The following is a 57,671-nucleotide window of genomic DNA, read 5'->3' on the forward strand; positions in this document are numbered from 1 at the left end:
AAAGCAGCTTAAGAAGTTGCTCAATCTGTTCCTGGCAAAACCGCCCGATTTCTGGGGAAGATACCTAATACAGTGTGCATGATGTGATATTGATAGATGTCTGCAAACCTGATGGGTCCTTATCTTATGAGGGATTCAGGTGTGCGAAGTTTGAGTAATTTACAAATCAAGCGAGCTAATCTGCTGCAGCTCGCTTGATTTATCGATATTTAATTCAACCACCTATTATATTTCCTTCTCTCATTTCGCAGTTTTTTTATCCAATTCAATTTCAAACTGCGTACTGTATTTATTTATAACAATTATATTAGAAGGAATATTTATTTTACTATTTAAATTTTTCTCGTATGTTATAAGGATTCCAAAACTACAATTCTTTTTCTTACTTGCAGAAACAAGCATGGAGAGTGCATCTTTAAAAGATTCATTATCGCGTTGAATTCTAATTGCAACAGGACAACCAAAATAATGTCTTTTTAAAAAGGCATCTATTCCTTTATTTCTTTGTACTATATCACATTCAAATTGATTTAGTATAGACAATTCAGTTTCATTTTTTGTTCTATATGCAGCCGCACCAACCTTCAATAATATAGAAGTCGTTTTATATGGATCAGCAAGTCTTTTTTTTGTAATTTCAATAGCGTCAGGGTTTATATCAATACCAATGTAATCACGATTTAAAAGTTTTGCACTAACCAAAGTTGTACCGCTACCACAAAATGGATCTAAAACACAATCCCCTTCATCTGTACTAATTCTTATTATTCGTTCCAATAATTCTATCGGCTTTTGAGTTGGATACCCTGTTCTTTCCTTTGCTTTAGGATTCAAAAATGGAATCTCCCAAACATCGGAAATCGGAACTCCTTTCTTTTCTTTCGCAGTAACGATTTCTCCATTTTCATCGCGTTTATAAACTGCTTTTCCTTTTTTATCTCTCACTCTCTCTTGTAAAATCTGGTCAAGGTTTGTTGTTGCCGAATAGTTACCATAAATAATATTGAATTTATAGTTTTTTCCTTTTGTGTAATAAAAAATAGTTTGATGTGCAGGCAATAACCCTTTTTTAGAGTTCGACCATCTTTTATACGTCCATATTATCTCACTTCTAAAATTAGCAACTCCGAACACTTCATCTAGCAAAATCCGCAAATAATGAGACGCAGATGTATCACAGTGAAGAAAAATTCCACCCGTAGGCTTTAGTATTCGCTTCATCTCTTTAATACGAACACGCATAAAAGATAAATAATCATCCAAGGAGTCCCAGGTATCTGCGAATTTATATTTTCTTCCATTTTTATCTGATAATGACTGGATTCTCTGTGTATAAAACGGCGGATCAAGATATATCATATCTATCGAATCACTAGAAAAATCCTTCATTACTTCTAGGCAATCAGAATTATACAGCATTATTACTCGCGAGAATCAGCAATTTGCTCCATTATTTCAAGCAAATCAATCCCCGTAAACTCTTTTATATAATTCCAAGCTGAATCACCATAATAGTACTTCCCGCCTATTCCTATATATAGTGTTTCCAATGTTTCTTGTATTTTTTTAGCTTGCCCACGCTGAGGATAATAAAACATAACTCTAACAGGTATATATCCCTTTGCGCTTATTGCTTTTACACGTGTATGCTCTTTCGTAATATGATCTCCGTCCGTAGTTGCATCGCGCCATTTTATTTCATGCGCTATATTACCAACTAGACAATCAATTTCAAATTTCTTAGGACGAGTCCCTAACGTATTTGGTATTTTAATCTTTGCCGCATTAGGATATTTATATTTCATGCAATAAACAGCGGCTTCTTCTAAAAAAGCACCTGCATACTTATACAAAAAACGTCCTTTATTTTGGTATAGATCAATAAGATTTCCTTCTTTATTTGAAATACCCAAGACACGATAAACGAGGTAATGAGAATTATCATCACTTTTCATTTCTTCGATTCTTAAGTCAACTTGATTCTTTAAATCCTTTGCATATTTATCAGCTAGTTTTCGTATTGTATTATAGACTTCTCGATTCACTCTAGTACTCTCCTTTTGTAACTAGATTTAATATATCATTATATCACATAAATCAGTAGTTTACAGCTTTTGAGACATAATAAAATCACGTAGCTCCTGCTAGTGTATAATAGATTCACCACAAACCAAACGGTTCCTCATCGCTCAGCTGGCGTTGGAGTCAGCTCCGTCAGTGTGCTGCCTGTTCCGGCAATTCCTGTCGAAGCAGACGGATGCATCGCTCAACAGCTATTACCGTCCCCTTGGCAATGGACTCGTTACGGATGCATCCATTTGACAAGCCCTAGCTCTGCGGGCTCTTGCCATAGTGCCGGAGGCGCTCCGGCAGGCGCCTATCTTGCCTTGTCGCCCACCGGCTGGTGAAAACGCGCATCTTTGGTGACCGCACCGTCCATGCCTATGTGACGCTGAGCAAGAGTGGCTTGCGTTGCCTCTTTTTTTAGCACCGTGGACCCAATGGCCCTGCACATGAGCATTGCCTGGCAGGAGAGTAAGGCACTTCGTGACACCAGCTCCAGGCTCATGACGTTTTATCCGCTCAAACTCTACAAGCTCCGCTGGAGCATTGAGACGAACTACTACGAGCAGAAGATGTTCTAATTCCAGCACATTGCCAAGGCCTTACAAGCATTGGCTTGGAGCAATGTGCAAGCGGTTTAAAAGCTGTAAACTAGTGTTTCTATATAAATTTGCACATATATATTCGCTAAAAAATTTCAATTTCCTGCTTGCAACAGCAATGGTTCCATCTCTGCCAGCGTTAATTTGTCGCGCCCGCATGATTTTCATCAATAGTCATAAGGAACATTGCCACCTTTACTTTCCCGAACAATCATGCCGTCAAGCGCCTGCACTGTCTTTTGCACCAGGCTGAACCTTGCTCAGCAAGACGATACGAATAAGAATAAATTGAAAGTATGTTTTTTTGTCGATATAATAAAGACTAGATACTTTTTTGCAACAGGGGGTTCTATCATGCGCAAGATCGCGATTTACGGCAAGGGTGGCATCGGCAAGTCGACGATGACGAGCAATCTGGCGGCGGCGTTCGCTGCACGGGGGAAGCGCGTCATCCAGATTGGCTGCGACCCGAAGGCCGATTCGACCATCAATCTGCTCGGGGGCAAGCCGCTGCTCTCCGTCATGGGCTATATGCGCGAGTACGACCGGGAGCCGGAGAGTCTCGCGGAAATCTCGCGCGAGGGCTTCGGCGGCGTGCTCTGCATCGAGACGGGCGGGCCGACGCCGGGGCTCGGCTGTGCGGGACGCGGCATCATCGCGACGTTCGGCCTGCTCGAGGACCTCGAGCTCTTTGAGACGTTCCGGCCCGATGTCGTGCTCTTCGACGTGCTCGGCGATGTCGTCTGCGGCGGGTTTGCCGCGCCGATCCGCGAAGGGTATGCCGAAGACGTGCTCATTGTGACCTCGGGCGAGAAGATGGCGCTCTACGCGGCGGACAATATCGCCAAGGCAGTCGAGAATTTTGCCGACCGGGGCTATGCGAAGGTCAGCGGCGTCATCCTTAACCGCCGCAATGTGCCGGATGAACGCAACAAGGTGGAATCGTTCGCCAAGAATCATGGGCTCGCCATCATTGCCGATATCCCGCGCAGCGATGCCATCAATGTGTATGAGGAGCGCGGCATGACGGTGATTGAGGGCGACAGGACGCTGCCCATCAGCCGGAAATTCCTGGAGCTTGCTGACCGCCTGCTCGCCGGCGAGGACGCCGCTCCTTCGCCGGCGCCCTGAAAGTGAGGGATCATCATGCCAGATGTACGCCAGCTGGGCGTTCCGTATTTCCTGACCATGGAGGAGCTGGCTGCCTGCGGACCGGAGGCCATCCCCGCCGAGCTCCAGACGGATACGCACCTCATCTACAATTCACCCGCGGCGCTCGACTTCAATTCGCCGGGCGCCCAGGGCTTCGGCGTCAAGCGCGCGGGCCTCTCGGTGCCCGGCAGCATCATGCTCCTGATTGCCCCGGGCTGTTGCGGCCGCAACACGAAAGCCCTGCAGGTACCGGGCGGCTACGGCGAGCGCTTTGCGTACCTGATGCTCTCGGAAAATGACATCGTGACGGGCAAGCACCTGCGCAAGATTCCGGCCGCGGCCGAGGCCTTCGTGAAGAGCCGCGAGACTGTGCCCACGGCCCTCATGATCTGCATCACCTGCGTCGACGCCCTGCTCGGCACGGATATGGAGCGCGTCTGCCGGCAGGTGGAAGCGCGGCTCGCACTGCCCGTGCGCCCCTGCTACATGTACGCGCTGACGCGTGAGAGCCGCCTGCCGCCGATGACCGCCATCCGCCAGACCGTTTACAGCCTGCTGAAGCCGCGCAAGAAGCGCAGCAGCCAGGTGAATCTCCTGGGCTATTTCACGCCGCTGGCCGATGACTCGGAGCTCTATGCCCTGCTCCAAAGCATCGGCGTGCGCCACATCGGCGAACTCGCGCGCTGCCATGACTTCGCGTCCTACGAAGCGCTTTCCGCCGCCAACTTCAATCTCGTGCTCGATCCCGAGGCCCGCCAGGCCGCGAGCTGGTTCCAGCAGGAATTGCAGATTCCGGCCATCGAGCTCAAGCGCCTCTACGAGACGGACAAGATTACCCGGCAGTACGAAGGGCTCGCTCATGTGCTCGGCGTTCGCCTGGATGACAGCGCGTACCGCGAGCAGGCCGAGGCCGCGCGCGATGCGTTCGTCTCGCGGTATCGGGGGCTTTCCGTCGCCGTCGGCAGCCGCCTGAACGCGAACCCCTTCGAGCTCGCGCTGGCACTCCTTAAGGCAGGAGTTGAGGTCCGCGAGATCTTTGCCGTGCCAAGTCCCACGGACTTCTTCTACATCCGCCGGCTCGCTTCTCTCGCGCCCAGGACCAGGCTTTACACGAACCTCTCGCCGTCCATGCTGCACTATGAGGAATGCGAGCATCCCGTCGAGCTCGCGCTGGGTGCCGATGCCTGCTACTACCATCCCGGAGCCGCACAGGTGCCATGGAATGAGGAATGCCAGCCATTTGGCCATCAGGGCGTGCGCAGCTTGTTCCATGTGATGACGGAGACCATGGCGGCCGCGGAAGCGGCAAACACCAAGGGCAGCAGGAAGGAGGCCACGAAATGAAGGGACTGCGTTTATACCTGCCGCCGTTCGCTCCGGATACCTCGGGCGCCGCGGCCGTGCTCTACCCGCTCGGCGGCATGGTCGTCATCGTCGACGCGGGCGGCTGCGCCGGCAATATCTGCGGCTTTGACGAGCCGCGCTGGCAGGAGGAGGGCGCGAAAAGTGCCGTATTCAGCGCGGGCCTGCGCGATATGGATGCCATCATGGGGCGCGACGACAAGCTCATCGAGAAGGTCCGTCTGGCCTGCGAGGAGATTGAGCCGCAGTTCATCGCCTTCATCGGCACGCCCGTACCGGCCGTCATCGGCACGGATTACCGGGCGCTCACGCGCATGGCAAAGAAGGCGACGGGCCTCCCGGCCATCGCGGTGGACAGCGACGGCACGAAGCTCTACGACGCGGGCGGCGGCAAGGCCCTGCTCGCGCTCTGCCGCGCCTTTGCCAAAGGGCAGACGGCTGGGCACTGCGGAACCATCGGCCTGCTCGGCCTGACACCGCTCGATTTTTCCGCAGGAAAACGCGGCCGTCTGGCAGATGCCCTGCGGGAGGAAGGCTGGTCAGCCGTCTGCTGCTACGACCGGCTGACGGATTTCACGCAGCCGTGCTGCCGGAAGAATCTCGTCGTCTCGCCCCTGGGGCTGCCGGCCGCCCGCTTCCTTGCCGAGCACTGCGGCATCCCGTATGAAATCGGCCTGCCCGGAGCATTCTTGAACGACCTGGCTGCCAAAATCGCCTCTGGCCTCGCCAAAGAGGATCGCGTGCTGATCATCCACCAGCAGGTCCTGGCCGGTGCCCTGCGCGGGGCGCTTCGCCAGGGCGGGCATCATGGGCTCATCACCTGCGCGACCTTCTTCGAGCAGCCGGCGGGAACGAGTGAGCCCGGCGATGCCGTCTTTCGCGAGGAAGACGAGTTCCAGGCGTTTGTGGCAGGCGGCCGTTTTACGGCAATTGTCGGCGATCCGTCGCTCCGGCGGGCCCTGCCCTCTTTCGGCGGCCGCTTCCTCGCGCTGCCGCATTTTGCCGTCTCCGGCACGACCTCCGCGTCCTGACCGCAGTTCCAAAAGACAGAATACGGAAAACAGCGGGCCGGGAGACACGGCACAAACCATCAAAGAAGCAGCACACACGCACCAGAAGACCAGAAGAAATGAGGACTTTCGTTATGTCATTTTGGAATATCAAGATTTACGGCATCGTACAGGGCGTCGGCTTCCGCCCGTTCGTGAGCCGGCTCGCTGAAGCCTGCCGGATCCGCGGCAACGTCTGCAACAAGGGGCCCTATGTCGAGGTCAACGCCCAGGGCACGCCGGAAAATCTCGCGGCCTTTCGCCGGGGACTGTGGGAGCAGGCGCCGGAGCGCGCGAGCATCCTCAAGATTGATGTGCGGGAAGAACCGGCTTCTGAAGCGGCTTCCAGAAATTTTTCGGATTTTGCCATCATCGAGAGTGCGAAGGAGCGCGGCGATATCTTCGTCTCGCCCGACATCGCGACGTGTGACAAATGCCGTGAGGAGCTCTTTGACCCCGGTAACCGCCGCTACCTGCATCCCTTCATCAACTGCACGGCCTGCGGGCCGCGGCTGACCATCCTCGAGGCCATGCCCTACGACCGCGAGCGCACGAGCATGAAGGAATTCCCGATGTGCCCGGCCTGCCATGAGGAATACGTGACGCCAGACGACCGGCGCTACGATGCCCAGCCCGTCTGCTGCAACGACTGCGGCCCCGAGGTCTACCTGCTCGGCGATGAAACGGTGCGGCGCGAGGCGGCCATCAAAGCCACGCGACGCGTCATCGCCAATGGCGGCATCGCGGCTATCAAGGGCATCGGCGGCTTTCATCTCTGCTGCGATGCCACGAACGAGGCGGCTGTCGCCCGGCTGCGCGCACTCAAGCACCGCCCGGTTAAGCCCTTTGCCATCATGATGCGGGATCTCGCCGCCGTCAAAGCCTCCTGCTGCCTCGAGCCCGGCCAGGAGGAAATGCTCACGGGTCACCAGAAGCCCATCCTGCTGCTGCGACGCAAGCGGGATGCCATCTTTGCGCCGAGCGTGGCTCCGGGGAATCCGAAAGTTGGCGTCATGCTGCCCTACACGCCTCTGCACATGCTCATCTTTGACTATCCCATAGACGATGCAGTCATCCCCGCGGCACTCGTCATGACGAGCGGCAATCCCTCGGGCGCGCCGATCTGCCATAACGACGAGGAAGCAAGGGAAGTCCTCGCCCCCTTATGCGACATCATCCTCTCGCACAACCGCCGCATCCGCCTGCGCGCGGACGATTCCGTCATGGACTGGTTCGAGGGCAGGCCCTACATGATCCGCCGCAGCCGCGGCTTTGCGCCGCTGCCCTTCCTCGTGAGCAACGCCCCCAAGGGGCAGGTGCTCGGCATCGGCGGCGAGCTCAAGAACACGTTCTGCCTCGCGAGCAACGTCCTCTTCTACCCCTCGCCCTACATCGGCGACATGTCCGACCTGCGTACGGTGCTCGCGCTCAAGGACTCCGTCGCCCTCATGGCATCGCTGCTCGAGAATGAGCCGCAGCTCGTCGCCTGCGATATGCATCCGCGCTACAACACGACAACGGCTGCCAAAGAACTCGGTCTGCCGCTGCTGCCCGTGCAGCACCATTACGCGCACATCCTCTCGTGCATGGCGGAGAACGATGCCGCGGGGCCCGTCATCGGCGTTTCGTTTGACGGCACGGGCTACGGCACCGACGGCACGGTCTGGGGCGGCGAGATCCTCATGGCCTCGTACGAATCCTTCGAGCGGCTCGGCTCCATCGAGCCCTTCGCACAGGCGGGCGGCGACCGTGCAAGCCGGGAGGGCTGGCGCATTGCCCTCGCGCTGCTTTTCGCCACGCACGGGAAGGAAGAAGCCCGCACGATTGCCGCGCACCTGCAGCTCGCCACGGAGCAGGAATTTGCCGCCGTCGCGTTCATGCTCGAGCACCGCGTCAATACCGTGACCTCGACGAGCGCCGGCCGCCTGTTCGATGCCGTCAGCGCGCTGCTCGGCATCCGCCGCGCCTCGACCTTTGAGGGCGAGGCCTCCATGTACCTGCAGTTCGCCGCTGAAGCCTGGGCCGAAGAGCATGCCGCCCCAGAAGAAATGGACGATGTGCGCGCCGGGATGCCCGCATCGTCAGACGGGCGTTTCCTGCTGCCGACGCAGGCGCTCTTCGATGAACTCGTCAGGGAGCGCCTGAACGGCGTGGATGCCGGCGCCCTTGCGTATGAATTCCATGCCGCCCTCGCCCGGCTCATCGTGCGCGGCTGCGAGGAAGCCCGCAAAAAGACGGGCCTCACAGCCGTCGCGCTGAGCGGCGGCGTCTTCCAGAATCTGCTGCTGCTGCGCCTGACGAAGGAACGGCTTGAGGCGCAGGGCTTTACCGTGCTGCTGCACAGTCTGATTCCGCCAAACGACGGCGGCATCTGCCTCGGTCAGGCGGCCGCGGCCAGCTTCCATCTGGCGGCCCGGAAGGCTCCTGAGGCCAGGCCGTCATGAGCAGCGCCCCTGCTCTATGGCAGCTCGTTTTACCAGGGCTGTCATGATTGATCATCATTGTTTATCTTAGGAAGGAAGTCATCATCATGTGTGTAGGTTTGCCAGCCAAGGTCATCCGCGTCAAGGACGGCATGGCCATCGTCGATGCCTCCGGCGCACGCCGCGAAGTCTCCGCCGAACTCCTCAACACCGTTGACCCCGGCGATTACGTCATGGTCCACGCGGGCCTTGCCATCGCCAAGATTACAGCTGACGACGAGGAGGAAAGCGCCTCGGTCCTGGAGTCTTTGTCATGAAGAAAAACGAAGCCATCGCCAAGGCCCGCGCCATCGTCACGAGCTACCAGGGAAAAAAGCTGCGCATCATGGAAGTTTGCGGCACGCATACGCATGAGATCTTCCGCCTCGGGCTGCGCCAGCTGCTGCCGCCCGATATCACGCTGATCTCGGGGCCCGGCTGCCCCGTCTGCGTCACGCCCGTGCGCTTCATCGACGAGGCCCTCTATCTCGCGCTTGAGCGGCACGTGACCATCTGCACATTCGGCGATCTCGTGCGCGTGCCGGGCACAAGGGAAAATCTCGGCGAAGCGCGCGCCAAAGGAGCCCGCGTGCAGGTCGTCTACACGCCACTCGATGCCGTGACGTATGCGCGGGAGCATCCCGCGGAGGATGTCGCCTTCCTCGCCGTCGGCTTCGAGACGACGACGCCGGCTGCCTGCCTGGCCGTCCGGCGCGCCGAAGCCCTGGGCCTCACGAATTTCACGCTGCTGACGGCCAACAAGACCATGGACGCCGCGTATCTCGCCATGAGCAAAAGCTGCGATGCCTACCTGTATCCCGGCCACGTCTGCGCCATCACGGGCACGAAAAAGATTGCCGCACTCACAAGCCGTGGCATCTCGGGCGTCGTCGCGGGTTTCACGGCCAGTGAGCTTTTGACGGCGCTGGCCGTCATCGTCGAGAAGAGTCGGCAGGAGCAGCCGTTTTTCGTCAACTGCTACCCGCGCGTCGTCACGGAGGAAGGCAGCCCGGCCGCCCGGAAGCTCGTCCAGACGTATATGGAGCCCTGCGATGCGGAGTGGCGCGGCCTCGGCGTCATGAAGGACAGCGGCCTGGCACTGCGCACGACCTATGCCCGCTTCGACGCGAGGAAGCGTTACGCCATCCCGGAACTCCACAGCCAGGCCAATCCGGCCTGCCGCTGCGGCGAGGTCCTGCAGGGCAAGTGCCTGCCGACGGATTGTCCGCTCTACGGCAGGCTCTGCACGCCCGCACACCCCGTCGGCGCCTGCATGGTGTCGCGCGAAGGCGCCTGCTCGGCCTACTATCAGTACGCGACAATCAACATGCGATAATACACGATAACATTTGCAGCTTACAGGAAGAAGGAATCCCGCCATGTCCGATACCATCACGCTTGCACACGGTGCCGGCGGCCGCCAGACGGCCGCCCTCATCGATACGGTCTTTGCGCATCATTTCCGCAACCCGGATTTCACGGCCGACGACGCCGCCGTGCTGCCGCTCGGCAGCACGCGCGCGGCTTTCACGACCGACGGCTTCATCGTCTCGCCCTGGCGCTTCCCGGGCGGCAACATCGGCAAGCTCAGCATCTGCGGCACGGTCAACGACCTCGCCTGCATGGGCGCCGTGCCCCGCTACCTCTCCTGCGCCTTCCAGATTGAGGAAGGCTTCGCCATCGAAGACCTCAAGGCCATCGCCGCCGCCATGGCCAAGACGGCAGAAGAAGCTGGCGTGCGCATCGTCGCAGGCGATACGAAGGTCGCAGGCCGCGGCCAGGTCGACCATATCTTCATCACGACGACCGGCATCGGCGAAGTGCTGCCGGGTGCTGCCCCGAGCGGCAGCCGGGCGCGTCCCGGCGATGCCGTCCTCGTCACGGGCGATGTCGGCCGCCATGGCTGCGCCATCCTGCTCGCGCGCGAGGATTTCGGCATCGAAGCCGATGTGACGAGCGACTGCGCGCCGCTCGCAAAGATGGTCCAGCAGCTCTTTGCGGCTGTGGAAGACAAGAAGGCCATCCACACGATCCGCGACGCCACGCGCGGCGGCGTCGGCACCGTCCTCTACGAGATCGCCCGCGAGAGCCAGGTCGGCGTGCGCCTCAAGTCCGCCGCCATCCCCGTCGATCCCGCCGTCAAAGGCGTCTGCGGCATGCTCGGCCTCGAGCCCCTCTATCTCGCCTGCGAGGGACGCCTCGTGATCGTGGCGCCGCAGGAAATCGCGCCGCAGCTTCTCGCCGTGCTCCGGCAGTCTCCCTACGGAACAAGTGCCGCCATCATCGGAGAAATCACGGATGACCCGGCCGGCAGCGTCGTCGTCGAGACGGAGCTCGGCACGAGAACGCTTCTGCCGGAGCCCGGCGGCGAGCTCCTGCCGCGCATCTGCTGATACCTCTCTTTGAATGAGGAGACTGAACGAGGTGATTTTTTGCTGCAACGAATCCACGGCCGGCCCTCGCGCGCCTGCCTGCTGCTGCGGGATGCCAGCTTTCCCGCGCCCTTTCCCCATGAACTTGAATACTCGCCGGCCTGCCGCGGCACCTGGAACATCGTCCACACGGGCATGACGCTGCCGGAAAGCCACCAGATCTTCGCGTGCGCCTCCGGCTGCCTGCGCGGCGTCGTGCTGACGGCAGCCGAGATGGGCCTCATGGACCGGTTCTCTTCCATCGAGCTCAAGGAACGCGACCTCGTGCAGACCGACAACGAGCAGCTGCTCATCCAAGGCGTCACGGACATCCTGCAGAACCTCCCGCAGCTTCCTCGCGCCGTGCTGCTCTTCCCGGCCTGCGTCCACCACTTCCTCGGCTGCGACCTGCGCTACGTCTACAAGACCCTGCGCGAGCGCTTCCCGCAGGTGGATTTTGCCGAATGCTTCATGGACCCCATCCGCCAGACGAAGAGCCTGACGCCGGAAGAACGGCTGCGCCGCGCAATCTCCCGCCTGCTGCCGCCGCAGGCAAAGACGCCGCGGACAGCCAACATCATCGGCAGCAATCTGAAGACGGACCCGCAGAGCGATTTTGCCCGGCTGCTCCAGCAGGGCGGCTGGCTGCTGCGCGACATGACGCGCTATAGCGCCTACGATGACTTCCTCCGGATGGGCGGCTCCTGCCTCAACCTCTACACGAATCCCTTCAGCCTTCCCGCCGTCCGGGACCTCAAGAAGCGACTGGGACAGGATTTTCTCTATCTGCCGCAGGTCTGGCGCGCCACCGATATCGAAGCTGCCCTGCATGCCCTGCTGTCGCGCCTGGATCTCACCGAAACGCAGCGGGAAGCAGCCCGTCTGGACATCCGTCTCTGGCAAAAGCGGGCCGAGCAGGCCCTGCAGGCCGCCAGAGCCGTCGTCGGCACGCGGCCCGTCGCGCTTGACCTCACCTTCACGTTCCGGCCGCTGAATCTCGCGCGTCTGCTCGTCGAGCATGGCTTCTGCGTCAGGCGGATCTACAGCGATGCGTTCCTGCCCGAAGAAGAAGCGGATTTCCTTTGGCTGCAGCAGCAGGCGGGAGACATCGAGCTCTTTGCGACGAAGAATCCCGATATGCGCATCCTGCCACGTACGTCCACGCCGGATACGCTGGCACTCGGGCAGAAGGCGGCGTATTTCTGCAGCACGCCGCATTTTGTCAACTACGTCGAAGGCGGCGGCAGCTGGGGCTTCGCGGCCGTCACAGAGCTTGCGCGGCTCATGACGGAAGCCTGTCGGCAGCCCAAGGCCGTCCGCCCGGCTGTCAGCCGCAAGGGCTGGGGAGGTCCCTCTATTTTATGAAACAAGTTGCCAGTATCTTATCCACGTACTCCGCCGATACATTCGGCGTCTGCTCGGCCTTCTTTGAGCTCGGCGGCATGATCGTCATTCACGATCCGTCGGGCTGCAATTCCACGTATACGACGCATGACGAGCCGCGCTGGTACGACCACGACAGCCTCATCTACGTCTCCGCCATGACGGAGCGCGACGCCGTGCTCGGCGACGACCACCGCCTCATTGAGGAAATCGTCACGGCCGCACGCCAGCAGCAGCCCCACTTCATCTGCCTGATTCCCTCGCAGATCGCGCATCTCATCGGCACCGACTGCCGGGCCATCTGCCGCATCATCGAAAAAAAGACGGGCGTCCCCGCGTTCACGCTGCCGACCAACAGCATGCATTACTACGAGCGCGGCATCAACCTGGCCCTCGAGCATCTGGCGGCCTGGGCGCTTGGAAAGGGTGCGGCGTCTCCCTCCGGCAGGGATCTTTTGCCAAAGCCTGCCCGTAAAGCAGGCACCGTCAACCGCAGGATCAACCTGCTCGGCCTCACGCCGCTCGATTACGGCGCCGCGACGGCCCCCGCCTCGGCGGCGAAATGGCTCGCACAAAACGGCTTCACGCTCGAGGCTTGCTGGGCCATGGGCAGCAGCCTCGAGGAGATCGCGGCGTCCGCAAGCAATGCCGACTGCAGCCTCGTCATGAGTTACGGCGGCCTCGGCGCCGCGCGCCTGCTCTATGAAAAAGCCGACATTCCCTACGTCTGCGGCGCTCCCTTTGGCGCGGCCGGCGAAGTTCTGTCAGCAGCGCTCAAGACCTGCCAGGCTCCGCTTTCTGGCGCGCTCTGGCCACACAGCGGGGATAAACCGGGCATACAAAAAAAGCAGGAGATATCTCCTGCTCCCTGCTGCATCATCGGTGAAACCGTCTTTGCCCAGTCCCTGGCTCATGCGCTTGAAAAGGCAACTGGCCAGGCTTTCACGGCCATCGTCCCCGTCGAGACGGACCGGGAAATCCTCGCTGCCGGCACGCTGCTGCTCTGTGATGAAGACGAGCTGCGGCCGCGCCTCCGGGACGCCCGCCTCGTCATCGCCGACCCGCTCTACGCGCCCATCGTCCCGGACACCTGCCATTTTGTCGCGCTGCCCCACCGGGGCTTCTCGGGCCGCACCTATGAACGGCAGCTGCCCGACCTGATGGACGCCGCCATGTATCACGATTTCCTCCAGGAGGTTCGCTCATGCTTCTGACCATTGCCCATGTCTTTGCCTACGCCATCATCCAGACGTTCGGCTTCACGCTCTTCACGCTGGCGCTGCAGCGCCTCGGCCACCTGCAGCGGCTCTACAGGCTAAAGGCGTTCCTGTTCCTCGTCATGGTCAACGCCGCCGGTACGATGACCTTCGGCGAAGCCGCCTGGGGACGCACCTCCACGCCCGTCGCCGCCGGCCTCTTCCTCATCGGCATGGCCTTCTTTCTCGCCGCCCATTTCTACCTCGGCTGGAAAAAGCTTCGCCGGTAACGTCCAGCGAAAATAAAAACATCCGCTCATCATGCGAAAGGACCTGATCCTCTGAACAAGAAATATCTCTATCTGCTCGCCGCTGCTCATCTGAGCAACGACATCAACACGGGCTCCCTGCCCGCCCTGCTGCCTTTCTTCGTCAGCTTCTACGGCATGGATTACACGGCGATTGCCGGGCTCATGTTCGCGTCTTCCTTCCTGAGCTCCATCATCCAGCCCCTGTTCGGCTGGCTCGCGGACAAAGGCTCGCGCCAGTGGTTCATGGCCGTCGGTGTCTTTTTCGCCGGGACCTCGCTGGCGCTCACCGGCTTTGTCACCAATTACTGGCTGATCTTTGCCGCCGTCACCATCATGGGCATCGCCAGCTCCATCTTCCATCCCGAAGCGGCCCGCTGCGTCAACGGCGTCTCACAGGGGGCGCGCGGCAAGGGCATGAGCATCTTCAGTGTCGGCGGCAACGGCGGCTTCGGCTTTGGGCCGCTGCTCGCCGTCTTCCTCGTCACGACCTTCGGCATGCACGGTCTGGCCTTCTACGGCATCACGGCCATCGCCATGAGCCTCCTGCTCCTGCTGGCCATCCCGCATCTGCGCCGTGCCATTGCTGCCAACCAGCAAAGGGCGCAGGAAAAGACCGCGGCAGAGTCAAAAGACGCCGGTCAGCCTGCCGTCAATGACTGGCATGCCTTCGGGCGCCTCTTTGTCGTCATCCTCTTCCGCTCGACGGTCTTCACGGGCATATCGAGCTTCCTGCCGCTCTTCTGCATCCAGGCACTCGGCACGAGTGAAGCCATCGGCTCGATGACACTTTCCATCATCAGCATCGCCGGCGTCGTCGCCACCCTCTTCGGCGGCTGGTTCGCCGACCGCCACGGCTACCGCAGGACTTTGCGCCTCGGCAGCGTCCTGCTCGTCCCGTTCCTGGCGATTGCCGTCTTCTCCGGCAGCATCTACGCCGTCTACGTCATGCTCCTGCCGCTGAGCTTCGCCATGCTCGCGCCCTACTCGTCCTTCGTCGTCATCGGCCAGGAATACCTCGCCAAGAATATCGGCTTCGCCTCCGGCGTCACGCTCGGCATCTCCATGAGCATCGGCGGCATCATCGCCCCCGCCCTCGGCCGCTACGCTGACATCTACGGCATCACCGCCGTCATGGGCCTGCTCGTACTGCTCGCTGCCATCTGCGCCGGCGCCACCTTCCTGCTGCCGGCCAGAAAGCGCAACGCCTGAGATAAAGCCAGACCATGGATGGACCTATTCTTTCCCTTCGGGGCACCTTTCCCGTGCGCGGGGCTACGCCGCTCGCTGATGCTTGCAGTCGAGTCGCGTTGGTGCCCGCAAGGCCATGGACCTCTTCCGCCCCTTCGGGGCACCTTCCCCGTGCGCGGGGAAGGCTGCGCTTTGTACGCTCGTATATTCTGCCGAAGACCACGAGCCCCTGCCTTCTCCCCGCAGGGAGAAGGGGGACCGCGCCAGCGGTGGAAGAGGTCCTTGGGCGTCAGGCGCGCACGGTCTTGTCAGCGGTTGGCGTGCAGATACTCGATGTAGGAATTGCCCCAGGCCTCGATGCTCGCGAGGACCGGGCGGAACTGCCGGCCGATGGCCGTCAGGCTGTATTCGACGCGCGGCGGCACCTCGGGGTAGACCGTGCGGCTCACGATGCCCTCGCGCTCGAGATACTTGAGCTGCGCGGAAAGCGAAGCATGCGTGATCTTGATTGCACGCTCAAGCTCATTGAAGCGCTTCGTGCCCTCACTGAGCTCATGCAGCACGAGAATGGCCCACTTTCCCTGCAGGACCTTCTGCGACGTCACGAACGGACAGACGCCGAACAATTCCGAATCAACCTTCTTCATAGCGAAAAACCTCCATTACGCAAGCATTTCATACCGGGTCAAGTTAAATATCGTTCTTGTTCTCATTATAGAGGATACATATAATATAAACAAGATATCTAGTAAAAAAAATATACCTCTTATTCCGATACGATGTGAAATAAGGCCAAAAAGAAATGAGGAATTGACATGGAACAGCAGAAAACGCGCATGCCGGCGATTTTCGTCGGGCACGGCAGCCCGATGATCGCACTTGAACACAACGACTTGACGGCAACGTATAAAGAACTCGGCCAGACCATCCTCAAACGCTTCGGCCGCCCCAAGGCCATCCTGATGATCTCCGCGCACTGGTACACGCGCGGCACACTCGTGCAGAGCGCCGAAAAGCCGCGCCAGGTCTACGACATGTACGGCTTCCCCAAGGAGCTCTACGAGCTCAAGTACGAGCCTGCAGGCTGCGCCGACCTGACAAAAGAAGTCACGGACCTGCTCGGCGATGGCGTCGAAGTCGACGACAGCTGGGGCATCGACCACGGCACCTGGAGCATCCTCGTCCACATCTTCCCCAGGGCCGACATCCCCGTCGTCCAGCTCTCCGTCAACGGCCTCATGGATACGCGCCAGTCGTATGAGCTCGGCCAAAGGCTCGCCGTACTTCGCGAGAAGGGCTACCTCCTCATGGGCAGCGGCAACGTCGTCCACAACCTGCGCCTCGTCGAGTGGGAGAACGAACACGGGAGTCTCGCCGCCGACCGCTTCGACGAGGCCATCAAGTCGGCCATCGAAGCGCGCGATGACGAAGCCGTCATCGAATTCCACCGCTGCCCCGACGCCGACTACGCCGTCCCGACGCCCGACCACTTCCTGCCCCTTCTCTACATTCTCGGCGCCGCCCGCGACGAGAAGCCTTACATCTTCAACAACGTCCGCAACCTCGGCTCCATGGCCCTCACAGGCTACGCCTTCGGACTCTAAAGCCATCTCCTTTTGCCAAATATTCTGGATGACAAAAGCGGTCCCTCGACTCAAACGAGCCGGCGGACCGCTTTTTTTATTGTTTCAGGAATCCCTGTACCCCCGGCAGTTCCTTTTCCATGTGGATGTGCGGGCAATGTTCATCGAGGTATTCTTCGCCCGAGGCCCGGTAGCCGAGCCTCTCGTAAAACGGCCTTGCCTGGACCTGCGCGGAAAGGACGAGTCTGCTCACACGGTGGCGGCGCAGCCAGCCTTCCACCTCCTGCACGATCCGCTCTCCGTAATGGCGTCCCCGGCAGGCCCTGCGCACGGCCAGGCGCCCCAAGGTATAGGAGCCCGGTTCATCCGCGGGGAAAAAGCGGCAGCAGCCCACAGCCTCGCCCTCCTGATAGAGAACCAGATGCCAGGCCGTCCGGTCCACTTCGTCGAATTCCTGCTGGAAGCCCTGTTCCTGCATGAATACCTCCTGCCGGATTGCCCTGGCGTCCTGCGGCAGCCCCTGCTGAATGCGCGTCTGAATCATGATGATTTCCTCCCAACAAAAACAAAGGTGCCCAGGAATTGTCTTATGGCATGCCGTGCACGCCGTACCTGCGACAACTCCCAGACACCTGATTCCTCCTGTCCGGTGACAGAAGCAGTGTTCATTCTGAAATTGTTTTTATTTTACCATGATGCGGCCCGGCGCGTCAAGGTGGTCTCTTACGCAGTTCACCCGCACCACGCGCTCCGCAACGCTCACCCCGCAGGCACCGCTCGGCATCTACTGCCGAACCGAGGCGCTTGGCAATCCGCATACGGCCCTTTGCCAGTTCTTAAAGCAGGCAGAAAGCATAAAAAAACCTGTCGCAAGATTCGTGACAGGTCTTTTTTCTGTGCTTGTCAGTTGTCAGCGGATTGCTGCTGCATCCGCATCCTTCTGAATCAGGCCGCCGTATACATCACGGTAGCGCATAGTCTTCTCTCCGTTTTTCTTCTGGGCTTCTTCGTCGCGATTGTTGACTCGCACGCGCTCAATCTTGTGGCGGTCGTTGTCATCGCCGTCGATGCGGTCGATGCGGAACCGGTCAAGGCTGAGCTCGCGGATTTCCGGCTCGAACTCCTCTGACATGCGTGCCATATCGCCATCGATAGCAGCACCGCGTTCCAAGGCCCGTGAGAAAATTGCTGCGAATTCATAGCGTGTCATCGTGCGCCCGCCCTTGAACTCACCGTCCGGATAGCCTTCCAGCAGGCCGCGTTCTGCCAAATGCTTGACATAGACATATGCCCAGTGATTCTCCGGCACATCGGGGAACAGGATAGAACGTTGCTGCACGGTACCTTCGGCGTTCTGCCCGAGCAGCGATACCAGTTTCTCGATTTTCTCGTCCTGCTGTCTGACATAATCCTTCAGAGCCATGATTTCCTTGGCCATCGCTACGCGGCTGTTCGAGACATGATTGCCTTGACCGAACTTGATGCTGATGCCGGCATTGATCATGTTCTCGCCACCACCCACCGTGCCGCCGACAGAGAACGTCGTGTCCTCGTTGGGGCGATAGAAGGCGCCGATGGCCGTGGCATTGGCACCACGATAATTGCCGTAGCCCATGGCGAAATCCCATTTATCATCAGGGTCGAAATCCTGCGGATGCAGAGCCGCAAGTGCAGCTGCACCGGCACCGACACGGTCAACGCGGCGGTCGAGATTGCTTACTTCCCCGCCGAGCCTGCCGATAGCCTGATCACGCTGATAGAGCTGGCTGCCATTGACGGCCTCCGTGGAATCTTCACTGATCGTCCCAGCTGCGACACCCGCCACCTTATTGCCACCCATGTTGACGTTGCCGTCCTGGATGCTTATGGTCCGGTTGGTATCGCCGGTCTTGACGGTAAGACCACTGTTGTTGATTGTGGTATTTCCCGTCGTGACACTGTCCAGTCCTTTCAGGTCCTTGGACAGACGTACGTTCAGTGTATCATCGTCTCCCTTGACGATGCCGATATTGTCCGCATTGCTGACTTCCTTGGCGCCGCCCTTGATATGCAGCGTATCGCCGAGGCCCACTTTCACTTCCTGGCCGTCATCCCCCTGGAACTTCCGGCCACCGTCGACCTTGTCGCTGACAATCTTTTCCACTTCTTCCTGTTTCAAGCCTTTTCCGGCTGGAATTTCGGTGGTTTGGGTGCCATTTTTATCATGAATTGTAATGGTGGTTGTACCGTCTTCCTTTGTATCCACTTTGACAGTGGGAGAATACCCATCCTGACCGTCCTTGCCATCCTGCCCATCTTTGCCGTCCTGGCCATTCTTACCTGGGGCTCCCTGTTCACCGGTATCTCCTTTATCGCCCTTTTCTCCTTTTTCACCTTGGGCTCCCGTTGCGCCGGTATCCCCTTTGTCGCCTTTTTCTCCTTTTTCACCTTGGGCTCCCGTTGCGCCGGTATCGCCTTTGTCCCCCTTTTCTCCTTTTTCACCCGGTAATCCAGGTATTCCCTGTTCGCCTTGTTCCCCCTTCTCCCCTTTGAACAGAGGATTCTTCTGGATGAAATCCTGGTCCAGACCCACGTGGACCACGTTGCCCTCCTCCAGGCTGGCGGTAAGGCCATCACCGAAATCCAGTTTCATGGAGCCGTTTTGGCCAAAGTCGGCAACCTGGCTTCTTCCCGTAGTGGTATAGGAACCGCCGCTCCGGGATCCGCCGGTATAAATGGTATAATCCATGGCACTCATGACACGTTTCAGCTGGGCCACGTTCACGGCATCCGTATCCTGGGAGCCTGCGGCCACGCCGGTAATCTGGCGGGTCAGGGTGCTGCCGTTGCCGACGGAAATGGCGTTGCCGGTGGAAACCCAGGCAGAAGAGGTTTCCGTGGTTTCCTTGCCCGTCAGCATATCGTATCCTTTGGCCCCGCTTGCCCGGTCAGCAAAAGCACCGCTGCCCAGGGCCACGCTGCCTTCCAGGGTAGCTTGGGCCCCTTTGCCCAGGGCCAGGGCCTCCTTGGCCGTTGCACTGGCATTGTTCCCCAGCGCCATGGCATAATCCCCGGTGATGGTATTCCCGTTCCCCAGCGTCACATCATAGTCCCCGGTGATGGTGTTGTTGTCCCCATAGGCATGGCTTTTCTGGGCCTTCCGGTTGCTGCCGTCATTCTGCTTATCGCCGTCCACTTTGTTGCCGTAGCCGATGGCGCTGCTGTAGTCGCCATTGGTGGTGTTGCCGGTACCAGACACCGTATCATAGTATCCGGGCGCATGGTTGTCATGACCGACTGCCACACTGCTGTACTGGGCATCGTTGGTATGGCCGATGGCCACAGCCATGTACCCCGCATTGGAACCATCGCCCTGCGCCACGCCGTATTCCATGGAATGACTGTTGTGGCCAATGGCAATGGCAGACCGGCCTTCCGCCTGGACATCGCTGCCCACCGCCACCGCATCAGAAGAATCCGTCATACGGGTCACGGTCATGAACGAGGTTTTCACCAACTGACCATTCTGATCCCGGTAATAACTGCCATCAGGATTCTTCGCATATTGAGGATTGGTGGTGGCGTTGCCCTTTTCATCCAGGAAGTAAGCGGCTGCATCCTGGTCCCGGGTCAGTTTGCCCTCCCTGTCGATGTAGTAGGAAGCCGGGGTGCTCAGAACCCGGGCATTGTTGCCGATGGCCGTGGAACGGTCCCCTTCGGCGATGTTGTCCACGCCTACCGCCGTGGCGCCGGTGGTGTAATAGGACCGGCTGGTCTGATCATTGTTGTAATAGCGAGCCACATTATCATAGATTGTTTTTGCAGCCAGGTAATCGTTGTAATTGGCGTAATCATTCCGCTGGGGTTCTTTGGCCCGTACATTGTGTGCATCGTCCATGTACTGGCCGGGCACCAGGCTGTGGACCTTGATCTGCCGGTCTTCGTACTGTTTCGTTTCCGGGTTGTACACCTGAGTGGTCACCCATTTAAAATCCATGTCCTGATAGGCATAGGAATCGTTGCCGCTCACCGGCTTCAGCGGGTCCTGGGCATGACCGAATTTGCCGATGCTGTTCCGGGTCCCCATGGCTACGTTTTCCGGCTGGTCATCTACCCGGGTGTAGTTGACTTTGTCATCCTTCTGGATTTTCACCACCTCATTGCTTTTCCCGGCAATCAGGTTTCCTTCTGAATCATAGGTCACATAGGCATCGGTGCCCTGGGCGGTGGTGTCTTGCTTGTTCTCAATATTCACCGCCTGGTTGGCAGAAGCATTGTTCTGGTTGGTAGGCTGGGTTTCCGAATGGACCTCAGCACCCCAGGCCAAAGACGGACTGATCATTCCCAAGCTCATAGCCAGAGCCAGTCCACATACCCCCGCCGATATACAATGCTTGCTGTCATGTTGCGTCCGCTCTTTGCCATGACGTTTTGCCAGTTCAGATACTACCACGTAACAATTCCTGGCCTTACTCCAAACGACCTTATAGGTTTTGTTCATGTTTTTCTCCTATTTTGATTTGAATTTTTGGCATCTTACGAATAAACAGATAATTATCCTCCTCCTTTTCTGCTTTTTTTAGTACATAGCGACGGTTTCGTCCATTTCCATTTGGTACGCATTCCCTCGCATCTGTACTTATCGAAAGACGACTTGACTATAATAACGCTAAGATTAAAATTTGTCAATTGATTTTCTAATTATTTACTAATTTATGTAACAAAATACACATAATGTACTAATCATTTACTAATATACATGTAATGTTTTTTGAACACCATGTAGGAATCTGCTGAAATCACACAAAAATCCTTCTCCAGATAACAGTTGTTGTTTTTCTTGATTTTATAGAACTTACGTTTTAATAACCAACCTCATCCGCCAGCCTGCGGCTGCCATCTTCTCCATAGGAGAAGGCTTAGGCATCCCGCTCCTTCGGAGCCCCCAAGGGGCAGCACGGTAAGATGCTTAAGCGGAGGGATGTGTTCCGCCTGGAAGCGCGCAACGATTGCCCGCAGGGCTGGGGCCCAATACGACAGGCTCTTTGCGCCGGATGTCAGAACGCCGCGACAGGCGGCGAAATACCTTTGCTGCTCGCAGTATGTTGGGTCACATTTAGCTGCGTGCTGAAGCCGGAATACATCCCGCAGCGCCGACCTCATCCGTCAGCCTGCGGCTGCCACCTTCTCCATAGGAGAAGGCTTAGGCATCCCGCTCCTTCGGAGCCCCCAAGGGGCAGCACGGTAAGATGCTTAAGCGGAGGGATGTGTTCCGCCTGGAAGCGCGCAACGATTGCCCGCAGGGCTGGGGCCCAATACGACAGGCTCTTTGCGCCGGATGTCAGAACGCCGCGACAGGCGGCGAAATACCTTTGCTGCTCGCAGTATGTTGGGTCACATTTAGCTGCGTGCTGAAGCCGGAATACATCCCGCAGCGCCGACCTCATCCGTCAGCCTGCGGCTGCCACCTTCTCCATAGGAGAAGGCTTAGGCATCCCGCTCCTTCGGAGCCCCCAAGGGGCAGCACGGTAAGATGCTTAAGCGGAGGGATGTGTTCCGCCTGGAAGCGCGCAACGATTGCCCGCAGGGCTGGGGCCCAATACGACAGGCTCTTTGCGCCGGATGTCAGAACGCCGCGACAGGCGGCGAAATACCTTTGCTGCTCGCAGTATGTTGGGTCACATTTAGCTGCGTGCTGAAGCCGGAATACATCCCGCAGCTCCACCTCTTCCGGCCCTGCGGGCCACCTTCCCCGTGCGCGGGGAAGGCATTAAAAAAAGACTTCACGGTATCGTTGCGCCTGAGATAGGAATCTCAAACACAAGGATGACGTGAAGTCTTTTGGACTGGTATATGAAGTTGTTTGTCAGCCAGCTGAACCGTCCGCGCTTCAGGGCTGCTGGCGCAGGTCGCGCAGGTATTGCTGCTCCTTCTCGCTGAGCTCGACGTCCTTGAGCAGGTCCGGGCGCTTCGCGAGTGTTTTCCGCAGGGACTGCTCGCGGCGCCACTGGCGGATCTTCGCGTGGTCGCCCGAGAGCAGAACCTCCGGCACCTCCATGCCCTCGAAATCGCGCGGGCGCGTGTACTGCGGGAAGCCCAGCAGGCCGTCATAGAACGAGTCTGTCGGCGCCGAATCCTCATCGCCGAGCACGCCCGGCAGCATGCGCGAAACGGCGTCGGTGATGACCATGGCCGGCAGCTCGCCGCCCGTCAGCACGAAATCGCCGATGGAGATGGCCTCGTCGGCCAGGCGGTAGATGCGTTCGTCAAAGCCCTCGTAATGGCCGCAGATGAAGACGAGCTGGCTGCAGCCCGCGAGCTCCTTGGCCTTCTGCTGGTTAAAGACCGGCCCCGACGGATCCATGATGAGCACGCGGCGGCTGCCCTCGTGCTCCGGCGTCTTTGCGAGCACATCGCGCACGGCCCGGTAAAGGGGCTCGGGCTTCAGGACCATGCCGGCGCCGCCGCCGAACGGCGAATCGTCGACATGCCTGTGCTTGTCGAAGGAGTAATCGCGGAAATTCGTGAAGTGGATGTCGAGGATGCCCTTGTCCACCGCGCGCTTCGTGATGCTCTCGCCGAACGGCCCCGCAAACATGTCGGGGAACAGCGTGACCATGTCAATGCGCATCGTCCGTCGCCTCCGGCATCGCGACGACCATGCGGCCGCCCGGGATATCGATGGCTTTGACCACGGCCTTGAGCGCCGGGATCAGGAGCTCCCCGCCGTCCGGCGTGCGCGCCTGATAGACGTCGTTGCTGCCCGTCCGGAGCACGTTCTCGACCGTGCCGAGCTCCCTGCCCGCCTCGTCATAGACCGTCAGGCCGATGATGTCGAAGGTGTAGAATTCACCCTCTCCAAGCGGCGCCGCCTCGCTGCGGTCGATCGTGAGGAGACGTCCCGTCAGCTGCATGGCCTCCTCGCGCACGGGGTACTCGCGGAACTTCAGCAGCACGAACTGCTTGTGGTACTTGCAGCTCTCGATGTGCAGCAGTTCATCGCCGACCATGACTTCCTTCATGGATGCAAAGCGCTCGACGAAATCCGTCAGCGGGATGATGCGCATCTCGCCGTGGATGCCGTGCGCCGCGCCCACCTTGCCGATGGTGATGCGGCCCGCCATGGCCCGCTTCTTGTTCTTGTCAGCCGCGGATGGCGATAATCTTGTCATCTTCCACCAGCACTTCCACATTCATGAGCTCGCGCATGTCGTCGCCCACATGGACCTCCACCTGGCGCTCGAGCGTGCCCTGCACGATCTCCGCACCGAGCACGAGCTTCTCCGTCTCTTCCTTGCGTGCCTTGGCCTGCTCGCAGTAATCGGCGCGCTTCTGGCGCTCCTGCTCGAAATGCTGGCGGATGGCGTTGAGGCGCTGGATGTCCTGCGGCGTCGGGTCAGCCGGCGTATTCTCCTGCATGACGCGCTTCTCCTGAATGCCAATTTGCTGGATCTCGAGCTCGGCGCGGTTGATGCCCTCCGTGAGTTCCTTGAGCATCTTCGTCTTGAGTTTCTCCGTTAATTTTGCCTTGATGGTTACCGGCATCTTGAGCGAAATCGTATCCATATTTTGCCCTCTTTTCTTCTTTGCTGATACTTCTCTCTGCTGATATGAAAACAGCGGCAATGCCTTCACCACCATGCACCGTAGAAGATCCATGGCGGAGGGCAATGCCGCTCTTCTTTAAATAATCTCAACCGAGACTTTCTTGTTCTCCCGGGTGGCCGCGGCTTTGACAACGGTGCGCATCGCTTTCGCGATACGGCCCTGCCTGCCGATGACCTTCCCCATATCATCCTCTGCCACATGCAGCGAAACGATGACCTCACGGCCCTCAACACGTTCCTCTGCCTGCACAGACTCCGGATGATCCACTAAGGATTTGGCGATAACTGCAACCAGCTCTTTCATGCTGTCGTCCTCTCCAATCAGTTCTTAGCGTTCTTTGCTTCAGCAAACTTAGCCATGATGCCCTGCTTGCTGAGGAGATTCTTGACGGTATCCGTCGGCTGAGCGCCTTTGTTCATCCAATCGAGAACCTTGTCCTCATCGACCGTGACTGCTGCCGGATTCTGGGACGGATCGTAGTTACCGAGAACCTCGATGAAACGACCATCACGCGGAGCGCGGGAGTCAGCTACAACAATGCGATAGAACGGATTCTTCTTTGCACCCATACGGTTCAAACGAATCTTTACTGCCATGTCAATTCACCACCTTTCGTGTTTCAGGATATATTCAACGCATGAACGGCATCTTCGGGAGTCCCATGCCACCGAGGCCCGGGAAACCGCCCTTCTTGCCCTTCTGCATCTTCTTCATTTTCTTCATCATCTTCTTCATCTCGCCGAACTGCTTCAGGAGCTTGTTGACATCCTGGACGCGCGTGCCGGAGCCCATGGCGATGCGCTTGCGGCGGCTGCCGTTGATGATGCTGATGTCGGCGCGCTCCTTCGGGGTCATCGACTTGATGATGGCCTCGATCTGGCGCATTTCCTTGCCGTCGAGATCGATGTCCTTTCCGGCAAGCTGTTTCTTGAGGCCGCCCATGCCGGGGATCAGGCCGAGGATGTTCTCGAGCGAGCCGAGCTTCTTGACCTGCTGCATCTGGGAGAGGAAATCATCGAGCGTGAACTCGTCCTTGCGGAGCTTCTTCTCCATCTTCTTGGCTTCTTCCATGTCGAACGTGGCCTGCGCCTTCTCGACGAGGGAGAGCACATCGCCCATGCCGAGGATGCGCGAAGCCATGCGGTCCGGATGGAACACCTCGAGCGGTTCGAGCTTCTCGCCAAGACCGACGAACTTGATGGGTACGCCCGTGACGGCCTTGACGGAAAGTGCCGCACCACCGCGGGCATCGCCGTCGAGCTTCGTCATGATGACGCCGTCGAGTCCGAGGGAATCGTTGAACGCCTTGGCGACGTTGACGGATTCCTGGCCCGTCATCGCATCGACGACGAGCAGGATCTCATGCGGGTGAACGGCGGCCTTGATGTCGCGCAGCTCCTGCATGAGGGCTTCGTCAATCTGCAGGCGGCCGGCCGTATCGATGATGACAACATCGCAGGCATGCGAGAGCGCATACGGCAGCGAGTCCTTCGCGATCGTCACGGCGTCCGTGCCGGCCGGCATCGAGAACACCGGGATCCCCAGCTGCTTGCCGAGGACCTGCAGCTGCGTGACGGCAGCCGGACGGTAGATATCCGCCGCGACGAGCAGCGGATGCTTGCCCTGCTTCTTGAGCGCAAGGCCGAGCTTGCCCGCCGACGTCGTCTTGCCGGCGCCCTGCAGACCCGCCATCATGATGACCGTCGGCGGCTTCGGGCTGATGTTCAGACGGCTCTGCGTGCCGCCCATGAGGTTCGTGAGCTCCTCATCGACGATCTTGATGACGACCTGTGCCGGCGTCAGCGTTTCGAGGATGTCCTGGCCAATCGCGCGTTCCTTGACGCGCTTGATGAACTCCTTGACCACCTTGAAGTTGACATCGGCTTCGAGCAGGGCCATGCGTACTTCGCGCATGGCCTCATTGACATCGTCCTCCGTGAGCTTGCCATGGCCGCGGAGTTTCTTGAACGTCGCCTGCAGACGATCGGATAAACTTTCAAAAATCAAAACTCATACCTCCTGGCCATTCCCAAGCAGCGGCGAAAGGCGTCCGAGCACCGCGTCGACTGCCGTGGCATTCGCTGCAGTCCGGAGCGCGGCCACGTCATCAAAGATGCCGGCGAGCTCCTGGCGCTCTTTCTGGTAGCGCGCGACGAGCCCGAGCTTCTCCTCGTAGGACTCCATGGCCTTCTCCGAACGGTGGATGTTGTCGTAGACGGCCTGCCGGGATATCCCGAGCGCCTCGCCGATCTCCGACAGCGAGAAATCCTCAAAGAGATGCATCTTCAGGCATTCCTGCTGCTTTTCTGTCAGCAGCGCCCCGTATATATCGAATAGCGCTGACAAATACAAAAGCTGCTCCATCCTGCCCTCACCCTGCCTGTAAACTCTTATGTGCCAAGGCGTTTTGCTTGACATAGGCTATTATAGCGGACTACGACCCTCGTGTCAAGCATATATCCTTGTCAGCGAAAAACTTTTTTCACGGAGAAAATGAGAACTTTTCCAAAAAGAAAGAGGAGTTCATCTGCACATTGTCGAATGCTTTGATAAGATATAGGTAAGAGACAGCCAAGAAATAGCCATGCCGCTGTCTTTGAGAGCAATTGCCCTCTTACCTTCTTATTTGAAATACAGGAAAGGAGTTTTCTCAATGCAATTCAAGAAACTGATGGACAATTTTTTAATCCACTATCTGAACCAGTTCGACAAGCACTGCTTCAACATCAGGCTCCACGATGAAATGTATACGATCGGCAAGGGTGAGCCGGAGTTCACGGTCATCGTCCACAAGGACATCCCGAAGAGTGAACTCCTCTCCTCCACGGAGCTCGCGCTCGGCGAGGCCTATATGCGCGGCGACATCGAGATCCAGGGCGACCTCTTCCACATGCTCTGCACCTTCCTCGACCAGGCCGACCGCTTCTCGCTCGACCGCAAGGGGCTGCGCGGCATCCTCTACATGTCTGAAAAGAAAAAAGACCAGGCCAAGGAAGTTTCCTCCCATTACGACCTGGGCAATGAATTCTACAAGCTCTGGCTCGATCCGACGATGAGTTATTCGTGCGCCTACTTCAAGCACGAGGACGATACGCTCGAGCAGGCCCAGCGCAACAAGGTGGACTACATCCTCGAGAAGCTCTACCTCAAGCAGGGCATGACGCTGCTTGACATCGGCTGCGGCTGGGGCTTCCTGCTCATCGAGGCCGCCAAGAAGTACGGCGTCAAGGGCTACGGCTGCACGCTCAGCAAGGAGCAGTGGAAGAAGAGCCAGGAGCGCATCAAGGCGGAGGGCCTCGAAGGCATGGTGACGATCGATCTCGTCGATTACCGCGACCTTGAAGACAAGGACCTCAAATTCGACCGCATCGTCAGCGTCGGCATGATGGAGCATGTCGGCCGCTCGAATTACGCGACGTACATGGAGACGGCCAACCACCTGCTGAAGGACAGCGGCATCTTTCTGCTGCACACGATCACGGGCCACGACGAGGTCGTCTCGGAGCCGTGGATCCGCAAGTACATCTTCCCGGGCGGCACGCTGCCGTCGTTGCGCGAACTCATCGCCGACGCCTACGACGCCGACTTCCGCGTCATCGACGTCGAGAGCCTGCGCCGCCACTACTACAAGACGCTCATGTGCTGGTACCACAACTTCCTCAAGGTCCACGACACGGTGGCGGGCTGGAAGAACGAAGAGTTCGTGCGCATGTGGGACCTCTACCTCTGCGGCTGCGCGGCGGCGTTCTACATCGGCTACATCGACATTCATCAGGTGCTCATGACGAAGGGCAACAACAACGAGCTGCCGATGACGAGATGGTACTAAGCCTCAGCGCTTGATCCTGAGGTCCAGCAGGACCCGGTCCGTCTCCCAGGGAGAGATGATGCGGTACGGCACATCGTATTTCTCAAGGACGTCCAGGATTTGCTGGTCCTTTTCTTTTGCCTGCGGCAGATCCGTCTCGGGGCGGCCGTCGACGGCCAGGAACTCGTCGTTGCGGCGCAGCAGGTAGTTGAGATTCTCATAGCGGCCAAATTCCTGCATGACGAGCGTATCAAACGCCTCCGACGGCTCGCGGTTGTAGATGATGTTGAGCGGCAGCGGCGAATCGCAGATGGCAAAATCCACGCCGTATTTCGCGAGCGTGCGCGTGCGGTGCGCCTGCTCGGCAAACAGGTAGAGCTGGTCCTCGACGATATCCGTCGCCTGCTGATACCAGAGCCACTTGGCAAATTCGCCGACGAGTTCCGTGCGGTACCCCATGCGCTTGAGTTTCGAATACATATCGGCCGCGATCGTGCTCTTGCCGATTGCCGCGCCGCCGTAAAAATTGATTACCTTCATCTCAATCCCTCACGATCTGTGCAAATAGACTCCCTCTAGTGTAACACGCTGACGAAAAATTTCCAGACTTGACATTTGCCGGGACAAAAGAACACAAAAATGACCTGCCGGGGCACAAGGCATGTGCTGTGCTTCAGCAGGTCATTTGTTTGTCTTCCCGCAATCCGATTCACGTCGCAGAGACCGCTGCTGGCTTCGGCGTGATGAGTTCCACCTCGTGCTCCTCAAAGTACGACTGGTACTTCTCAGACGGCAGCCGGTCCGTGATGACGCTGTCGAGGTCCTTGAGCGCACAGTAATCCTTCAGCGAGGCCACGTCGAACTTCGAGCTCTCGATGAGGAGATAATGGCGGCATGGCTTCTCGATAAGGCAGCGCTTGACCTCGCACTCGAGCAGCGAATCATCCGTCGCACCATGCTCGAGGGATATCCCCGAGCTGGTCAGGAAGACCTTCGTGATGTTGTAGCAGGACAGGCAGCGGCGCACCTGCGGCCCCACGAAGGCCTTGGCCGGCAGGAAAAGGGAGCCACCCGTCGCGATGACGTTGAGGTCCCGGTAGGCCGAAGCCGCATTGATGACATGCAGGCTGGCCGTCACAATGGTCAGATGGTGGCATTCCGTCAAGTACGGGATCATCTGCATGGCCGTCGCACCCGAATCGATGTAGATGACGTCGCCGTCCTCCACGCGTTCAGCCGCCAGGCGCGCGATGGTCTTCTGCGCCTCAGCATGCCGGCCCTTCGACGACAGCAGCGGTTCCACCGCCGCGCCTTCATCCTCGGCCAGCAGGATGCCGCCGTACACTTTCTGGATGAGCCCCTTCTTGTCAAGCTCTGCGATATCCCGACGGATGGTGTTCTTGGAAACCTTGAAGGTGTCACAGAGTTCATCGATGGAGATGTGATGGACTTGTTCTAATAATTCATAAATACGATTGATACGATCGATTTTCATGGAGTTCACCTGCTCGCGTTCCTATTTATCCATGGTCTGCGGTGCATGCGTCTGACGCCGCCGCCACGGACAGTTCAATCCGATTCGCACGTTCTGCGATATTTTATCATACTTTATATTATAGAAGAAAATCCATCAGAAAGCAATCTCAAAAACAAACATACGGTCGAAAGAAACAGGAAGAGGCCGCGTTCATGCCTTTTGCCTGGAATATGATATAATGGTGGTGGCGCTTTGGCGCCGCGATCACGAAAGCCGGGGATGCAAAGATGCGCCCCGCAGAAAGGATGGATTGCATGAACAACCAGACAATTCCCGCCCGCAAGGACTGCCCGGCCGATGAGAAGTGGCAGCTTTCCGATATTTACGCGACAAAAGAGGACTGGGCACAGGCCCGCGACAGCATCCGCGGCCAGCTCGACGCCATCCGCGCCTTTGCCGGCAGGCTCCATGAGCCCCAGGCCCTGCTCGACTGCCTGACGAAAGAGGATGAGATGGAGATCGCGCTCTCCGCCGTCTTTGCCTGGGCGCGCATGATGGCCGATACCGATACGGCCAATCAGGAATACCAGGCGGATGCCGCGAGCGTCATGCCGCTGCTCGACGAGGCCGCGGCCGCCACGGCCTTCATCGAGCCCGAGCTGCTCGCCCTGCCCGAAGATGTGCTCAAAAGCCTCCCCTCTGCCCTGCCGGGGCTCCAGAAGTATGCCTTCCGGCTCCAGGAACTCCTGCGCATGAAGGCGCATATCCTGAGCCCGGAGCAGGAGGCCTTCCTCGCGCGCACGGGCGAACTGCGCAGCACGGCGCGCAACACCTACACCGTCATGGTCAACGCCGACCTCAAATTCCCGGACACACTCGGCGAGGACGGCAGTCTCACGCCGCTTTCCGAGAGCCGCTACACCTCATTCCTGCGCTCGAAGGACCGCGCGGTCCGCAGAGATGCGTTCGAGAAGCTCTTCCGGACGTACCGCAGCTTCCGCAACACGTTCGCCTCGCTCTACAGCTCGTCGGTCAAGGCCAGTCAGTTCCTTTCAGAGATGCGCCACTATGAGACGATGCGCGAAGCCGCGCTCGACGCGAGCAACATCCCGCTTTCCGTCTACGACTCCGCCATCCGCGCGACGCACGACTTCCTGCCCGAGCTCCACCGCTACATGAAAATCAAGCAGCAGCTGCTGAAGCTCGACAAGGTCCACATGTACGACCTCTACGTGCCGGTCGTCGAAAGGCCGGCCGCCGCGTACCCGTACGAACAGGCCAAGGGCATATTGAAGGAAGCCCTCGCGCCGCTCGGCGAGACGTATGAGCACGATCTTTTCGCCGGGCTCGAGGCGGGCTGGGTCGACCGCTGCGAGAACCAGGGCAAGCGCAGCGGCGCGTACTCCTGGGGCGTTTACGGCGTGCATCCGTTCGTGCTCATGAGCTGGAACGACACCTATGAGGCCATGAGCACGCTCGCGCATGAGATGGGCCACTCGATGCACAGCTGGTACAGCAGCAAAAAGCAGGATTTCGTCAATTCCGAATACACGATCTTCTGCGCCGAGGTCGCCTCGACGACGAACGAGAACCTGCTGCTCGAGTACATGCTGCAGCACGCCGAGGGCCGCGAGCGCCTCTACTTCCTCAACCTCTACCTCGAGCAGATCCGCACGACCGTCTTCCGCCAGATGCTCTTCGCCGAGTTCGAGCTTTTGACGCACGCAGCCGTGGAGAAGGGCGAGATCCTGACGGCCGACAAGCTCGAGGGCATCTGGATGGACCTCAACCGCACGTATTACGGCGAAGACGTCGTACTCGACCCGGAGCTCGCGGCCGAGTGGAGCCGCATCCCCCATTTCTACCGTCCGTTCTACGTCTACCAGTACGCGACGGGCTACGCCGCGGCCATGACGCTCTCGCACCATCTGCGCGCGAAAGGCGAGCCCGCGAGAAAGGCCTACCTCGACTACCTCGCGAGCGGCGGCAGCGACTACTCCATCGAGCTCCTGCGCCGCGCGGGCGTCGACATGACGAGCACGGAGCCCTTTGCCATCACGTTCGAGAAATTCCGCCAGTGCCTCGACGAGCTCGAGGCGGCCTGCGCCGAGTGATGCCAGGCCTTCGCGCCATACCGGCAAATTTCGGCAGGGTGTCAAGGAAAAATACTTGCAACCTGCCTGAAATTATGCTAGAATACTTATATTGTGTTCAGGGGTCCCGTGCCTCTGCAAGAAAATAAGGAGGTGTAACACATGGCAAGTGTTTGCGAAGTTTGTGCAAAAGGTGAGCTGTCTGGCAACAACGTCAGCCATTCCCATCTCAAGACGAAGCGTGCCTGGAAACCGAACATCCAGCGTGTCCGCGCTGTTGTTGACGGCGAGGTAAAACGTATCAATGTCTGCACGCGCTGCCTGCGTTCCGGCAAGGTTCAGCGTGCCCTCTGATTTGCGCATAATATCAGAAGCTGATATATCATAAAATGAGCTCATCCCTGTCGAGCAGGGGTGAGCTCATTTTATTTATGCAGGGCCGGCCGTTTACCGGTACCGGTGCCCCTTGTCCTTGTACATCTCGCGGTCGACCTTCGTGATGACCGCATCCATATCGAGAATGGGCGTCAGGAGCACGAGCGACCCGAGCGCCACGCTCACATGATGCGCAGCAAATGACTCGCGCATGGTCTGAACGAGCGAAGCCGTGCGCATCTCATCGATATCTTCGACGATCATGAGGAATTCGTCGCCGCCCATGCGGAAGACATGGCCGCCCCCTGCTTCCCGCTGCGCCTTGAGCATGATGCCGGCCACCGTCTTGATGAGCTGGTCGCCCGCCTCGTGGCCGTGTTCGTCGTTCATGCGCTTGAGTCCGTTGACATCGCCGAAGATGAAGGCACACGAGATGCCCTTCGGCAATTCGTTGAAGTAGTTGTTGAGGCCGCGGCGGTTCATGAGCCCCGTCATCTGGTCGCGCAAGCCCATGTGTTCGAGCTCGCGCACGGCGTCGCGGTTGCGGATCATGATGGCGATGAAGCGGCTCAGCGTCATCATGAGATAGCTCGACACCTGGAAGAGATCCTGCTTCGGATTAATGATCTGCAGATGGCCGATGATTTTGTCCGAGAGCTTGAGCGGCACGGCGATAAAGCGGCGGATATCGGGCAGATAGCGCTCGACCCCTGAATTCTCCGCGAGGAATTTCTCGTAGTCGGGAATCTTCACGATGTGCTGCGCGCGGAAGCCATCGTAAAGATAACACGGCACGAGCGGGATGTGCTGCATCATGACCTTCTTCGGCTCGACGCCGGCACGGCACCATTCGTACGTATTGTCGGCGAAGCCCGTGTCGTCCTCGAGCTCGAAGATGGAGATGCGGTCGGCGTTGAGCTCCGAGCCGATCTTCCAGAGCATCTTCTGCAGGCCCTTGTCGGGATCCTCCTCGCTCAGTGCGATACTCAGGGCATCATTGATCGAGGCCTCGCGGTAGAGGAGCTCATTGCTCTCGATGTCGCGCGCCAGGTATTCGTTGAGATTGATGGCCATCGAGAAGCGGTAGTTCTTGCCGCGCCACGGCACGAGCGTATCGCGCAGCAGATAGTCGATGCCCGAAAGTGTATTGTGGTATGTCCAAGTGTAGAAGCTGTCGCGGCGCAGCAGGTGATTCGTGCAGAACTCGCACGGCTCCCTGCCGCCCACGATGACTTCGTAGCATTTCTTGCCCGCGCATGAGAAGTCCTCGGGCAGATGGAAGTCGCGGGCCACGGCCTGATTGATGTAGACGAGGTCGTACGTCTCCGGGTCGCACATGTAGACGCGTTCGTCCATGTGGTCGAATTTCTCGCGGTCAAAGGCGATGCGGTCCCCGATGTAGATGGATTCGCCGAGATGGTCCTTGCGCGCGGCCTCCGCGCGCGTCACGAGGAGCTGCAGCAGGCCCTCGATGCTCTTCGTTTCCGAGCCGTAGCCCACGGCATACTGCAGGTAGAAGGTGCACGGGCAACCGTTGACATTGCGGATATTGTGAACGGCATTCGTGAGCCGGAGCATGCGATCGCGCAGCCTCTGCTCGTGAATGAGCTTATGGAAGCACAGGAAGCGTCCCGAGCCGATGTGCGCGACGACGCTGCCCGGCACGATGGCCTGACGGAACTCTGCGGCGAGGCGCTGCAGAAGCTCCCGGCGGAATGCCTGCCCGTACATGCGCACGGCCGCGTCGATGGCCGGCACGCAGAAATAGACAGCCGTAAAATCCTCGCCGTGCTGCAGGTAATTGTCGATGAACTCGATGCCCGCCATGAGCATGCCGCGGTAATTGACGAAGCCCGTCTCCTGGTCGCGTATCGCCTCCCGATAATCATCGAATGACTCGTCAAGTTCCTGGAAACGGCCGATCAGCCCGGATATCTTCCCCTTTTCATAAAAGGGATACCGGTCCGAGCGGATGACATGCGGGACGCCCTTCGCGAGGCATTCCCCGAGCTGGCGGTACTGTGGCCTCCCCTCCCCGATGACCTGTTTCTCCGACAGGCCGAACGCGCTGTCGAGTATGTGCAGACCGAGCTCGTGATCCGTCCTGCCGACGATCTCGCTCACATCCTTGAAGCCGAAGAAATCCAGGAATGCCGCATTGGCCCCGAGGAAGCGACGCCCGCAATCCTTCCAGAACACACAGGCCTTGTCCTGCACACTGTAGCTGCGCCAGAGCATGGCATCGCGCCGCCACCCTTCTGAAAGCTTCGCATCGGCAAACAAACCGTAAGAATCCGCAATCCGCTTCAGGCAGTCCAACGCACCTGGCATCTGCTCGAGGATCATGGGCTGGACGCAGAGCAGGATGCTCTGCTCGCTGATGTAGATCCGCACGGCATCGAAGCGCATCCAGTCGTAATTGCCATCCTGCCGGCGGATGCGGAAGCAGCTGCTCTTGGACATCCTGCCTTCCGCAAGCAACGCCTGACGGAATGACTTGACGCTGGCATACGCCAGGAAGCGGCTCCGGTCCGTCGGATAGACCATCCGGCGGGCATAGGCCGTCAGGAAGTCATGGATGCCCGCATGGATGTCCCGATCCGGTGCCAGCCAGCTGTGCGTGCCCACGAGCGACTCACACGTATCCTGCTGCAGATTCAGGAAAAAGACATTCTGATACATCAGACAGAGATTGTGCATGATCGTGTCGAAGCGCCGCACCTTGGCATCGTACTGGCGTTCCATATTGACATTGTGGAACTGCGCCTGATAGATGGCCAGGTGATGGTCAGCCGCCAGCCTGGAGAGCGTGACGCGGAAATACCGTTCATGCTCCGCAAACGTCATCGTCTGCGGCCGGCCCAAAAGCTCCACCTTCCGCCGGTGCTGCAGGAAGCGCACGCGGAGTGGATGATTCGCGGTGTGAAGCGCCTGATTCATCTGGCGGAGATCGCGCACGCCATACTCCCGGGAATGATTCCAGAACCACTCATTGCCCGCGAGCATCGACGGGTTCTCACCATCAAAGACGAAGAGGGCGACGGCCACATGCGCGGGGATGTCCGCGAGGCCAATCTCGTTGTAGAGCCGTGCCTCGGCGCGCGTCTCGAGCACGTACTGCCCCTTCTCGCAGCGTTCATGCAGTGTCTCCGGCGTCATGGGCTTGCCGTAATGATAGCCCTGGATGCGCTCGCAGCCGATGGCGCGCAGGAAGCGCAGCTGTTCTTCCGTCTCGACACCCTCCGCGAGCGTGTGGATGCCGATTTTCTTGGCCATGCGCACGATGGATTCGATGATGTCCTGGCTTTTCTGGCTGAATCGCTTGAGAAACACCATATCGATCTTGAGCATGTCGAACGGATAATCCTTGAGCACATTCAGCGATGAATAGCCGCTGCCGAAATCGTCGAGCCAGACGTGGTAGCCCGCGCGGTGGAATTTCTGGATGGCCCGGAGGAGTACGCCCTTATCGCGCACGACGGCCGTCTCCGTCAGCTCGAAGTGCAGGTATTCATGCGAGATGCCGTACCGCTCCGTCGCAGCTTCGACGATGGTGAACGGACCCATCTCAAAGAAGTCCAGCGAGGACAGGTTGACGGAAATCGGCAGCATCGGCAGGTCGTTCTCCTGCTGGTAGTGCAGAAGCTTCACGGCATTCTCGATCATGAAGGCGTCGAGCTCGTGGATGAGGCCCGATTCCTCCAGCACGGGGATGATGTCGCCCGGCGAGAGCAGCCCGTGCTGCGGATCATCCCAGCGCATCAGGGCCTCGACGTGGCAGAGCTTTCCCGTCAGCACCCGCATGCAGGGCTGCAGGTAAATCTGGATCTGCCCCTTGCGCAAGGCCTCAGAAAAATGCGTGAGGATGTAATTCTTCAGCAGCAGCTGACGGCCCATTTCCTCGCGGTAGACGAGCCAGCTGCGCCCCGCATCCTTCTTGGCCGCATCGCAGGCCAGCTTCGCCTCGTCGAAAGCCGAGATCACGGGCGATTTGTTCTGCCGCCGGTAAAAGCGCAGACCACACTTGACCTCAATCCCCGGGGAATCGAGCAGGCGGTTCATCTTCCGGCAGATCTGCTCGACGCGCTCCGTCAGCCGTTCAGCAGGGGCCAGGGCGATGAAGCTGTCCGCGGCGAGGTGTGCGATCAGCGCGCCCGGCAGGGACTGGCTGAGCACCTTGGCCATGCGGCGCAGCACTTCGTCGCCCGCCTGGTAGCCATGCATGGAATTGTAGAGCTTGAAATTCGTGATGTTGAAGTAGATGGGGCAATGGATGCCGAAGCAGCCCTCCGCCCGGTCCTTCTCCGACTGCTGCAAGGCAGCCTGGTAGAAGGCTTTGCGCTTCATGAGGCCCTCCGCCTCGTCAGACTTGATGCCAATCTGACGGCTGCCGGCGTCGATGAGGCAGAGCGACCAGAAGGGCAGCCCTTCCCGCTCGATGTGGCGAACGTAGGCATCGACGCGGCGGATGTGCGAGGCCGCCGTGCAGATTTCAAAGTCAAGGTAGCGCACGGGAGAATCCGCCTGCTGCCAGCCCGCCATCTGTTCCGCGAGAGATTTGTAGCCTTCCGCCAGCACCATGCCGCGGAAAAGACCGCCCGTGAGCTGCCGGAATTCTTCCGCCGTCTCACACTGGTAGAGGGAGAGCATCAGATCATTGAACCAGGCGATGTGCTCGGATTCATCCGCCCGGATCAGGCAAAACGCGCCGGGCACAGCCGCCAGGCAGGAATCATCATTCCTCATACATACTCCCCCATTTTTTGCTTGCCAGACGGGCGATGCATCCCCTGCCGGAGCGGCCGCCGCCGTCATAACCAGATCTACTGCTGCTCATCTGTATCTTGCGGCTGTCGTGCACGCTGCTCGATGCATATTGTTGAACTTATTGCTACATAATATACGACAAACAGATATACTTATCCTTCTGCGCAGCGATTCTTTTTTGTCATGTCCATGATACTCAGATGACGCCCGGCTTGATTTCCGTATCCTCACTGGCCCTGATGCGAGCCTTCTGCACGAGGCAGCTGCGCGAGCCGATGATGAACATCTCAAATTCCTCGACGTTCGGCAGCCGTGCGAAAAGCTGCTTCTTGGCGTCGAGTTCCGTGAGGTTCTGCGCGGCGTCGCGCCCGTAGCTGTCGATGACGATGAGAAAGTACATGCCCGCCGGCAGATCGCGGAAGGCGTATTTGCCCTCCTTGTCAGTCTGCACATGGTAGATGGGCGCCCCCTCAGGAGGCTTGCCCGTGCGGTACCATTCCTCCGCCGCCTTGTCGCCGAGGTTCTCGAGGGCATAGCCTTCATCGATCAGCCAGATGTCAGCCGGCTTGTCGTGGAATTTGTGCTTAGGCGCCGCAAGGTCCCAGCTCACGCCGCCTGCCGAGGCATCTGGCGCCGAAGCGATCTTCATGCCGCGCTCCGAGCCGTGCGTGTAGACGTAGCCGTGCAGGGAGCCCGTCCCCCGTTCAGCGGCCTGCGTGTCCTGCGCGATTTCAGCTTCAGCGGCCGCAGCGGGCATGACGCCTCCCCCGAACATCATGCCGGCCTCCAGGGCCATGGCCGTCGCCAGGATGCGCCAGCCGCGCATGACCGTTCTTCTCTGTTTCTTCTGCTGCTTCATATTCCTCACCTTCTCCTTCCGTTACGGCCTTTTCCATCATTATACCACAAGCAGCAGGCACGTCCGCACAGAATGCACGAATATACCTGCTGTTCAAATTCCTGTCATCAGTCTGAAGGATGTTCCCTGCACAGGGACTGGAGCCCCGCTTCGTCGAGGATGGCGATGCCGAGGTCCTGTGCCTTCTGGAGCTTGCTGCCGGCGGCTTCGCCGGCCACGAGGTAATCCGTCTTCTTCGAGACGGAGCCCGTGACGCGGCCGCCATGGCTCTCGATGAGCGCGGCGGCATCCTTGCGGCTGAGACTTGGCAGCGTGCCCGTGATGACGAACGTCTTGCCCGCGAGGCGCTCATCGACGGGACCTGTCTGCCGCTGCGTGAAGTTGACGCCGGCAGCGCGGAAGGCGGCGAGGATCTTCTGGTCCTCGGGGTCCTTGAAATAGCTTGCGATGGCCCTCGCGCTGATCTCGCCCATATCGCGCACCGTGAGGATCTCCTCCTCGGAGGCCGCGGCCAGCGCGTCGATGGAGCCGAAGTGCTGCATGAGCTCGCGGGCGGCCGTGCGGCCGATGCCCGGGATGCCGAGGCCCGTCAGCAGGCGCTGCGGCTCATTTTGCTTGCTCGCCTCGATGGCCGCGAAGACCTTGTCGGTGTTCTTCTGCTTGCCGATGATGCCCTTCTCGATGAGTTCTTCGCGCTTCTCCTGCAGCGTGTAGAGGTCGGCGATGTTCCTGATGTAGCCTTCCTCGATGAGCGCGTGGATGGCGGCCTCGCCAAGGCCCTTGATGTCCATGGCTGTGCGGCCGACGAAATTGAGGATGTGGCTCTCGAGCTGGGCCGGGCAGTTCGGATTCTGGCACTTGATGTCCGACGTGTCGGGCTCGCGCACGGCTGGCGCCCCGCAGACGGGACAGGTATCGCCGATGACGAAGGGCTCGGTGCCGGCGGGGCGCTTCTCTTTAACGACTTCCTTGATCTTCGGGATGATCTCGCCCGACTTGTAGACGCGCACGGTGTCGCCGAGGCGCACGTCGAGCCCGTCGATGAAGTCCTGGTTGTGCAGCGTCGCCCGCTCGACCGTCGTGCCGCAGAGCCGGATCGGGTCGAAGACGGCCGTCGGCGTGATGCGGCCCGTGCGGCCGACCGAGAGCTCTATGTTGCGGATGACGGTTTCCTTTTCCTCCGGCGGGTACTTGTAGGCGATGGCCCAGCGCGGCACCTTGGCCGTCGCACCGAGTTTCTCGCGGTCGGCGAAGCGGTTGAGCTTGACGACGGCGCCGTCGATGTCGTAGGCGAGGCTGCCGCGGCTCTCGCCGATGGCCGTGATGGCCTGCCAGACTTCTTCCGCCGTGCGGCAGACCTTGTAATTGTGGATGACCTTGATGCCCTGCGCCTTCATGAAGTCATACGCCTCGGTATGCGTCTGGAAGTCGCGCCCGCGGGCCGTCTGCAGGTTGAAGATGAAGAGCGAGAGATGGCGCTCCTTCGTGATGCGGCTGTCAAGCTGCCGCAGCGTGCCGGCCGCGCAGTTGCGCGGGTTCGCGAAGGGCTTGAGCCCCAGGAGCTCCTGGCGCGCGTTGACGGCCTCGAAGGCCTCCTTCTCCATGTAGACCTCACCGCGAATCTCGAAGTACGGCAGCCTGTCCCGGAGGTGCTGACGCACATCCTTGATGACGCGGGCATTTTCCGTGACGTCCTCGCCCTCCACGATGCCATCGCCGCGCGTGATGGCGCGCACGAGCTCGCCGTTCTCATAGCGCAGGGCCATGGAGAGACCGTCGATCTTCTCCTCGACGACGAATTCCGGCGCGTCGAGCTCCTGCTGCATGCTCGCGACGAAGTCGAAGATTTCCTCTTTCGAGAAGACATCCTGCAGCGAGAGCATCGGCACATCGTGCCGGACGAGCACGCCGGCCGTGCGCCGGGCCTGCCCGCCGACCATCTGCGTCGGCGAATTCTTCGTGATGAGCTCCGGATATTTCGCCTCGACGGCCTTTAAGCGCAGCATCAGCTGGTCGTATTCGTAGTCCGAAATCTCCGGATTGTCCTCATTATAATAGCGGTTGTTGTGGTAACGGATGACCTTGCGCAAAAACGTGAGCCCGCGCTTGACTTCCCGGATGTCCTCCTTCGCCTCAAGGTCCTGGAAGTCAGGCGCACGCAGCGCGCGCAGACGCTCGGCATCTTCTGTCTTTCCTGCCATCAAAAATCCCCCTTTGCCATAACATCACACGACGGCCTGCTGTCAGGCCTTCTCGATTGGCGCGTATTTCTGCATGAGGCCCTTGACGCCCTGCCCCGGGAACGCGATCTTGAGCTCGACTTCCTCGCCGCTGCCCTTGACCGAGACGACGGTGCCGACGCCCCATTTGCCGTGGCGGGCCTTGTCGCCGACCTTCCAGCGGATGCTCGTGTCCGGACGGATGACGCCGGCTGCCGGCTGTACGGGATTCTGGCGCTTCTGCAGGGCCTCGAGCGCCTCGAGCGCCGACTGCGGCTTGCCCGCAAAGTGCGTGCCCGGCCCCATCTGGCTGGCACTCGGGCGGAAACTCATGAAGCCTGAGCGCTGCTGGGCGCCGTAATGATTGGCATTGGCAAAGCCGTAGGCGTTGGCGCGCGGCACGAGGCGCTCCACGTATTCGTCCGGAATCTCCTCGAGGAAGCGCGAGGGCGGATACGAGTTCGTGCGGCCGTAGATCGTGCGCTGGCGGGCATTCGTCAGGTAGAGCTTGCGCTGGGCGCGCGTGATGCCGACGTAGCAGGTGCGGCGCTCCTCCTCGATTTCTTCGGGATTCATGAGCGTGCGCGCGTGCGGGAAGAGTCCCTCCTCCATGCCGACCATGAAGACGATCGGGAATTCGAGGCCCTTGGCCGAATGCAGCGTCATGAGCGTCACGCGGTCGTCCTCGATGTCGGCATTGTCGATATCGGAGACGAGCGAGAGCTGCGAGAGGAAGGTCTCGAGGTTCGGGTTCTCCTCCGACTTCTCGAAGTCACGCGCGACGCCGATGAATTCCTTGATGTTTTCGATGCGCGACTCATTTTCGGGCTTTCTCTCGCTCTCGAGCTCGCGCAGGTAGCCCGATTCCTTGAGGATGCGGTCGATGAGGTCATCGAGGTGCATATTCATATGCGTGCTCATGAAGTTGAACAGGAAGGTCGTGAAGAGCTCGAGCGGTTTCTTGACGCGGGCCGTGATGCCCGGGATCTCGTCGAGGGCATCGGGATTCGAGATGACGTCGAAGAGCGTGAGCTCGTGTTCCTCGGCATAGGCGTTGAGCTTGCCGAGCGTCGTCGCGCCGAGGCCGCGCTTCGGCACGTTGATGACGCGCATGAGGCTCACGGTATCGAGCGGATTGTAGATGATGCGCAGGTACGCGAGGATGTCCTTGATTTCCTTGCGGTCGTAGAACTTGAGGCCGCCGACCATCGTGTAGGGGATGCCCGTGCGCATGAACGTCTCCTCGAGCACGCGCGACTGGGCGTTCGTGCGGTAGAGGATGGCCATGTCGCCGTACGAGGCATTGAAGATCGTCTTCTGCTTCTGGATGGTCGTCACGATGAACTGCGCCTCGTCGCGCTCGTCCATGGCCTGATACGAGGTCAGCTTCTCGCCCGTCGGATTCTCCGTCCAGAGCTTCTTGGGCTTGCGGTTGACGTTGTGCTCGATGACGGCATTGGCCGCGGCGAGGATGTTCTTCGTCGAGCGGTAATTCTGCTCGAGCTTGATGACCTTCGCCTCGGGATAATCCTGCTCGAAATCCATGATGTTGCGGATGTCGGCGCCGCGCCAGCCGTAGATGGACTGGTCGGCATCGCCGACGACGCAGAGGTTGTGGTGGCGCGCCGCGAGGATCTTCGTGAGCTGATACTGCGCGCCGTTCGTATCCTGGTACTCGTCAACGAGGATGTAGCGGAAGCGTCCCTGGTACTTCGTGCGGATGTCCTCGTTCTCCTCGAGCAGCAGCACCGAAATCATCAGAAGATCGTCAAAATCCAGCGCGTTGTTGAGGCGCAGCTTCTGTGCATAGAGACGGTAGACCTCCGCGACCTTCTTCTGGAAGAACGTGTCGGCGTCGCGCTCCATGGCCTTCGGGCCCATGAGCTGGTTCTTGGCATTCGAGATCGCGTTCTGGACGCTTGCAGGTGTGTACTGCTTGTCGTCGAGATTGAGTTCCTTGAGGCACTCCTTGATGACCGTCTGGCTGTCCGACGAATCGTAGATGACAAAGTTGCGCTTGTAGATGTCCGTCGCCTCGATCTCACGGCGCAGGAAGCGGGCGCAGAATGAGTGGAACGTGCTGAGCCAGACATCCTTGGCCTTCTCCCCGATCATGCGGTCGACGCGCTCGCGCATCTCTGTGGCCGCCTTGTTCGTGAAGGTGATGGCCAGGATGCTGTAGGGCGCAACGCCCTGGGCAAGGAGATTCGCGATCTTGCAGGTCAGGACCTTCGTCTTGCCCGAGCCGGCGCCGGCCATGATGAGCAGAGGCCCGTCGGTGTGCTCCACTGCCTTCTTCTGTGCTGGATTCAGTCCGCTGAAAATATCCAAAATTTCCTCCTAAGTTTCTCTTGATGCTGAAAACGATGTACGCGACAGGAAAGCCTTCCCCCGATAAGGCAGGGGAAGGCTTGATGTCGTGCATGAAATTGCAGGGTCTGCGCCTTACTTCTTGGCGATGCGCTTGACGGCCTCGGAAAGCGGCGGGATGATCTGCTTCTTGCGGCTCATGACGCCCGGCAGGTAGATGTGCGTGCCGCTGGCATCCTTCTTGAAGGCCTCGCCGATGAGCGTGCGCGGCGAACCGGCGAACAAGAGGTACGTGGCTTCCTGCAGAATATCCGTGACCATGACGAGGCTCATGTCGAAGCCTTCCTTCTCGCAGATGTTCTTCATGGCTTCGATGAGCTGCGGCTCGAGGTCCATGACCTCCTTCGGGTCCATGACGGAGATCTGGCTGACGATGATGCGGTAGTCGCCGATCTGGAATTCCTTGAGGTCATTCTTGGCGATCTCAGCCGGCGTCATGTCGCCGATGCCGGAACCAGCCTTGAGCATGGCCATGCCGTACTCGTTGATGTCGACGCCGGCGATCTCAGCGAGGCGCTCGGCCGTCTTCTTGTCACGCGGCGTGCACGTCGGGCTCTTGAAGAGGACCGTATCGGAGAGGATGGCGGAGAGCAGCAGGCCGGCGATGGAAGGCGGAATCTCCACATCGTGCTCCCAGTGCATGTTCGAGACGATCGTGGCCGTGCAGCCGACCGGCTCGACGCGCGTGAAGATCGGCTCGCCCGTCTGGACGCCGCCGAGGCGATGATGGTCGATGATCTCGACGATCTTGGCTTCCTCGATGCCCTCTACGGCCTGGCCGCGCTCGTTGTGGTCAACGAGGATCACGCGGTCGCGCTCCGGCAGCATGAGCTGGTCGCGGCTCACGAGGCCGACGAGGCGGCCGTTCTCCATGACCGGATAATTGCGGTAGTTCGTCTCTTCCATCGTGCCCTTGATGTCGGAGAGGAGGTCAAGCGGCTTGAAGCAGACCGGATCCGGATGCATGATGCGGCGGATCGGCACGCACTGGTTGATGAGGCGTGCGACCGTGTAGGTGTCGTACGGCGTCGAGAGCACGAACATGTGCTTTGCCTCTGCTGCCTCGATGACATCGGCCGAGACGCGGCCGCTGCCCGTGACGATCAGGCAGGAAATGCCCTGGTTGACAATATCGATGAGCGTCTCATCGTGGCGGTCGCCGACGAGGACGATGTCGTTCTCCTCGATGACTTCCTGGATCATCTTGATGGAGCCGGCGGCGATGCGGACGCTGCCCGTGATGAAATCGCTCTCATTGCCCGAGACGAGGACCTCGCTGTCCGTCGCGGCGATGACGTCGCGATAGCGCACGCGCATCTCGGAGAGGTGCTGCATGCTGAGTTCCTGGAAGTAGCGTTTTGCGAGGTCAGAAACCGTCACGATGCCGACGAGCACGCCCTTGCTGTCCGTGACCGGCACGGACTTGAGGTCATGCTCGCGCATGACTTCGCCGAGGCGGCGCAGCGTATCGTGCTGGCGGACGACAATCTTGCAGTCGAGCGTGATGTCCTTGACGCGCGGGTAGAGATCCGTCAAAAGCAGCGGCTGTTCCACCTTGAAGTGCTCCAGCGCGTACTTCGTCTCCGCGTTGATCTTGCCGGCGCGTGCCGGTACTGCATTCTCGCCCAGAGCCTGTTTCAGATGGGCGTAGCCGATCGCCGAGCAGATGGAATCCGTATCCGGGTTCCGATGGCCAGTGACATAAATCGGTTTCGTGCTCTTCATTTAAAAAATCCTCCTCTATTCGCAGCGGGGCAGTCCCCCGTTTGATACGACGTAGTCTATTATTCATTATACGCAAAAAATTCTTTGCCGTCCAGTGGGCCGCCCGGTCTTCTGCGGAAAAGTCACCGGCCGGCCCGGATATTTTATATGGACATTTATCCATTTTAGGAGGCCATTATATTTTTATATGCAGATTTTATTTGACAATTTCCGGATATTCCCTTATATTGAGAGGGATTATTACATATAAAAGAAATAACTTCAAGCTATTGTCTTTAATGAATAAACAATCGTTTACCTCTATCATACTACAAGGAGGATCTCATGAAACCCGAATCATCTTCTGCCCTCGTCCCTTCCGACCAGCGGGATCCTGTCTACCAGATTTCCACCCTGCAGGCCCTCGTCATGGGCAATTTCTACGGCTGCCTCGAAGTCCAGGACCTGCTCACGCACGGCAACACGGGCCTCGGCACCTTCGATGCCGTTGACGGCGAGCTCGTCGTCATCGATGGCCACTGCTACCGCATCGTCAAGGGCGGCAAGGCCATCGAGGCCCGCCCCCACGACACGACGCCGTTCGCCAGCGTCGCCTTCCTCGACGAGGAGACGAACGACTCCCTCCGGTTCGATGCGCTGACGAGCATCGACGCCCTGCGCCACGCACTCGACGAATACCTCGAGAACCGCGGCCCCAACAACATGTACGTCATGCGCGTCGACGGCTACTTCCACTTCGTCGCTGCCCGCACGGAGCTCCGCCAGCAGGAGCCGTTCAAGCCGTTCGCCGAGGTCCTGCAGACGGATGAGGACCGCTTCCGCTTCAACTCCATCCACGGCACGCTGGTCTGCTTCTACTTCCCGAAGTACCTCGACGGCGTCAACACGCCGGGCTGGCACTTCCACTTCATTGATGACGCGCGCAAGGTCGGCGGCCACGTCTTCGACCTGCACCTCGTCAGCGGCCGCGCCATCATCAACAAGACGGACCGCTTCGTCCTTGACCTCCCGCACAACCGCGCCTTCCAGGAAGCCGCCCTCGACCAGGCCTCCAAGGACGAGATCCGCCAGATTGAGCAGGGCGCCGGCGACTGAGCCCGCCGCGTGAGACTGCCGCAGCCGTATAACAAGTAAAACGCCCCGCCCGCGAAGAATTCTCCCTTCGCGGGCGAGGCGTTTGCTATGCGGTTTTATTCTTCATCTGACTTCCGGAAGGACAGTTTCTCCTCGTCGGGCTCCAGGGCATCGCGCAGCAGGAGGTTCAGGAGGATAGCCGTGATGCTGCCAATCGTGATGCCGCTGTTGCAGATGATCTGTACCCAGGTCGGGAACTTGCTGTAGAACGTCGGCACGCCGATGGGAATCAGCGCGACGGCCACGCTGATGGCGACGACCATGATGTTGCCCTTCTTGTGGAGCTCGGCCTTCGAGAGGGCCTGGAAGCCGCTGGCGGCCACCATGCCGAACATCGCGAGGCCCGCGCCGCCCAGTACCATCGTCGGCACGCTCGCGACGACGGCCGCCATCTTCGGGAAGAGCCCGAGGATCATGAGCATGACGCCGCAGACGGCGACGATGTAGCGGCTGCGCACGCCCGTCATGCCGATGAGGCCGATGTTCTGCGCGAAGGCCGTGTACGGGAACGTGTTGAAGATGCCGCCGAGCGCCGTCGAGAAGCCATCGTCACGAGCATGACGAGCGTCATCGCGAGGCATGAAACCGGTTCAAATACCGGATAGCCGAAGGCAAACGGCGTCGTGATGCCGAGCATTGCCGCCTCCCCTACGGCGTGAAAATCCGCCATGCCGAGCGCATCGGCGAGGATTGTGCCGATGACAAGGCCTAAAAGCACGGAAATCTGACGCAGGAAGCCGCGGCAGACGCGGTAGATGACGAGGATGATGGCGAGCACGACGGCTGCCATGAGGATGTGCTCCGGGTCGCAGTAGTCAGGTGCTGAAGGATTCGCACCGGCAATCCAGTTGACGGCGACCGGCATCAGCGAAAGGCCGATGACCGTGATGACGGAGCCCGTGACGACCGGCGGGAAGAAGCGCAGCATCTTGCTGAAGAAATTGCTGATGACGAAGCAGGCCACGCCGGCAAAAATCGCTGCACCGTAGACGACCTGCAGGCCTGCCGCCCCGCCGCCGTGCGTATTGGCGATGATGATCATCGGCGTGACGGCCGTGAACGTACAGCCCTGCACGATCGGCAGCTTGGAGCCGATGAAGTTGCGGATGCTCAGCGCCTGTACGATGGTCGCGATGCCGCAGGTGAAGAGATCGGCATTGATGAGATAGATGAGTTCTTCCGTCGTCAGATGGACGGCCCCGGCGAGCACGAGCGGCACGGCCACGGCACCGGCGTACATCGCCAGGACATGCTGGAAGGCGTAGACGAGCGTCCTGCCCCACGGCAGTTTCTGATCGACGGGATGGACGGCAGCAGCAGTATTCACGATGTTTTCCCCCTCAGTCTTCCGCGACGAAACGGACCTGGCCATCGTCAAGCGACGCGATGCTCGCGAGCGCTTCGAGGTGGTAGCCTTTATCGAGCAGGCGCTGATGGCCCGGCTGGAACGCCTTCTCGATGGCGATGCCGATGCCCGCGACCTTCGAGCCCGCTTCCTCGACGAGCTTCGCGAGGCCGAGCGCCGCCTCGCCGTTGGCGAGGAAGTCGTCGATGATCAGGATGTTCTCGCCAGCCGGCAGGAACTTCTGCAAGACGAGGACGTCCGAGTATTCCTTTTTCGTGTAGGAATAGACCTGATGCGTGTAGATGGGCTCATTGATGAGCGCCGATTTCTTCTTGCGCGCAAAGACGAGCGGCACGTGCATCTCGAGCGCCGTCATCACGCCGATGGCGATGCCCGACGCCTCGATGGTCAGCACGCGGTCGATATGGGCGTCTGCAAACAGGCGCGCAAATTCTCTGCCCATGGCCTGCGACAATTCCGGGTCGATCTGGTGATTGAGGAACGAGTCCACCTTGAGCACATTGCCCGGCAGCACGATGCCGTCCCGCTTGATTCTCTCTTCCAAAAGTTTCATGACGATTCTTTCCCCTCAATAAAATAAAACAAAAACAACACGGCTGTCTCAGGCTCAGAGCTGGCCGATCATCTTGTGCGTCTGCGGAATGACGCGGACATCCCTGAGATACTGGAGTGCATATGCCTGATACGTGAGGATCTTCCCGGGGGCAGCCGCCTCGCAGCCGCCGTACGGCGTGACCGGCTGGATGATGAACGGCACCTCCGGCGCAAGCTCCGCCACGATGCCGACGGCCGTGTGGAATTCCGCGTCGCTCGTCTCGGCGGAGACGACGAGCTTGATGTAGAGGTCCTTCTCGCGCGCGAGGCGGATGAATGCCTTGTGTGCCTCCCACTGCGGCTCGCGCACGATGCTCGGCAGCTTGATGTCCATGCTGATGATGTCGACGATATCGAGGATTTCCTCGAGCTGCCTGTAGAGCGTGCCGTTCGTCTCGAGGAAGACCGGCGCATCGAGATGCTCCGCGAGCGCGCGGATGAAGGGGCCGTGCAGGAGCGGCTCGCCGCCCGTGAAGCTCACGGCCTGATGCGGCACGGCCTCGAGCAGGCGGCGGATTGCATCGGCGGCCTCGCGGACCGTCAGCGGATTCTTTACATGCTCGAACTGGCGCGAGCCGGCACTCGTCTCGACCTCGCAGACGGGATGGCTGCCCGGCGCATTCTCCGTATCGCAGTAGCGGCAGTCGAGATTGCAGCCCTCGAAGCGCACGAAGACCTGCCGGCAGCCCACGTACTTGCCCTCGCCCTGGATGGACGAGAAGATTTCAATGAGATTTTCCTGCATCGCTTACTCCTTCGTATACGTCACGCTGGATTTCGGCGTCTCATAGACGGTGATGGCATACAGATGGCTGTCGCGCACGAAGGCCTCATGCGGCTCGAGTTCTTCGAAGATGATGCGCGCGAGATTCTCCGCCGTCGGGTTGAGCCCCGAGGAGAACGGCTCGAGCTCGTTTAAGAAGCGGTGGTCAAAGCGGTCGAGGACCGACTTGAGCGCCTGCTTGACGAGCTTGAAATCAACAAGCATGCCGAGTTCGTCGAGCTCAGTGCCGCGCACCTCGGCCTCAACGAGCCAGTTATGGCCATGCAGGCGGTCACATTTGCCCGGGTAATTGACGACGCGGTGGGCAGCCTCAAAGGCTCCCTCTACTTTTAAGGTATACATGAAAATTCCTCCTGAAAACGATTGCAAAGAAACCTCCCTCATGCAAAGCAAGGGAGGTTTCACGCAATGCTGCGTTTATTCTTGTTTGTCGATGGACTTCGTGTTCTTGACGTTGCCCACGATATCGTTCATGCTCATGGCGCGCGTGTGCTGCGTATGGCTCCACTCGTGTTCATTGCGGTGGATGAAGCCGAGGAAGATGATCGGAATCCACGAATAGATGAAGACCGGATACAGGAGCATGTAGAGCCAGGACTTCCACTTGGCGCGAATCTTGATGAGGATGATCATCGGCAGGATATACTGGCCGAGCATGATGGCCGTCATGAGCTGCGACGGCATGAAATTGTAGATATTCGTGTAGAACGGCGGGAACGCGAGCTGGATGTAGCTGATGACGATGAAGATGGTCGAGATCATCAGGAAGTGCGGCTGCATGAGGTAGATGCATTCATCCCACATGCGGATGTCCTTGTGCTTCCAGCCGGCCTTGAGCATTTTCGGGATGAAGCGGTTGCCGACGTCGAACTGGCCCTGCGCCCAGCGGCGGCGCTGGTTCCACGACTGCTTGAACGTCAGCGGCTTTTCATCGTAGATGATGGCGTCATGCGCCCAGCTCGTCTTGATGCCTTCAGCCATGCACTTCATCGTGAACTCCATATCCTCCGTCAGGCAGGTTGCCTGCCAGCCGTGCTTCTTGAGGATCTCGGAGTCAAAGCACATGCCCGTGCCGCCGAGGCAGGCCGAAAGGCCGATGTTCGACTTCGCGAGATGCGAGATGTAGCAGATGACCCAGAACGCGATGGCGAACGTGCCCGACACCCAGGTATCGTACGGGTTCTTCGCATCCATGTAGCCCTGGATGACCTTGTCGCCCTTGCAGAGGCGGTTGTTCATCTCCATGAGGAACTGCGGATGCACGAGGTTGTCGGCATCGAAGACGCAGACGGCATCGTACTGCTTGTCCATCTTGAACAGGCGGTCAAACATCCACTGCAGGGCGTAGCCCTTGCTCTTCTTCGTCGGATGCGTGCGCACGTGCACGAGCGCGCCGGCCTTTTCGGCGATCTCCGCCGTGTTGTCCGAGCAGTTGTCCGCAATGACGTAGATGTCGTACATGTCCTTGGGATAGTTGAGCTGCTTGAGGTTCTCGACGAGCTGGCCGATGACGGCATGCTCGTTGTGCGCCGCGACGACAAGCGCGAACGTCTTGCGCGGGGTCTTGATCTTTACCTCCTTGCGGCGCCACATGCCGCAAAAGCCGATCAGGAAGAAGTAGAGCGTAAAGAGGAAAATCAGGATCTGCATTGGCACCATGATGATGTCAAAAGGATGTGTGAACAAAAACAATCAGCCTTTCTTTGCAAAACTTGCCAGCAGAGAATTGACGATGCCCAGTACCGCATACGTGCAGAATACGGCAACCGCAAGAGCCGCCAGGAGTGCCGCATGGCCGAGCCAGAGGATGGCGAGGAACAGGATGACAGCGATGACTTTCGAGAGCAGGTAGACAGGCTCCGCCCCATCACCCTTGAAGTTCGGATAATGGACATGGCTGACCATGAGCCAGCCGACAAAAGCCATGACGAGGGGGTACGCGATGCCGAACGTCATGGGGTCGACGCCGAGCTCGTAGAAGAGCAGCGTCGTCATCGCGACGATGTTGCCGCCTGCCGGGATGGCCAGGCCCATGAAGTAGCCGTGCACGACCGAGGCGTTGACGTTGAAGCGCGCGAGGCGCCACATGCCGCAGATGGCAAAGAAGATGACGACGGCCACGCCGAGCGGGCCGTGGTTGTGCAGCACGAAGGCCCAGGCGAGGAAGGCCGGCGCCACGCCGAAGGAGCCGAGATCGCAAAGGGAATCCATCTCCTTGCCCATCTCGCTGGCCACGCCGAAGAAACGCGCCGTGCGGCCGTCCATGCCGTCGGCCACGAGGGCCAGCAGGATGAAGAGCGAGCCCCAGAAGAAATTGCCACTGTACGTGGAAAGAATCGAACACATGCCGAAGACAAGGTTCGATGAAGTACACATATTTGGTATTAACCTGCGATAGTCCATCAGTCTTTGATCCTCCCAAGAATGGTTTTGCCGCCCGTGACCTTTTCACCCTTCCGGACGGTCACTTCCACGGACTTCGGCATGACGACCTCGAGGCACGAGCCGAACTTGATCATGCCGTAGAGCTCGCCCTGCTGGAGCTTGTCGTCAAGCGTCACATACGAAACGATGCGCCGTGCGAGGATGCCGGCGATCTGCTTGACTGAAATGCGCACGCGGTCATTCTCGATGCCGAGCAGGTGATGCTCGTTCTCAAAGCCAACCGTATCCTTGTAGGCGGGGCGGAAGCGGCCGCAGAAATACTTCTGGAGCTTGATCTCGCCGGCAATCGGACTCCTGTTGACGTGCACATTGAAGACGGACATGAAAATGATGATCTTGTTGCAGGGTTCCTGCACGAATTCGTCCGACTCAAGCGGCACGATGTCCGTAACCGTGCCGTCGGCCGGCGACAGGATGGCCGTATCATCGAGCACGATGTGGCGATTCGGATTCCGGAAGAAGTAACAGAAGTACAGCATGAGGACGAACGGGATGACCGCCACGGCAGGATGAATCGACCAGGCCATGAGCAGAGTCAGCAGGAAACAGCCGCCGATGAACGGATATCCCTCTGAAATAATCGGAGCCAAAACTCCACCTCCTGAACAAATCTTGAGTCATGACCACGCCGTGAAAACGGCCGGCACATGACATCACGCACAGACTTAGCAGGCCAGTTTGCACTGACCTGCCTGCTATCTTTCAATTATAACGGATAGGTTCCGCTTTGTCCATAAAAAGCCGCAAGTTCAGCGTTTCGCGCGGTGCACCTTGAGCACGAATTTCGGCAGCGCCATGAGGCGGCCGGCGCGCTTCGGCTGCAGCATGCCGCGGAAGAGCCACTCGAGCTTGGCCTTCTGCATCCAGCGCGGCGCGCGCTTCATGACGCCGGCCATGACGTCGAGCGTGCCGCCGACGCCAATCGAGACGGGCACGCCGAGTTCCCGGCGGTACTTGTAGAGCCACTTCTCCTGCTTGGGCACGCCGAGTGCCACAAGCAGAAGATCCGGTTTGGCCGCCTGGATCTCTTTGACGATTTCCGGCTCGTCCTTTTCTGCGAAGAAGCCGTTGCGCGTGCCGACAATCTCGATGCCCGGATAGAGCGTCTCTGCCTTTTTCTTCGCAAGCTCCGCGACGCCGGGCGCCGAACCGAAGAAGAAGATGCGGCGCTTCTTCTCCGGCGCACGGCGCATGAGCTCCTGCGCAAGGTCGTACCCGGCCACGCGCTCCGGCATCTCATGGCCAAGATGATGCGCGGCCCAGACCGTGCCCGCACCGTCCGGCACGACGAGGGCGCAGTCGTTGAGGATATGCAGGAGTTCCCCATCGTGCGTCGCGCGCATGATCATCTCGGCATTGGCCGTGGCGACCATGACGCCGCTGCGCTCATCCATATACGTTTCCACCTGCCTGACGGCCTGCTGCATGGTGACAGGATCAACCTGCACGCCCAAGATATCGATTTTCTCTGGCACTTCGTAACCCTCCGTACATTCGCGGCGCGCGTCTTCCCCTCGGCGCACGCGCGCAGAATCTCTGTATTGTTCTCTATAGTATTTATAGATTGTAGCATAAAAAACCGGAAGATGCAAAAGACCCGGGCAGCCTCTCATGCTGCCCGGGCCCTTACAGCCTGGAACCGGCGTACGCCTTATTCCTTATGCTCTTTGTTTTCCTTCTTCTTGACGGCCGTGCGGATGGAAAGCTCGCGCAGCTGCTTCTCGTCGACTGGCGACGGCGCGTTCGACATGACGTCGCGTGCGCTCTGCGTCTTCGGGAAGGCGATGACGTCGCGGATGGACTGGCGCTTCGCCATGAGCATGACGAGGCGGTCGAGGCCGAAGGCGAGGCCGCCATGCGGCGGCGTGCCATACTGGAAGGCATCCATCATGAAGCCGAACTTCGTATGAGCCTGCTCCGGCGTGAGGCCGAGGGACTCAAAGACCTTCTCCTGCAGATCGGCGTTGTAGATGCGCAGCGAGCCGCCGCCAATCTCGACGCCGTTGAGGACCATATCGTAGGCCTTGGCCTTGACATCGCCCATGCGGTCCGTGTTGAGAAGGCTGATATCTTCGTCGCGCGGAGCCGTGAACGGATGGTGCATGGCCTTGAAGCGCTTCTCCTCGTCGCTCCACTCGTACATCGGGAAGTCGACGACCCAGAGGAAGCGGAGCTTGTCGGGATCGATGAGGCCGCGCTCCTTGCCCATCTCGAGGCGCAGCTGGCCGAGAGCCGTGTCGACGACGAGGCGCTTGTCGGCGACGACAAGCAGCAGGTCGCCCGTCTTGGCGCCCGTTGCCTCAGCAATCTTGGCGAACGTCTCGTCCTCATAGAACTTCTTGAACGGGCTCTTGATGCCGTCTGCCGTGTACTGGATCCAGGCAAGGCCTTTGGCACCGTAGATCTGGACAAACTTGACGAGGTCGTCGAGGCGGCGGCGCGGGATGTCGGCATAGCCGTCAACCTTGATGCACTTGACCATGCCACCGTTCTCGATGACGGAATTGAACACCTTGAAGCTCGAGCCCTTGACGTACTCGGAGATGTCCATGAGCGGCATGTCGAAGCGCAGATCCGGCTTGTCGGAACCGTACTTGTCCATGGCCGTATCCCACTCCATGCGCTCAAACGGCGTCGGGATGTCGGCACCGATGGCCTTCTTGAAGAGCTCCTTGATCATTTCTTCCATCATCGTCAGGATATCATCCTGATCCATGAAGCTCATCTCGATATCGAGCTGCGTGAATTCCGGCTGGCGGTCAGCGCGCAGGTCCTCATCGCGGAAGCAGCGGACGATCTGGAAGTACTTCTCGAAGCCCGCGACCTGCAGCAGCTGCTTGAAGATCTGCGGGGACTGCGGCAGGGCGTAGAACTCGCCCGGGTTGACACGGCTCGGCACGAGGAAGTCGCGCGCGCCTTCCGGCGTGCTCTTGCAGAGCATCGGCGTCTCGATCTCGAGGAAACCGTGGTTGTCGAAGAAGTCGCGCATGATCTTCGTCACGCGGTGACGCAGGATGATGTTGTACTGCATCTCCGGGCGGCGCAGATCGAGATAGCGGTACTTCAGGCGGACCATCTCGTCGACGTCCACACCATCCTGGATGTAGAACGGCGGCGTCTTCGAGGTGTTGAGGATGCGCAGTTCGGCGCAGACGACCTCAATCTCGCCCGTCTCGATGTTCGGGTTGATCGTCTCCTCGCTGCGGGCGCGGATCTTGCCGCGTACCGCGATGCAGAACTCGTTGCGCAGGGACTCTGCCTTGTGGAACGTACCTTCGTTCATGGCAGCCTCGTCGAAGACGATCTGGACAAAGCCCGAACGGTCACGCATGTCGACGAAGATCAGTCCGCCGTGATCGCGACGACGGGAAACCCAGCCGCAGAGTACGACTTCCTGGCCGACTTCCGTCTTGCGAAGGGCACCGCAATGATGGGTGCGCTTCATACCTTGTAATGTTTCCATTAACCTTTCACCTCAGCACATAGCTTTTCTATAATAGCATCAAAGGAAACCTTCTGCTGTTCGCTCTTTTCCATATCCTTGAGCATCACGCAGGATTCCTTGACTTCATCTTCACCGATGATCAGCGCAAAGCGGGCATGTGCCTTGTTTGCCTGTTTCATCTGGGCCTTCATGCTGCGGCCGGCATAATCCATGCCAGCCTTGAGGCCCGCGCGGCGCAGCTCCGTCAGGAGCTTGAAGGCAGGCGCCTTAGCCGCATCGCCGAGTGCCACGACGAATGCATCCGTCTTTTTCGGCTGCTCGGGAATGAGGCCCTGCTTCTCGAGGGCCAGCAGCACGCGCTCGAGGCCCGTCGCAAAGCCGACGGCCGGCGTCGGCTTGCCGCCGATTTCCTCGATGAGGCCGTCGTAGCGTCCGCCGCCGGCGACGGCACTCTGCGCGCCGAGCGGCGCGTACTTGATCTCAAAGGCCGTCTTCGTGTAGTAGTCGAGGCCGCGCACGAGACGCGGGTCGAGCTCAAACGCAATGCCCGCTTCCGTCAGGTACTCCTGCACCTTGTGGAAGTGCTCCTGGCACTCCTCGCAGAGGCAGTCCGTGATCTTCGGAGCGCCTGCCATGAAGGGCTTGTCGGCATCGGCCTTGCAGTCGAGGATGCGCAGCGGACTGCGCTCGAAGCGGTCCTTGCAGTCGTCGCAGAGATCATCGAGCTTGTCGCGGAAGTAGTCCTGCAGGACCTTGCGGTACGTCGGGCGGCACTTCGGGCAGCCGACGGAGTTGAGACTCAGCTTGAGATCCTTGAGCCCGAGGGACTGCAGGAAATCCACGGCCAGCATGATGACCTCGGCATCCGTCATCGGATTCTCCTCGCCGAGCGATTCGACGCCGAACTGATGGAATTCGCGCATGCGGCCGGCCTGCGGGCGGTCGTAGCGGAACATCGAGCCGATGTAAAAGAGCTTGACGAGCGAGGAATCGCCGTAAAGCTTGTTCTGCAGGTAGGCGCGCACGGCCGAAGCCGTATTCTCCGGGCGCAGCGTGATGCTGCGTCCGCCGCGGTCCTCAAACGTGTACATTTCCTTGTCGACGACATCGGTACCTTCGCCGATGCCGCGATGAAACAGCTCCGTATGCTCGAAAAGCGGCGTGCGGATTTCCTCGAATCCATAACGGCCGCAAATCTCACGGATTTTCTGTTCCACGTAATTCCATTCGCCGACGGTATCCGGCAGAATGTCCTTTGTTCCCCGAGGGGCATTGGTGAGCATGAGTCTTCTCCCCCTGTTTCTTATTTTCCGCAGGCATCTTCCAGGAGCTGCCTGCGTTTCTCTATGTAAATATCCACATCTCGCAGGTACGTCACGAGGTCCTTCGCATTGAACGAGGACTTCATGCGCTGCGCGCGGAAATCGACGACCTTCGTCGTGGCCGCCCCGCCGATGCCGAGGATGGTCTGATGCTCCTCCATAATCTGGATGTTGTACATGCCTTCCGCACCCGGACGGCAGCAGCCCACATTCTCGAGGTCGCCGCTCATGTAGCCCTGGCGGTAAAGGTAATACGGCTTCATGCCGGCAGCTGCCACATAGGACATGGCGACTTCCGACATGCGGCGCGTCTCCTCGTCAGACGGCAGCTCCACATGCTGCTCCTCCATGAGGCACTTGAGGCGCGAGCCGCGCTTGAGCGCGAGCGCGTGCAGCGTGATGTCGTCGGGCTCAAGCGCCACGACCTTCTCCATCGTATCGCGCACATCCTCAGCCGTCTCGCCCGGCAGCCCCAGGATGAGGTCCATGTTGATGTGCGGGATGCCCGCTTCGCGCAGGGCATGGAACATCGCGACGACATCTTCGGGCGTGTGCTGGCGGCCGATGCGTTTGAGCGTCCGCAGCTGCATGGTCTGCGGATTGACGCTGACGCGCGAGACACAGAGCCTCTTCATCGTCTCGATCTTCCCCGGCGTGATGCTGTCGGGACGGCCGGCCTCCACCGTGAACTCCACGGTATCGGGTCCATAGAAAGCATTATATACCATCTCGAGCATTTGAGCAAAAAATTCATCGGGCAGGCTCGTCGGCGTGCCACCGCCGACGTAGATATTCTGCACGCGGAACCCGTAATACGCGATGGCATCCCGGGCCGCCATAAGATCTTTTGTCAAGACGTTCATGAATTCCTGCAATTTGCTTTCCCTGGGCAGGATATTCGAGGGGAAGCTGCAGTAGAGGCAGCGCGTCAGGCAGAACGGGATGCCCACGTAGACGCTGACGGTCTTTTCATCGGAAGTCCTGAGGAACGGCAGCTGGCGGAAGGCCATCGGCGTGATGACGCGGGCCTTCTGTTCGCTGCAGGCATAATCTTCCTGGAGCCTTGCGACGATGGCTTCTTCCGTAAGGCCGCCGCGAATCCAGCGATGCACGATCTTCGTCGGGCGCACGCCGTGCAGGATGCCCCAGGGAGCTTCCGGCATGCCGAGTTCCTCGCGGAAGATGCGGTAGAGATTGAGCTTGATGAGGCGGTTGACGGCCGCCCCCTCGCGCTCGTCAGCCTTGCCCGTGCCACGGCGCACGAAACGGCGCACATGGCCCTTCAAATCGAAGAGCAGGAGTTCGCTCTCGACCTGCGGCAGCCCCGTCTCCGTATCCGGCAGGCGGCGGTTGACAACGGAGAGCTGTGCGAAGTCCGCCTCGCCGCGCCGGCCGACGACCTCGACCTTGAAGAGCACGAGCACCTCGCGCACGATCTTGTCCGTGATCTCGCGCTTGTTGTTGAGTGTGAACGAATTAACCCTGAGCGTCATCCTGACACTCCTTGCAGAGGCCGAAGAACTTGACCTGATGATCGGAAATCTTGAAGCCGGATTTCTCCTGGATATCCTGCTCCAGCGGCTCCAGCAGATCGTCTTCGAACTCAATGACCTTGCCGCACTTCGTGCAGATCAGATGATGGTGATGGTGCTGCGACGGGTCCGTCGTATTGACCTCGTAGCGGCTGCAGCCGTCGCCGAACTCCATCTTCTGCAGGATGCCGAGATCCGACAGCAGTTCCAGGCTGCGGTACACCGTCGCCAGGCCGATTTCCGACTTGTTGTCGCGCAGGATTCCGTGCACATCTTCTGCGCTCAGGTGTTCGCCCGGGTGATCAAGAAAAATCTGCAGCACGACCTGGCGCTGCGGCGTCATCTTATGCTGGCGTTCCTGCAGTTTCCGTTTTAAATCTTCCATGGTAAATGTACGTGGCATAGTAAGATCCTCTTTCCTCAATGATTTTATTGATTATCGATTATAAGTTGATTATAAATAAGCATCAAATGTATTCATTATAACAAAACCGAAGAGAAAATACAATCAAGGGTGCGCGCTCAGTTCGAGGCATTGCGGCCCATGGCGCGCGTGACACTGTAGACATTCTTGAGACGGCGCATCTTCGTCATGATCTGGGCGACCTGCGAGGCGCTCTTGACATCGATGCCCATGACGACCGTCGATGTCTTGTTGTTGCGGTTCGGGTTCGCATTGACGCTGCGGATGTTGAGCTTCATCTCCGACGGCACGGCCAGAAGTTCCGCGAGCGCACCGCTCTTGTCGTTGCAGACGATCTCGATCTCAACCGTGTAATCCTTGTCGAGGCCGATATCCCAGCTGACCTCGATGAGGCGCGAGAGATTGTTGTCGCGCAGGACGTTCGGGCAGTCGGCGCGGTGTACGGAGACGCCGCGGCCGCGCGTGATGAAGCCGACGATCTGATCGCCCGGGATCGGGTTGCAGCAGCGCGCGAGGCGCACGAGGAGGCCACTTTCGCCCTCGACGAGCACGCCGTGGCTCGAACGGCTGCGCTTGCCGTTG

48 protein-coding genes and 2 pseudogenes (1 of these 50 running past the window's edge) are annotated in these 57,671 nt (G+C 59.2%); 17 read left to right on the forward strand and 33 right to left on the reverse strand.

What is annotated here, in order from left to right; translation table 11 throughout:
• Window positions 1-240: 240 nt before the first annotated feature.
• Window positions 241-1,389: a site-specific DNA-methyltransferase gene (locus DWX75_RS01515; RefSeq protein WP_199497490.1), complete on the reverse strand. Its 1,149-nt coding sequence runs from the start codon at window positions 1,387-1,389 to the stop codon at window positions 241-243.
• 32 nt (window positions 1,390-1,421) lie between these two features.
• Window positions 1,422-2,045: an ApaLI family restriction endonuclease gene (locus DWX75_RS01520; RefSeq protein WP_118014252.1), complete on the reverse strand. Its 624-nt coding sequence runs from the start codon at window positions 2,043-2,045 to the stop codon at window positions 1,422-1,424.
• 468 nt (window positions 2,046-2,513) lie between these two features.
• Between DWX75_RS01520 and DWX75_RS12275 the strand changes: the two genes are divergently transcribed.
• The 12 genes from DWX75_RS12275 (at window position 2,514) to DWX75_RS01580 (ending at window position 15,201) form a co-directional block, all read left to right on the forward strand.
• Window positions 2,514-2,645 carry a hypothetical protein gene (locus DWX75_RS12275; protein WP_255424241.1) on the forward strand — a complete coding sequence of 44 codons (132 nt, stop codon included), beginning with the start codon at window positions 2,514-2,516 and terminating at the stop codon, window positions 2,643-2,645.
• A gap of 375 nt (window positions 2,646-3,020) precedes the next feature.
• Complete coding sequence (locus DWX75_RS01530) at window positions 3,021-3,797, forward strand: AAA family ATPase (protein ID WP_118014254.1); 777 nt, start codon at window positions 3,021-3,023, stop codon at window positions 3,795-3,797.
• 15 nt (window positions 3,798-3,812) lie between these two features.
• Window positions 3,813-5,162 carry a nitrogenase component 1 gene (locus tag DWX75_RS01535; protein WP_118014256.1) on the forward strand — a complete coding sequence of 450 codons (1,350 nt, stop codon included), beginning with the start codon at window positions 3,813-3,815 and terminating at the stop codon, window positions 5,160-5,162.
• Window positions 5,159-6,211: a nitrogenase component 1 gene (locus tag DWX75_RS01540; protein ID WP_118014258.1), complete on the forward strand. Its 1,053-nt coding sequence runs from the start codon at window positions 5,159-5,161 to the stop codon at window positions 6,209-6,211. Before DWX75_RS01535 ends, DWX75_RS01540 begins: the two co-directional genes overlap by 4 nt.
• 113 nt (window positions 6,212-6,324) lie before the next feature.
• Window positions 6,325-8,673, forward strand: coding sequence for a carbamoyltransferase HypF (gene hypF, locus DWX75_RS01545; RefSeq protein ID WP_118014260.1), 2,349 nt, complete (start codon window positions 6,325-6,327; stop codon window positions 8,671-8,673).
• Window positions 8,674-8,759: 86 nt separating this feature from the next.
• Complete coding sequence (locus DWX75_RS01550) at window positions 8,760-8,969, forward strand: HypC/HybG/HupF family hydrogenase formation chaperone (protein ID WP_118014262.1); 210 nt, start codon at window positions 8,760-8,762, stop codon at window positions 8,967-8,969.
• Window positions 8,966-10,027: a hydrogenase formation protein HypD gene (gene hypD, locus DWX75_RS01555; RefSeq protein ID WP_118014264.1), complete on the forward strand. Its 1,062-nt coding sequence runs from the start codon at window positions 8,966-8,968 to the stop codon at window positions 10,025-10,027. Before DWX75_RS01550 ends, hypD begins: the two co-directional genes overlap by 4 nt.
• A 43-nt stretch (window positions 10,028-10,070) precedes the next feature.
• Complete coding sequence (hypE, locus tag DWX75_RS01560) at window positions 10,071-11,084, forward strand: hydrogenase expression/formation protein HypE (protein WP_118014266.1); 1,014 nt, start codon at window positions 10,071-10,073, stop codon at window positions 11,082-11,084.
• Window positions 11,085-11,123: 39 nt separating this feature from the next.
• Window positions 11,124-12,467 (forward strand): nitrogenase component 1, encoded by a 1,344-nt coding sequence (locus DWX75_RS01565; protein ID WP_233519427.1) that lies wholly within the window; start codon window positions 11,124-11,126, stop codon window positions 12,465-12,467.
• Window positions 12,464-13,699 carry a nitrogenase component 1 gene (locus DWX75_RS01570; RefSeq protein WP_118014268.1) on the forward strand — a complete coding sequence of 412 codons (1,236 nt, stop codon included), beginning with the start codon at window positions 12,464-12,466 and terminating at the stop codon, window positions 13,697-13,699. The genes DWX75_RS01565 and DWX75_RS01570 overlap by 4 nt, the downstream gene beginning before the upstream one ends.
• Window positions 13,690-13,971 carry a hypothetical protein gene (locus DWX75_RS01575; RefSeq protein WP_118014271.1) on the forward strand — a complete coding sequence of 94 codons (282 nt, stop codon included), beginning with the start codon at window positions 13,690-13,692 and terminating at the stop codon, window positions 13,969-13,971. The genes DWX75_RS01570 and DWX75_RS01575 overlap by 10 nt, the downstream gene beginning before the upstream one ends.
• Window positions 13,972-14,061: 90 nt before the next feature.
• Window positions 14,062-15,201 carry an MFS transporter gene (locus tag DWX75_RS01580; protein WP_255424247.1) on the forward strand — a complete coding sequence of 380 codons (1,140 nt, stop codon included), beginning with the start codon at window positions 14,062-14,064 and terminating at the stop codon, window positions 15,199-15,201.
• Between the two features lie 287 nt (window positions 15,202-15,488).
• On the opposite strand, the gene DWX75_RS01585 is transcribed toward DWX75_RS01580, so the two are convergent.
• Entirely contained in the window at window positions 15,489-15,827 is a 339-nt protein-coding gene (locus tag DWX75_RS01585) for a helix-turn-helix domain-containing protein (protein WP_118014275.1), read from the reverse strand.
• Window positions 15,828-15,995: 168 nt separating this feature from the next.
• On the opposite strand from DWX75_RS01585, the gene ygiD reads away from it, so the two are divergent.
• Window positions 15,996-16,784 (forward strand): 4,5-DOPA dioxygenase extradiol, encoded by a 789-nt coding sequence (gene ygiD / locus DWX75_RS01590; RefSeq protein WP_118014277.1) that lies wholly within the window; start codon window positions 15,996-15,998, stop codon window positions 16,782-16,784.
• Window positions 16,785-16,860: 76 nt separating this feature from the next.
• Here ygiD and DWX75_RS01595 read toward each other — a convergent pair whose 3' ends face one another.
• From DWX75_RS01595 to ylxM, 10 genes and pseudogenes are all read right to left on the reverse strand, one after another.
• Window positions 16,861-17,307 (reverse strand): GNAT family N-acetyltransferase, encoded by a 447-nt coding sequence (locus DWX75_RS01595; RefSeq protein ID WP_118014279.1) that lies wholly within the window; start codon window positions 17,305-17,307, stop codon window positions 16,861-16,863.
• 366 nt (window positions 17,308-17,673) lie between these two features.
• Window positions 17,674-20,895, reverse strand: coding sequence for a YadA-like family protein (locus tag DWX75_RS12335; RefSeq protein WP_304466111.1), 3,222 nt, complete (start codon window positions 20,893-20,895; stop codon window positions 17,674-17,676).
• Window positions 20,896-21,111: 216 nt separating this feature from the next.
• Window positions 21,112-21,243, reverse strand: a pseudogene (locus DWX75_RS12340) (ESPR domain-containing protein); the annotation flags it as partial.
• Between the two features lie 1,389 nt (window positions 21,244-22,632).
• Window positions 22,633-23,373 (reverse strand): tRNA (guanosine(37)-N1)-methyltransferase TrmD, encoded by a 741-nt coding sequence (gene trmD, locus DWX75_RS01630; RefSeq protein WP_118014285.1) that lies wholly within the window; start codon window positions 23,371-23,373, stop codon window positions 22,633-22,635.
• Window positions 23,363-23,914, reverse strand: a complete 552-nt coding sequence (gene rimM, locus DWX75_RS01635; RefSeq protein ID WP_118014287.1) for a ribosome maturation factor RimM — start codon at window positions 23,912-23,914, stop codon at window positions 23,363-23,365. The genes trmD and rimM overlap by 11 nt, the downstream gene beginning before the upstream one ends.
• The gene (locus tag DWX75_RS01640; RefSeq protein ID WP_118014290.1) at window positions 23,886-24,308 is read right to left on the reverse strand and encodes a YlqD family protein; all 423 of its coding nucleotides are present in this window, start codon (window positions 24,306-24,308) and stop codon (window positions 23,886-23,888) included. Before DWX75_RS01640 ends, rimM begins: the two co-directional genes overlap by 29 nt.
• 117 nt (window positions 24,309-24,425) lie before the next feature.
• A complete protein-coding gene (locus DWX75_RS01645; protein ID WP_118014292.1) occupies window positions 24,426-24,653 on the reverse strand; it encodes a KH domain-containing protein in 228 nt (75 codons plus the stop codon).
• Between the two features lie 17 nt (window positions 24,654-24,670).
• The gene (gene rpsP, locus DWX75_RS01650) at window positions 24,671-24,946 is read right to left on the reverse strand and encodes a 30S ribosomal protein S16 (RefSeq protein ID WP_118014294.1); all 276 of its coding nucleotides are present in this window, start codon (window positions 24,944-24,946) and stop codon (window positions 24,671-24,673) included.
• 34 nt (window positions 24,947-24,980) lie between these two features.
• The gene (ffh, locus tag DWX75_RS01655) at window positions 24,981-26,357 is read right to left on the reverse strand and encodes a signal recognition particle protein (protein ID WP_118014296.1); all 1,377 of its coding nucleotides are present in this window, start codon (window positions 26,355-26,357) and stop codon (window positions 24,981-24,983) included.
• 3 nt (window positions 26,358-26,360) lie between these two features.
• Window positions 26,361-26,714: a YlxM family DNA-binding protein gene (gene ylxM, locus DWX75_RS01660; RefSeq protein WP_118014298.1), complete on the reverse strand. Its 354-nt coding sequence runs from the start codon at window positions 26,712-26,714 to the stop codon at window positions 26,361-26,363.
• A 289-nt stretch (window positions 26,715-27,003) separates the two neighbouring features.
• Between ylxM and DWX75_RS01665 the strand changes: the two genes are divergently transcribed.
• Window positions 27,004-28,179: a class I SAM-dependent methyltransferase gene (locus tag DWX75_RS01665; protein WP_118014300.1), complete on the forward strand. Its 1,176-nt coding sequence runs from the start codon at window positions 27,004-27,006 to the stop codon at window positions 28,177-28,179.
• A gap of 3 nt (window positions 28,180-28,182) precedes the next feature.
• On the opposite strand, the gene DWX75_RS01670 is transcribed toward DWX75_RS01665, so the two are convergent.
• Window positions 28,183-28,698, reverse strand: coding sequence for an AAA family ATPase (locus tag DWX75_RS01670; protein WP_118014302.1), 516 nt, complete (start codon window positions 28,696-28,698; stop codon window positions 28,183-28,185).
• Between the two features lie 169 nt (window positions 28,699-28,867).
• Window positions 28,868-29,653 (reverse strand): DeoR/GlpR family DNA-binding transcription regulator, encoded by a 786-nt coding sequence (locus tag DWX75_RS01675; RefSeq protein WP_118014304.1) that lies wholly within the window; start codon window positions 29,651-29,653, stop codon window positions 28,868-28,870.
• Window positions 29,654-29,949: 296 nt separating this feature from the next.
• Here DWX75_RS01675 and pepF point away from each other — a divergent pair, with 296 nt between their 5' ends.
• Window positions 29,950-31,749, forward strand: a complete 1,800-nt coding sequence (pepF, locus tag DWX75_RS01680; RefSeq protein ID WP_233519428.1) for an oligoendopeptidase F — start codon at window positions 29,950-29,952, stop codon at window positions 31,747-31,749.
• Window positions 31,750-31,890: 141 nt separating this feature from the next.
• A complete protein-coding gene (gene rpmB, locus DWX75_RS01685) occupies window positions 31,891-32,082 on the forward strand; it encodes a 50S ribosomal protein L28 (protein ID WP_118014308.1) in 192 nt (63 codons plus the stop codon).
• A 93-nt stretch (window positions 32,083-32,175) separates the two neighbouring features.
• Here the strand turns inward: rpmB and DWX75_RS01690 are convergent, their stop codons facing one another.
• From DWX75_RS01690 to DWX75_RS01710, 5 genes are all read right to left on the reverse strand, one after another.
• The gene (locus DWX75_RS01690; RefSeq protein ID WP_158558747.1) at window positions 32,176-36,849 is read right to left on the reverse strand and encodes an EAL domain-containing protein; all 4,674 of its coding nucleotides are present in this window, start codon (window positions 36,847-36,849) and stop codon (window positions 32,176-32,178) included.
• Between the two features lie 217 nt (window positions 36,850-37,066).
• A complete protein-coding gene (locus DWX75_RS01695; RefSeq protein WP_118014312.1) occupies window positions 37,067-37,729 on the reverse strand; it encodes a carboxypeptidase regulatory-like domain-containing protein in 663 nt (220 codons plus the stop codon).
• Between the two features lie 107 nt (window positions 37,730-37,836).
• Window positions 37,837-39,930, reverse strand: coding sequence for an NAD-dependent DNA ligase LigA (gene ligA / locus DWX75_RS01700; RefSeq protein ID WP_118014314.1), 2,094 nt, complete (start codon window positions 39,928-39,930; stop codon window positions 37,837-37,839).
• 42 nt (window positions 39,931-39,972) lie between these two features.
• A complete protein-coding gene (gene pcrA / locus DWX75_RS01705; protein ID WP_118014316.1) occupies window positions 39,973-42,279 on the reverse strand; it encodes a DNA helicase PcrA in 2,307 nt (768 codons plus the stop codon).
• Window positions 42,280-42,393: 114 nt separating this feature from the next.
• Complete coding sequence (locus DWX75_RS01710) at window positions 42,394-44,043, reverse strand: putative manganese-dependent inorganic diphosphatase (protein ID WP_118014318.1); 1,650 nt, start codon at window positions 44,041-44,043, stop codon at window positions 42,394-42,396.
• Between the two features lie 324 nt (window positions 44,044-44,367).
• Here DWX75_RS01710 and budA point away from each other — a divergent pair, with 324 nt between their 5' ends.
• Complete coding sequence (gene budA, locus DWX75_RS01715; RefSeq protein WP_118014320.1) at window positions 44,368-45,138, forward strand: acetolactate decarboxylase; 771 nt, start codon at window positions 44,368-44,370, stop codon at window positions 45,136-45,138.
• A gap of 95 nt (window positions 45,139-45,233) precedes the next feature.
• Here budA and DWX75_RS01720 read toward each other — a convergent pair.
• The 13 genes and pseudogenes from DWX75_RS01720 to DWX75_RS01780 form a co-directional block, all read right to left on the reverse strand.
• A pseudogene (locus DWX75_RS01720) lies at window positions 45,234-46,549 on the reverse strand (nucleobase:cation symporter-2 family protein).
• Complete coding sequence (locus DWX75_RS01725; RefSeq protein WP_118014322.1) at window positions 46,518-47,096, reverse strand: xanthine phosphoribosyltransferase; 579 nt, start codon at window positions 47,094-47,096, stop codon at window positions 46,518-46,520. The pseudogene DWX75_RS01720 and the gene DWX75_RS01725 overlap by 32 nt, the downstream one beginning before the upstream one ends.
• Window positions 47,097-47,150: 54 nt before the next feature.
• Window positions 47,151-47,882 (reverse strand): 7-carboxy-7-deazaguanine synthase QueE, encoded by a 732-nt coding sequence (locus DWX75_RS01730; RefSeq protein WP_118014324.1) that lies wholly within the window; start codon window positions 47,880-47,882, stop codon window positions 47,151-47,153.
• A 3-nt stretch (window positions 47,883-47,885) separates the two neighbouring features.
• Complete coding sequence (queD, locus tag DWX75_RS01735; protein ID WP_118014326.1) at window positions 47,886-48,263, reverse strand: 6-carboxytetrahydropterin synthase QueD; 378 nt, start codon at window positions 48,261-48,263, stop codon at window positions 47,886-47,888.
• Between the two features lie 75 nt (window positions 48,264-48,338).
• Complete coding sequence (locus DWX75_RS01740; protein WP_118014461.1) at window positions 48,339-49,580, reverse strand: glycosyltransferase family 2 protein; 1,242 nt, start codon at window positions 49,578-49,580, stop codon at window positions 48,339-48,341.
• A gap of 33 nt (window positions 49,581-49,613) precedes the next feature.
• Window positions 49,614-50,324: a CDP-diacylglycerol--serine O-phosphatidyltransferase gene (gene pssA, locus DWX75_RS01745; protein WP_118014328.1), complete on the reverse strand. Its 711-nt coding sequence runs from the start codon at window positions 50,322-50,324 to the stop codon at window positions 49,614-49,616.
• Window positions 50,324-50,956: a phosphatidylserine decarboxylase family protein gene (locus DWX75_RS01750; protein WP_118014330.1), complete on the reverse strand. Its 633-nt coding sequence runs from the start codon at window positions 50,954-50,956 to the stop codon at window positions 50,324-50,326. The genes pssA and DWX75_RS01750 overlap by 1 nt, the downstream gene beginning before the upstream one ends.
• 159 nt (window positions 50,957-51,115) lie before the next feature.
• The gene (locus DWX75_RS01755) at window positions 51,116-51,793 is read right to left on the reverse strand and encodes a WecB/TagA/CpsF family glycosyltransferase (RefSeq protein WP_118014463.1); all 678 of its coding nucleotides are present in this window, start codon (window positions 51,791-51,793) and stop codon (window positions 51,116-51,118) included.
• A 224-nt stretch (window positions 51,794-52,017) separates the two neighbouring features.
• Window positions 52,018-53,829, reverse strand: a complete 1,812-nt coding sequence (gene aspS, locus DWX75_RS01760; protein ID WP_118014332.1) for an aspartate--tRNA ligase — start codon at window positions 53,827-53,829, stop codon at window positions 52,018-52,020.
• Window positions 53,829-55,094 (reverse strand): histidine--tRNA ligase, encoded by a 1,266-nt coding sequence (hisS, locus tag DWX75_RS01765; RefSeq protein WP_118014335.1) that lies wholly within the window; start codon window positions 55,092-55,094, stop codon window positions 53,829-53,831. Before hisS ends, aspS begins: the two co-directional genes overlap by 1 nt.
• A 20-nt stretch (window positions 55,095-55,114) precedes the next feature.
• A complete protein-coding gene (hemZ, locus tag DWX75_RS01770; RefSeq protein WP_118014337.1) occupies window positions 55,115-56,626 on the reverse strand; it encodes a coproporphyrinogen dehydrogenase HemZ in 1,512 nt (503 codons plus the stop codon).
• Window positions 56,610-57,068 carry a Fur family transcriptional regulator gene (locus DWX75_RS01775; protein WP_118014338.1) on the reverse strand — a complete coding sequence of 153 codons (459 nt, stop codon included), beginning with the start codon at window positions 57,066-57,068 and terminating at the stop codon, window positions 56,610-56,612. Before DWX75_RS01775 ends, hemZ begins: the two co-directional genes overlap by 17 nt.
• Window positions 57,069-57,187: 119 nt before the next feature.
• A protein-coding gene (locus DWX75_RS01780; RefSeq protein ID WP_118014341.1) for a bifunctional (p)ppGpp synthetase/guanosine-3',5'-bis(diphosphate) 3'-pyrophosphohydrolase crosses the window boundary here: on the reverse strand, window positions 57,188-57,671 show its 3' end. Its footprint extends 1,739 nt past the window's final position; the window shows 484 of its 2,223 coding nt (coding positions 1,740-2,223); its start codon lies beyond the right edge, outside the window; its stop codon occupies window positions 57,188-57,190.

Origin of the sequence: Mitsuokella sp. AF21-1AC (genome assembly GCF_003458855.1) — a bacterium.
In the GTDB taxonomy this organism is placed as follows: domain Bacteria; phylum Bacillota; class Negativicutes; order Selenomonadales; family Selenomonadaceae; genus Mitsuokella.

Excerpts from the sequence above, each read along its gene's own strand:
- DWX75_RS01540 (WP_118014258.1), top strand. The coding sequence starts at position 5,159 with ATGAAGGGACTGCGTTTATACCTGCCGCCGTTCGCTCCGGATACCTCG.
- DWX75_RS01710 (WP_118014318.1), bottom strand. The coding sequence starts at position 44,043 with ATGAAGAGCACGAAACCGATTTATGTCACTGGCCATCGGAACCCGGAT.
- pepF (WP_233519428.1), top strand. The coding sequence starts at position 29,950 with ATGAACAACCAGACAATTCCCGCCCGCAAGGACTGCCCGGCCGATGAG.
- rpmB (WP_118014308.1), top strand. The coding sequence starts at position 31,891 with ATGGCAAGTGTTTGCGAAGTTTGTGCAAAAGGTGAGCTGTCTGGCAAC.
- DWX75_RS01775 (WP_118014338.1), bottom strand. The coding sequence starts at position 57,068 with ATGCCACGTACATTTACCATGGAAGATTTAAAACGGAAACTGCAGGAA.
- hypF (WP_118014260.1), top strand. The coding sequence starts at position 6,325 with ATGTCATTTTGGAATATCAAGATTTACGGCATCGTACAGGGCGTCGGC.
- DWX75_RS01690 (WP_158558747.1), bottom strand. The coding sequence starts at position 36,849 with ATGAGGAATGATGATTCCTGCCTGGCGGCTGTGCCCGGCGCGTTTTGC.
- DWX75_RS01730 (WP_118014324.1), bottom strand. The coding sequence starts at position 47,882 with ATGCAGGAAAATCTCATTGAAATCTTCTCGTCCATCCAGGGCGAGGGC.
- DWX75_RS01570 (WP_118014268.1), top strand. The coding sequence starts at position 12,464 with ATGAAACAAGTTGCCAGTATCTTATCCACGTACTCCGCCGATACATTC.
- trmD (WP_118014285.1), bottom strand. The coding sequence starts at position 23,373 with ATGCGCATTGACATGGTCACGCTGTTCCCCGACATGTTTGCGGGGCCG.
- rimM (WP_118014287.1), bottom strand. The coding sequence starts at position 23,914 with ATGACAAGATTATCGCCATCCGCGGCTGACAAGAACAAGAAGCGGGCC.
- DWX75_RS01695 (WP_118014312.1), bottom strand. The coding sequence starts at position 37,729 with ATGAAGCAGCAGAAGAAACAGAGAAGAACGGTCATGCGCGGCTGGCGC.
- DWX75_RS01740 (WP_118014461.1), bottom strand. The coding sequence starts at position 49,580 with ATGGTGCCAATGCAGATCCTGATTTTCCTCTTTACGCTCTACTTCTTC.
- DWX75_RS01530 (WP_118014254.1), top strand. The coding sequence starts at position 3,021 with ATGCGCAAGATCGCGATTTACGGCAAGGGTGGCATCGGCAAGTCGACG.
- DWX75_RS01515 (WP_199497490.1), bottom strand. The coding sequence starts at position 1,389 with ATGAAGGATTTTTCTAGTGATTCGATAGATATGATATATCTTGATCCG.
- DWX75_RS01645 (WP_118014292.1), bottom strand. The coding sequence starts at position 24,653 with ATGAAAGAGCTGGTTGCAGTTATCGCCAAATCCTTAGTGGATCATCCG.
- DWX75_RS01640 (WP_118014290.1), bottom strand. The coding sequence starts at position 24,308 with ATGGATACGATTTCGCTCAAGATGCCGGTAACCATCAAGGCAAAATTA.
- hypD (WP_118014264.1), top strand. The coding sequence starts at position 8,966 with ATGAAGAAAAACGAAGCCATCGCCAAGGCCCGCGCCATCGTCACGAGC.
- pssA (WP_118014328.1), bottom strand. The coding sequence starts at position 50,324 with ATGGACTATCGCAGGTTAATACCAAATATGTGTACTTCATCGAACCTT.
- DWX75_RS01595 (WP_118014279.1), bottom strand. The coding sequence starts at position 17,307 with ATGATTCAGACGCGCATTCAGCAGGGGCTGCCGCAGGACGCCAGGGCA.
- budA (WP_118014320.1), top strand. The coding sequence starts at position 44,368 with ATGAAACCCGAATCATCTTCTGCCCTCGTCCCTTCCGACCAGCGGGAT.
- ligA (WP_118014314.1), bottom strand. The coding sequence starts at position 39,930 with ATGGCAGGAAAGACAGAAGATGCCGAGCGTCTGCGCGCGCTGCGTGCG.
- DWX75_RS01725 (WP_118014322.1), bottom strand. The coding sequence starts at position 47,096 with ATGAAACTTTTGGAAGAGAGAATCAAGCGGGACGGCATCGTGCTGCCG.
- DWX75_RS12275 (WP_255424241.1), top strand. The coding sequence starts at position 2,514 with ATGAGCATTGCCTGGCAGGAGAGTAAGGCACTTCGTGACACCAGCTCC.
- DWX75_RS01755 (WP_118014463.1), bottom strand. The coding sequence starts at position 51,793 with ATGCAGCAGGCCGTCAGGCAGGTGGAAACGTATATGGATGAGCGCAGC.
- hypE (WP_118014266.1), top strand. The coding sequence starts at position 10,071 with ATGTCCGATACCATCACGCTTGCACACGGTGCCGGCGGCCGCCAGACG.
- DWX75_RS01665 (WP_118014300.1), top strand. The coding sequence starts at position 27,004 with ATGCAATTCAAGAAACTGATGGACAATTTTTTAATCCACTATCTGAAC.
- DWX75_RS01585 (WP_118014275.1), bottom strand. The coding sequence starts at position 15,827 with ATGAAGAAGGTTGATTCGGAATTGTTCGGCGTCTGTCCGTTCGTGACG.
- DWX75_RS01575 (WP_118014271.1), top strand. The coding sequence starts at position 13,690 with ATGCTTCTGACCATTGCCCATGTCTTTGCCTACGCCATCATCCAGACG.
- ygiD (WP_118014277.1), top strand. The coding sequence starts at position 15,996 with ATGGAACAGCAGAAAACGCGCATGCCGGCGATTTTCGTCGGGCACGGC.
- queD (WP_118014326.1), bottom strand. The coding sequence starts at position 48,263 with ATGTATACCTTAAAAGTAGAGGGAGCCTTTGAGGCTGCCCACCGCGTC.
- DWX75_RS01550 (WP_118014262.1), top strand. The coding sequence starts at position 8,760 with ATGTGTGTAGGTTTGCCAGCCAAGGTCATCCGCGTCAAGGACGGCATG.
- DWX75_RS01535 (WP_118014256.1), top strand. The coding sequence starts at position 3,813 with ATGCCAGATGTACGCCAGCTGGGCGTTCCGTATTTCCTGACCATGGAG.
- DWX75_RS01670 (WP_118014302.1), bottom strand. The coding sequence starts at position 28,698 with ATGAAGGTAATCAATTTTTACGGCGGCGCGGCAATCGGCAAGAGCACG.
- aspS (WP_118014332.1), bottom strand. The coding sequence starts at position 53,829 with ATGGAAACATTACAAGGTATGAAGCGCACCCATCATTGCGGTGCCCTT.
- ylxM (WP_118014298.1), bottom strand. The coding sequence starts at position 26,714 with ATGGAGCAGCTTTTGTATTTGTCAGCGCTATTCGATATATACGGGGCG.
- hemZ (WP_118014337.1), bottom strand. The coding sequence starts at position 56,626 with ATGACGCTCAGGGTTAATTCGTTCACACTCAACAACAAGCGCGAGATC.
- rpsP (WP_118014294.1), bottom strand. The coding sequence starts at position 24,946 with ATGGCAGTAAAGATTCGTTTGAACCGTATGGGTGCAAAGAAGAATCCG.
- DWX75_RS01675 (WP_118014304.1), bottom strand. The coding sequence starts at position 29,653 with ATGAAAATCGATCGTATCAATCGTATTTATGAATTATTAGAACAAGTC.
- hisS (WP_118014335.1), bottom strand. The coding sequence starts at position 55,094 with ATGCTCACCAATGCCCCTCGGGGAACAAAGGACATTCTGCCGGATACC.